The following is a 56636-nucleotide window of genomic DNA, read 5'->3' as shown; positions in this document are numbered from 1 at the left end:
ACTGGCCGGCCTGGTAGTTCGAGAAGGTCGCGATGCGGTTCGCGGCCCAGTCGAGGTCGGCCTCCGAGGACCAGTCCTCCAGGACCACGGCCGCGGCGTTGCCGCCGAGCTCCAGGGTGCAGTGCTTGTGGGGCACGGCCTGCTGGATGGCGTAGCCGACCTTGTCCGAACCGGTGAAGGAGATGACGGGCAGGCGCTCGTCCTTGACCAGCTCCGGCATCTTGTCGTTGGCGACGGGCAGCACGGACCAGGAACCGGCCGGCAGGTCGGTCTCGGCGAGCAGCTCGCCGAGGATCAGACCGGAGAGCGGGGTGGCCGGGGCCGGCTTCAGGATGATCGGCGCGCCGACGGCGATGGCGGGGGCCACCTTGTGGGCACACAGGTTCAGCGGGAAGTTGAAGGGCGCGATGCCCAGGACCGGACCCTTGACGAAGCGGCGGGTCAGGGCCAGGCGGCCGACACCGCCGGCGTCGGTGTCCAGGCGCTGGGCCTCTCCACCGTTGAAGCGGCGGGCCTCTTCGGCGGCGAAGCGGAACACGGACACCGCACGGCCGACCTCACCGCGGGCCCACTTGATCGGCTTGCCGTTCTCGGCGGAGATCAGCAGCGCGATCTCCTCCGTGCGCTCGGCGAGGCGGCGGGCCACGTGGGCCAGGGCCTCGGCGCGTACGTGGGCCGGGGTCGCGGAGAACTCCGCCGTCACGGCGTACGCGGCAGCCACGGCCTCTTCGACCTGGGCGTCGGTCGGGACGCTCACGGTACCGACCAGGCGGCCGTCCCACGGGGAGTGGACGTCGAAGCTGTCGTCGCCCGTGGCCTGGCGGCCGGCGAGCCAGAAGGCGTGGGTGGAAGTCATGCTGATCCCGGCCCTTCGGAGTGTGTGCGGTGGGTCCTTGTCCCCTCCACCGTAGGACTCCGGCGGGGTTTCGGCGTTTGTCCGGGGTGGAGTACGTGCGGGGCGCGGCGCGCCGCTTTGTCAGTGTCGGGGCGGCAGCCGCCCGTGCGGGGCCCTGCCGGGGGCTTCTACGGGGCTCCGACCGGCCCGGCCGTACGGGGCTCCGGGCGGCCCGGCCGTACGAGGCTCCGGGCGGCCCGGCTGCGCCAGCGGCGGGCTCGGCTGCACCGGGGGCGGCCGCTGCGCGGGGCGGAGTTCCCCTACCCGCCCTTCGCCCGTTCCCCGGGCTGCGCCCGGACCCCTTCTGGGGCTCCGCCCCAGACCCCGCGCCTCAAACGCCGGCGGGGCTGGATTGTGCCGCTCCGCGGCAAACCAGCCCGCCCCGCGCACATCCAGCCGAACGCCGGCCACAATCAGCCCCTCCGGCGTTTGAGGAGCGGGGGCCCGGGGGCTGGCCCCCGGCAACGGCGCCGCACCCGGCAACGGGTCCGGGCAAAGCCCGGGGAACGGGCGAAGGGCGGGTAGGGGACCTTGCCCCGCAGGGCCCACCCAGCCGCACCCGCCCACCGGACCCCCGCCAGGACGGCCATGGCGACAGCCCCGACCGGCCACCGCCGGACGGAGTCCGGCGCAGCGACGCGAAGCCCGCGCAGCGGTGCGAGCGGCGCGTCGAAAAGGGGCCCGCGCAGCGGTGCGAGCGGCGCGTCGAAAAGGGGCGGCGCGTTAAGAAGGCGCGGTGGCCTTCAGGGCTAGCCACAGTTCCATGCGGACGTCCGGGTCGTCGAGGGAGCGGCCGAGGATCTCCTCCACGCGGCGCATGCGGTAGCGCAGGGTGTGGCGGTGGACGCCCAGGTCGGCGGCGGCCGCGTCCCACTGCCCGTGGCGGGAGAGCCAGGCCTGGAGGGAGGCCACCAGGTCGCCCCGCCCCTTCTCGTCGTGCTCGCGCAGCGCCCGCAGCGTGCCGTCCGCGAAGGCCCGTACCGCGTCGTCGGCGAGGAGGGGGAGGACCGAGCCCGCGGCCAGGTCCTCGTGTTCGACGAGCGGGCGGCCGCGCCGCCGGGCCACGGCCAGGGCCTGGTCGGCCTGTTTGAAGGCCGCCGCCACGCCGGAGGCTCCCGCGGGTGCGGACAGGCCGAGGACCAGCTCGTCCGGCTCCGGTTCGGCCGCCTCCCGGCCGCGGCGCGATTCCAGTGCCTCCGCGTGGGTCACGCAGGCCTGCACCGCCGAGCCCCCGTCGGCCGCCAGGACCACGAGCCGGCCGGGCTCCGGCACCACGAGCAGGGTCTCCCCCGTGCGCGCCGCCGCCGATTCCACGGCGTCGGCCAGCAGCGCCAGCCCTTCCGGCTGGGCCGTGCCGGCCAGGGCCGGTTCCGCCACGAGGATCCGGAACGGTGCGTCGAGCAGGGCTCCGTACAGGTCTCCGGCGACGGCCTGGGCGTGCTCCGCCTGACCGGCGAGCAGCATGCGCAGCACGGCGGCGCCGAGCCGGGACTCCGCGTCGTGCAGGGAGCGGGAGCGTTCGGTGGTGAGGGTGAGCAGGGCCACCGCGGAGTGGACGGCGTACCGTTCCGCCGTGCCGAGCGGGGCCCCGGTGCCGACCGCGAGGGCTCCGCGCGCCCGCCGCCCGGTGCCCAGCGACTGGAGTTCCACCCGGTCCTCGGAGCCGCCGACCACGGCGCTGGCCGGGGCGGGCCGCTCCCGCAGCCGTTCCACGTCGGGGGTGAGCCGGGCGGCCCGGCGTGCGGCCCAGTCGGGGGCGGCCGCGACGACGGCGCCCGAGGTGTCGTAGAGGGCGGCCCAGCCGTGCACGTGCGCCGCCAGCTTCGTGAGGAGTTCGGCGGGCCCGTCGGCGGACAGCGCGGCCCGGGTGAGCTCGCGCTGTGCTTCGAAGCCGGCGGTCACGGCCCGGTACTGGTCGGCGGCGAGGGCGGCGGAGACGGCCTTGCTGATGGCGAGGAACGGGGTGCGCCGGGGCACCTCGAGCAGCGGCAGGTCCTCGGCGGTGGCGGCGTCGACGAGCGCCTCGGGGACGGCGTCGTAGTTCACGCCGATGGCGAAGCCGATGCCGACGACCCCGGCCGCGGCGAGCCTGCGCACGTAGCGCCGCATCTCCTCGGGGTCCTCCGCGTCCAGCTTCATCGCGGTGATGAGGAGGAGCTCCCCGCCCTCCATGTAGGGCACGGGGTCGGCGAGCTCACTGACGTGGGCCCAGCGCACGGGGGTGTCGAGGCGGCCCTCCCCGGCCCGGACGCTGAGTTTGAGCGCCGAGTGCTGGACGAGCGAGGCGAGGGTGAGCGGCATGGGTACCGGGGCGCCTTAGGGAGAGGAGGGGTGCGGCGGCGAGGTGCCGACGGAGGATTCTCGCCGTGGACCACCACCGCGGTTTTCGCCGTGTCGTACGAACGGCACCCCTTGATTCTGCCACCCCGTACGGGTTCGCTCCCTCCGGCGGCCGTCCTCCCTCTGCTCCGCCCCCGTCAGCCCCGCCCCCCTCAGCCCTGCCCCCCGAGCCGCACCAGCAGCGGGGCGGCCCGCTCGCCGCGGACGGAGGTCAGCGAGAGCACGGCGTGGCCGGGGGGCACGGTGTTGGCGAGGGCGGAGGCCGACCAGCGCTCCCGCTCCACCTTGCGCACGGTGACCGCGTCGGTGGTGACCGCCTTGCCGGTGATCACCTTGCGGACGGCGTGCACGGCCCGGGTGAAGGGCTGGTCGGCATAGACCGTGCGGCTCGTGACGTCCCGCGTCTCGACCAGCTCGGTTCCCCAGGCGTCGGCGAACCACTTGCCGTCCCAGGTGGTGACCCCGGAGAAGGCCATCCGGCAGCCCACCGATCCGAGGAGCGGGGTGCGCAGCCCTTCGGGTACGTCGTCCAGGGTGCGCAGGGCCAGCAGGACGCCCGCGTTGGCCGACCGGAGCCCCTGCATGCTGCGCACGGCCTCGGCGGTGACGGTGTGCGAGGCGTCGTCGAGGACCAGGAAGGCGAAGAGGGACCGGTCGGGACGGGCCGCGGCCGCCGCGTTGAACTGGGCGAGGAGCAGCCGGGCCAGCAGCCGGGAGGCGTCGGGGTGGCCGCGCTCGGGGAGGTCCACCCGCACCCGGACGGGGTGTCCCAGCGCACGGAGGGAGAAGGGCCGCCCGCCGCCGGTGGTGTCGAAGAACCCGTGGAAGGCCGGCCGGTCGAGCAGGGCCGCCCGGTCGGCGAGCGCCGGTCCGGGGTCGCCGGGCGTGGCGTGCTGCCGTGCCCGGGCATCGAGCTCGCGCAGCATGCCGTGCCGGCCGGAACCCTCCAGCTCCTGGCGCAGCGCCCCGAGCGCGGCGGGCAGCTGTTCGAGCAGGGCGCGCAGCTCGGGGACGGTCGGGAAGCGGCCGTACGCGGCGTGGAACGGGCCGAGGATCTGGGCGAGCGCCGTTGCCGCCCGGCGTACGTCGACGCCCGGCAGGTCGCCGACGAAGGCCTCGGCGAGAAAGGAGGCCGCTTCGTCGGAGTCGGCGGTCCCGCCGTAGAGGTCGAGGTCGTGGACGGATGCCGGATCGCCCGGGCGCACCACGATGTCGTAGGCCTCGTCGGGTCCGAGCCGGGTGCCGGCGGCGCCGACGGCGATCACGGCCGCCTGTCCGGCGAGTGCCTGGAGGGCAAGGGACTCCACGACGGGCCTGACCAGCCCGTGGGTCTTGCCCGAGCCCGAGGGGCCGACGGCGAGGACCGAGGTGCCCAGCACGCCGGGGTCGAGGGCCAGACCGGTTCCGCGGCGTTCCTGGGGGTTCGGCTCGGCGCCGGTGACCTTGCCGAGCCAGACCTGCCCGACGGTCAGGTCGTGGGAGGCGGTGCGGGCCGGCAGGTCGCGGGCGCCCGAAGGGTGTCCGCAGGCGGCCGCGCCCTTGTCCCGTACGGCGTCCACGAAGGCGGGGAGCCGCGAGGGGTCGGCCCGCACGGTCTCCCAGGCCCGCCGGATCCGGGTGTGGTCGACATCGTTCATCCGGCCCCCCGCGGCCTCCGCGGCCAGCCGGTCCGCGGACTCCGCCAGCCCGGCGGCGCGCAGCTGGGGCCAGCCGGCCGGGGAGTCCGGGCCGCCCGGGGTCGCGGCCTGCGGGGCGTCGGCGGGACGGGCGGAGGAGCGCGGGCCGGTCAGCAGGGTGACCCAGCCGCCGAGGCGGGCGAAGACGACGCAGACGGGGGCGTAGATCACCACGTAGAGGGCGTTGGTGACGAACGAGCCCCCTGTTTCGCCGAGCTCCGCGTACGGCAGGTGCCCGAAGGCCAGGGGATAGACCACCAGGGTCTGGCTCTGGATCAGCAGGACGACGACGAGGGCTCCCGCCGCGGCGCCCAGCGCGCGGTACCAGGGCCCGCGGGCCGCGATCAGCTGGTCGAAGGCGGTCCGCCAGCCGCCCATCTTGGCGAAGGCGAGGAACAGCCCGACGGTGACCAGCAGCACGTAGACCTCGAGGGCCGCCTGGCCCCGGTGGTCGACCGGGCCGTTGATCAGGCCGCCCTCCCACCAGCTGTCGGGGGTGAAGTAGTAGAGCGGGGCTCCGATGAAGGGGAGGTTCCCGTCGAGGAAGGCTCGCCAGCACACGAAGAAGACGAGGAAGGAGAGCACGACCCGGGTGATCAGCGACCGGGCGCTGATGTCGGGCTTCGGCGCGGCCGGGGTGTAGGCGTAGCGCCAGATGCCGGGCTTGGCCTCCGGCCGCGGGGCGCTCAGCCAGGCCGTGAAGGGGGTCGCCGCGGGAGCCGGGGCGGGGCCTGCGGCCGGGCCGCCCGGTGCGTACGCGGGCGGCGGCGGGGCCGTGAGCGGCCTCGGCGGTGCGGGCGGCGGGCCGGCCGGCCGGGGGATGTGGGGACCGCCGGCCCCCACGCCGGGCGAGCCGCCGTAACCGCTGCGGTCCCCGCCGTGCGTGCCGTCGGTGTTCATGAAACCCCTGCCCCCTGCCCGTTACCGCGCCGCCCTGCCCTGTGCTGCACTGCACTGCACTGCGCGCTCAATCTAGTGGCCGTCGCCGCCCCGCGGCCCGTACCCGGTCATGATCCACAAGACAGGCGCGGAAACCTTCCTATGGCCGTCGCGGACAAGGACACGCGGGCACCACTCCCGAACGGAGCATGCAGGACCCCGCCTCCCGGGCCTAGCCTGCGGACAAAGACACAAGTGCGTCCGAAAACACCCCCCAGGAGCCCCCTATGACCGCTGTTCCGCAGGAGCGCCGCATCGTCACCGCGATCCCCGGCCCCAAGTCGCAGGAGCTGCAGGCCCGCCGTCTGTCGACGGTGGCCGGCGGCGTGGGCTCCGTGCTTCCCGTCTTCACGGCCCGCGCGGGCGGCGGCATCATCGAGGACGTCGACGGCAACCGCATGATCGACTTCGGTTCCGGCATCGCCGTGACCTCGGTCGGCGCCTCCGCCGAGGCCGTCGTGCGGCGCGCCGCCGCGCAGCTCGCCGACTTCACCCACACCTGTTTCATGGTCACCCCCTACGAGGGCTACGTGGAGGTCTGCGAGGCCCTCGCCGAGCTCACCCCGGGTGACCACGCGAAGAAGTCGGCGCTGTTCAACTCCGGCGCCGAGGCCGTCGAGAACGCCGTCAAGATCGCCCGTTCGTACACCAAGCGCCAGGCCGTCGTCGTCTTCGACCACGGCTACCACGGCCGTACGAACCTCACGATGGCCCTGACCTCGAAGAACATGCCGTACAAGCAGGGCTTCGGCCCGTTCGCCCCCGAGGTCTACCGCGTCCCGGTCGCCTACGGCTACCGCTGGCCGACCGGCGCCGAGAACTGCGGCCCCGAGGCCGCCGCCCAGGCGATCGACAACATCGTGAAGCAGATCGGCGCCGAGAACGTCGCCGCGATCATCATCGAGCCGGTCCTCGGCGAGGGCGGCTTCATCGAGCCGGCCAAGGGCTTCCTCCCGGCGATCGTGAAGTTCGCCAACGACAACGGCATCGTCTTCGTCGCCGACGAGATCCAGTCCGGCTTCTGCCGCACCGGCCAGTGGTTCGCGTGCGAGGACGAGGGCATCGTCCCCGACCTCATCACGACCGCCAAGGGCATCGCGGGCGGTCTGCCGCTCGCCGCCGTGACGGGCCGCGCCGAGATGATGGACTCCGTGCACGGCGGCGGCCTGGGCGGCACCTACGGCGGCAACCCGGTGGCCTGCGCCGGTGCGCTCGGCTCCATCGAGACCATGAAGGAGCTCGACCTCAACGCCGCGGCGAAGAAGATCGAGTCCATCATGAAGACCCGTCTGACGGCCATCCAGGAGAAGCACGACATCGTCGGCGACATCCGCGGCCGCGGCGCCATGATCGCGATCGAGCTCGTCAAGACGGACACTCCTGAGAACGTCGCGTCCAAGACCCCGAACCCGGAGGCGGCCGCCGCGCTCGCCAAGGCCTGCCACGCCGAGGGCGTCCTCGTCCTCACCTGCGGCACCTACGGCAACGTGCTCCGCTTCCTCCCGCCGCTGGTCATCGGCGAGGACCTGCTGAACGAGGGCCTGGACGTCATCGAGGCCGCGTTCGCCACCCTCTGATCGAACGTCTGACACGGGTGCTAGAACGCGGGGACCCGATCCTCGATCACCACGCGGCCACTACCGCGGGTAACGGTCGGGCACTGTGAAGAAGCTGTGGGGGGCCGATGGCGGGAGCGTTTTCCTGCTGTCGGTCCCCCTTCGGCTGCCGTACGGTTTCTGCAGATGAGTGAGACACACCGCTACCGGGAAACCGGAAGCGACACCAGTACCGGGCTTCCCCAGCGCCGCACTGGGCATGCGTTCGCGCACACTCCTCACCGATCGGACGGCCGCACGCCCCAAACCCCCCGGGGCGCCCGGCAACCCGATCCGGGCGGCCGCCCCGGAACCACCCCCCCTGTTCCGGGGCGGCCGGCCACTCTCCTCACGGCGGGTTCCGCCGTCTGCGCGCTCTGCGCCGTGCTCTTCGCCCTGACCACCTGGCAGGTGCTCGTGTCCGGGCCGCTGCTGGTCCCGGACGCCGCCCTCAGCCGGGCGCTCGTGCGCACCGTCCCCGACGCGGTCACCCAGCGCCTCTCCGACTTCGGCAACGTCCCGGTCGCGGTCCCCGTCCTGCTCCTCACGGTCCTCTACGCCGCCCGGCGCGGCAACCGGTGGGGCGCGGCGGCCGCGGCCCTGGCCATGGCCCTGGTGCCGGCCCTGATCGTGCCGCTGAAGGAATGGACCGGCCGCCCGGGCCCCCTGGAGCCCTGGGCCTCCGGCTACTACCCCTCGGGCCACACGGCCACCTCGTACGTGGCGTACACCGGCGCCGCCCTGCTCGTGCGCCCGTACGTCCGGGGCCGCTGGCCCCTCCCCCTCGCCGCCGCCCTCACCGCCCTGACGGCGACGGGCCTGATCCTGCGCGGCTACCACTGGCCCCTGGACGTCCTGGCCAGCCTCCTGATGTGCACGCCGCTGCTGCTCGGGGTGCGGTGGGCCGCGGGGCGAGGCGCCCCGGCTAAGGTCGCGTCATGGCGCAGGAACGGCTGAAGCATTCCGTCACGTACGGCGGGCGGGCTCACGAACTGACCCCGTCGGGGGGCGAGGTGGTCCTCCCGCGCAGCGGCGTCAAGATCCACCACAGCGGGTCCTGTCGGCACCTCACCGATTCCGGTGACCTCCCGAGACATCCCGACCCCGCCGGGGTCCTGTGGCGCCAACTCCTCGACGCCTCCGATCCCGCCGCGTTCTCCGCCTCCCGCGGGCTGGTCAACGGTGTGGGCAAGCCCCTCACCGGTGTCTGCTCCTGCGCCGTGCGGGCGGTCACCGACGACCACGCCGACAGCCTCCCCTACTGGCCCCTCGAGGCCGCGTTCGCGGCCTTCGACCCGGACGCCCACCGTGCCGCGGTGGAAGCCGCCGACCGGGAGGCCGCGCTGTTCCGCGAGCGGTTCCCGTGGAAGGAGTGGCCGGAGCTGTCCCTGGACCGGTACGCGCTGGGGCAGCAGCCCGGGCTCCCGGGGCCCTTCTACAGCCGGGACCTGGAGTACGGCAGCAAGCCGCTCGGCAGCATCACCGGCGGGTCGGCGTACAAGCACTTCGTCTTCCGCCGCAGGGACGGCAGCTGGTGGCACGATCCCAAGTACCCCGATGCCGCCACGGCGTGGAAGGCCGTACGGGCGGGCATCGTCGAGGCGGTCGGGGCGGCGCGGGCGGGCCGGGTCGCGGGCATCGACGACATCCCGGCGGTCGCCTCCGGCGTCACGGTCGTCGCCAAGACGCTGCGGGATCTACGCACCGGACGCCATCCTGCCGGTGTACGCCGACCACCTCACGCGGCACTACCTGTCGCTCGCGGGCGGCGACGCGTACGCCGGGCTCAGGCCGTTCGCCCGCAAGCAGGCCCTGCGCCGGCTGTTCCAGGACCGGGAGGGGTCCAAGGACTGGCCGCCGCAGCTGGTGCTGCGGTTCCTGTCCTGGTGGGCGCCCCCGCGGGTGGCCCCCCGCATCGTCCGCATCGGGATCGAGGACGGCGCCCGGACATGGCCGCAGTGCCTGGCGGGCGGCTACCTGGCCGTCGGCCCCGACGCGCTCGGCGATCTGCACGGCTTCGCCGGCTCGGAGGAGTTCACCGGGGCCCCCGGCTCCGACGGCTCCCCCGACGACCCCGGACCGTGGGACCTGGTCGGGCTGCGCGCGGGGGACCGGGTCGTGGCGATGGCCGGCCGCGACACCGTGCTCGGGGTCGGCCAGGTCACCGGCGAGGGATACCGCTGGCGCGCCGACCTCGCCGGCCACCGGCACACCGTCTCCGTGGACTGGGCCGGCTCCTACGCCGGAGTGCTCGACCCCTCGGCCGGCGACTGGGGTCCGCGGCTCGTCACCGACGTACGGCCCAAGCTCTGGTCGCGGATCCAGGCCCTGCGCACCGGCAGCGCCCCGGAGGCCGTGGAGGCGGAAGCCGGCCTGCTCCCGCCCCTCGATGCCGGGCTCCAACGGATCTCCGACGCCCTGGACCGGCGCGGCCAGGCCGTCCTCTACGGTCCGCCCGGAACGGGCAAGACCCGGCAGGCCCTGCGCTTCGCGGTCCGCCGGCTCGGCGAGCTGTCCGACGACCTGCCCGGCCTGTACCCGGCCGCCGAACCGGGCGACGAGCACTTCGACCACACCGTGCGGGCCCTCACCGCCGCCGGCCGGCTGACCCTGGTCACCTTCCACCCCGGCTACGGCTACGAGGACTTCATCGAAGGCCTGCGTCCGCGGCCGGGCAGCGCCGGTCTCTCGCTCGAAACGACCGCTGGCGTGTTCAAGGAGGTGTGTGCCAGGGCCGCCGCCGACCCCGGGCACCCGTACCTGGTCGTCGTCGACGAACTCAACCGGGCCGACCTCCCCAAGGTCCTCGGGGAGCTGATCACGGTGATCGAGAAGGACAAGCGGGGCATGGCCGTCACCCTCCCCCTGTCCAGGGAGGCGTTCTGCGTCCCGCGCAACGTCCAGCTGCTCGGCACCATGAACACCGCCGACCGCTCGATCCGGCAGCTCGACTCGGCCGTCCGGCGCCGCTTCGCCTTCCTGGAACTGCTCCCCGACACGGGACCGCTGCGCGGTTCCCCGGTGGACGAACTCGACCTCGGGGTGTTCCTGGACGCGCTCAACCACCGGATCCGGCGGGAGCTGGACCGGGAGAAGCAGATAGGCCAGGCCTTCTTCCTGCCCGCCGGCAAGCCCCTCGCGACCGCCGCGGAACTGGCCTCCGTGATCCGGGACGAGATCTGGCCGCTGCTCCAGGAGTACGCCTACGACGACTACGGGCTGCTCACGGGCTTCCTCGGGGAAGCCCTCGTCGACTCCGTGTCGCACACGCTGCGGGCGCTGCCCGACGAGGAGCTGGTGGCCGCTCTGTACGTGGAGTTCCAGGACCGCGCCGATGCTCAGCCTGCGTGAGTACGACAGGGCGGTCCTGCCCGGCATCCGGCTGACCGGCGCCGACCGCCGGCTGCTCGCGGACGGCGTGCTCGACCCGGTGCTGCGGATCCGGGAGCTGGCCGGCGACTGCCTTGAGGTCGAGGCGAGGGCGTACGTGGGGGTCGTGCGGCTGGACGCGTGCGAGATCCGGGTCCTGCCGAAACACCTCGGCGACGGCCTGGACGTGCTGCGGATGCTGGAGTACGCCGCGGACGGCCGGATACGGACGCCGGAGGCCGGCCGGCGGCTCGAGGCGGGCGACGCGGACCTGCGCGACCTCGTCGCGCTGATGGTCACCGAGCACTGCGAGCGGCTGCTGCGGCACGGGGTCCGGAAGGACTACGTCACTCGCCAGGAGGACCTGCCGGTCGTCCGGGGCCGGCTGCTGGCCGACCGGCAGGTGCTGCGCCACCACGGGCGCCTGGACCGGCTCGCGTGCCGCTTCGACGAGCACGACACGGACGTCGTCGACAACCGGCTGTGCGCCGCCGCCGTGGAACGGGCCGCGCGCACGGCCGGTTCTCCCCGGGTGCGGGCCCGGGCGCGGCGGGCCGCCGCACAGTTCGGACCGCTGGCGCCCACCCCGCTCGGGGATCTGCGCCAGGCCGTTTCCACGCTGTCCTACCACCGGCACAACGAGCACTACCGGCCCGCTCACCGGTGGGCCCGGCTGCTGTTGTCGGGCGGCGGGATCGACGGGCTGTTCGCCACCGGTCCGTTGGCCTCCCGGGCGTTCTTCCTCGACATGAACCGGCTGTTCGAGGATTTCGTGACGCGGCTGCTCGGGGAGGGCTCGGCGGGCAGCGGGCTGACGGTGACCGGCCAGTCGGCGCAGCGGCGGGTGCTCGTCGACGAAGCCACGCAGAAGCACTACAGCGAGGTGCGGCCCGACGTCCTGGTCCGCGGGGTGCGGGGCGGGGTGCCGTCCGGCTGCCGGTCGACGCGAAGTACAAGCTGTACGAGAGGAAGAAGCTCTCGACGCAGGACATCTACCAGGCGTTCCTCTACGCCCACGCGCTGGGCAGTCCGGCCGAGTGCGTGCTGGTCCATCCCGCCGGGCCGGACGCCTCGGGGGCGCGCGTCGCCGTACGGGACCACGCGGGCGCCACCTCGGCGCGCGTCCGGTCCGTTCCGCTGGACCTGCGGTCGGTCCTGGCCGGGCTGGCCGGGCCGCAGCCCCTGGAGGCTGCGGCCCGGGTGTGGCGCGAGGTCGTCGGTCAGCCGCCGAAGTAGGCGTCGAAGTTCTTCGAGAACTCCCAGCTGCCGAAGCGGTCCCAGTTGATCGACCAGGTCATCAGGCCGCGCAGGGCGGGCCAGGTGCCGTGGGTCTGGTACGACCCGCAGCTGACCTTCTTCGTCAGGCAGTCCAAGGCCTTGTTCACCTCCGCCGGGGAGGTGTGGCCGTTGCCCGCGTTGGTCGTGGCGGGGAGGCCGATGGCGACCTGGTCGGCGCGCAGCGGCGGGAAGACGCGGGCGGTGTTGCCGGCCACGGGGAAGCCCGTGAGCAGCATGTCCGTCATGGCGATGTGGAAGTCGGCCCCGCCCATGGAGTGGTACTGGTTGTCGAGGCCCATGATCGAGCCCGAGTTGTAGTCCTGGACGTGGAGCAGGGTGAGGTCGTCGCGCAGGGCGTGGATGACCGGGAGGTAGGCGCCGGCGCGCGGGTCCTGGCCGCCCCAGGGGCCGGATCCGTAGTACTGGTAGCCGAGCTGGACGAAGAAGGTCTCGGGGGCCATCGTCAGGATGAAGTCCGGGCCGTACTTGGCCTTCAGGGTCTTCACGGCCGAGATGAGGTTGACGATCACCGGGGTGGTGGGGGCGCGGAAGTCGGTGTCGCCGGTGGCCAGGGAGAGGGAGTGGCCCTCGAAGTCGATGTCGAGGCCGTTGAGCCCGTACTCGTCGATGATCTTGCTGACGGAGGAGACGAAGGTGTCGCGGGCCGCCGTGGTGCCCAGCTGGACCTGGCCGTTCTGGCCGCCGATCGAGATCAGGACCTTCTTGCCCGCGGCCTGCTTGGCCTTGATGGCCGCCTTGAACTCGGCGGCCGATTCGACGGTCGGGCACTCGCTGACCGGGCAGAGCTGGAAGCGGATGTCGCCCGAGGTCACCGAGGTGGGCTCGCCGAAGGCCAGGTTGATGACGTCCCACGAGGCGGGTACGTCGGCCATCCGGACGTAGCCGGAGCCGTTGGCGAAGCTGGCGTGCAGGTAGCCGACCAGGGCGTGGGCGGGCAGCCCGGGGTTGCCCGGGTTGCCCGGGCCGCTCGGCGTGGTCACCGGGACGGCGGCGCTCTTCGGGGATTCCCCGGCCGCGTTCACGGCGCTGACCTGGAAGGAGTAGGTGGTGGAGGCGTTGAGGCCGGTGACCGTCGCCGAAGTGCCGCTGACGGTGGTCGGGTTCGCGCCGTCCCGGTAGACCTTGTACGAGGTGGCGCCGGTGGCGGCGGCCCAGGAGAGGCCGACGGTGGTGGCGGAGGAGGTGGAGGCGGTGAGCCCGGTGGGGGCCGCCGGGGCCTGGGGCTGGCCGGGTCCGGAGCCGCCCGGGTCGGGGCCGACGAGGGTCACGTCGTCGGTGAACTGCGCGGGCTGGCCGTACCAGCCCTGCGTGTACACGGTCACCGAGGTGGTGCTCGGGCCGGTGCGGAAGCTCGTGCTCAGCTGCTTCCAGGCGCCCGGGGACTGGGTCCAGGTCTGCGGGTCCGTGGTCCCCGTGCCGGTCGCGCCGAGGTAGACGTACGCGCCCTGCACCCAGGCGCTCAGCGTGTACGCGGAGTCGGGCTTGACGGTGACGGTCTGGGAGCAGCGGGCGTTGTCCTGCCCGGCCGGGGTGCCCTTGAGGGCGGAAGTGCCGCCGTGCGCGGGGGTGCTGACGACGGCTCCGCTGCCGGCCGAGCAGCTCCAGCCGTCGAGGCCGGCCTCGAAGCCGCCGTTGCGGACGAGGTCGGCGTCGGCCGCGGTGGCCGGGCCGCCGGTGGCGAGGAGGCCGGCCGCCGCGAGGGCGGCGGCGGTAAGGAGGGACAGCGCGGAGCGCATGACGGTGGGTCTGGCGGGGAGGGTGGGGCCAGCAGGACGGGTGGGGCGCACAACTGCCTCCGGTACATGGGGGAATGGATCCGGGCCGCGCGTCGGGAAGCGGTGGGGGAAGGCGCAGCGGCGCCCAAGATGGTCCAGACCAATGTTCTTGTCAAGACTTCCCGCCTCCCCGTCCCACGGCGCGCGCCGCGGCCTCGTGCATCGCGAGCTCCAGTACCGCCGGATCGGTGAGCGTGCCCCGCCCGTCCGGGACCACGAGCCAGCGGACCCCGCCCGTGGCCCGGCCGGGGTAGGGGACCACGATCCAGGTCCCGTGACCGGCTCCCCGTACCCCCGTCCCGATCCAGCGCGACGCCGTGCCCGGGGGCACGAAGAAGCCCAGCCTGGCACCGCCGAAATCGGCGAGCACCGGGCCGGGCCGGTCGAGCAGCGCGTTCAGTACGTCGAGGGTGGCGCGTCCCAGCTCCCCCGGCAGGATCAGCACGTCCCACCGGTGGCCGGCGGGCAGCAGGGCGACCCCGAGGGGGTTGCGCTCCCATTCCCGCCGGCAGGCGTCCGGATCGGGCGCCACCGAAACCAGCCAGTCCACCGCCGTCTTGTCACCCGGGATCGTCATCGCCCGGCCTCCGCTCTCTGTGGGTGAGGTGATGCGTTCTCACAGGAGAGAGCGGGGCCGGGCGCAGGTATGACGCGGGTTTCATTACTCCGTGGTAGTGAAGCAGGTCACACGGTCGGGGGCGTTGTGCGCCCGGGGCGTGCGGAGGTCGTTTACCCGATCAGCTGTCGAAGCCGAGACCGAAGCGGTCCAGCGTCTTCAGCCACAGGTTGCGGCGCCCGCCCATCCGGTCCGCCCGGGCCAGCGACCACTTGGTCATCGTGATGCCGGTCCACGCGAAGGGCTCCGGCGGGAAGGGCATCGGCTTGGAGCGGACCATCTCCAGCTCGGTGCGCTCGGTCTTCTCCCCCGCCAGGAGGTCCAGCATCACGTCGGCTCCGAAGCGGGTGGCCCCGACGCCCAGTCCCGTGTAGCCGGCGGCGTAGGCCACCTTGCCCGCGTGCGCGGTGCCGAAGAAGGCGGAGAAGCGCGAGCAGGTGTCGATCGCACCGCCCCAGGCGTGGCTGAATTTCACCCCTTCCAGCTGCGGGAAGCAGGTGAAGAAGTGCTCGGCGAGTTTGAGGTACGTCTCGGGCCGGTGGTCGTGCTCGGCGTCGAGCTTGCCCCCGTAGGGGTAGATCGCGTCGTAGCCGCCCCACAGGATCCGCCGGTCCGGGGTGATCCGGAAGTAGTGGAACTGGTTGGCGCTGTCGCCCAGTCCCTGGCGGTTCTTCCAGCCGATCGAGGCGAGCTGCTCCTCGGTGAGCCGCTCGGTCATCAGCGCGTAGTCGTAGACCGGGACGGTCAGCGGGCGCACCCGCTTGACCAGCGACGGGAAGATGTTGGTGCCCAGCGCCACCCGGCGGGCGAAGACCCGCCCGTACGGGGTCCGCACGGCCATGCCGGCTCCCGAGCCGGCCAGGTCCAGCCCGCGGGTGTTCTCGTAGATCCGTACGCCCAGCTCCAGGCAGGCCCGCTTCAGGCCCCAGGCGAGCTTCGCCGGGTTGAGCATGGCGACGCCGTCGCGGTCCCAGATCCCGCCGAGGAAGGTCGGGGAGTCGACCTCGGCCCGCAGGGCGTCGGCATCCAGCCAGGTGGAGCGGCCTGCGAGGCCGAGCCGCTCGGCCTCGGCGTGGAACTCGCGGAGCTCGGCGACCTGGTGCGGTTCGGTGGCCACGTCGATCTCGCCGCTGCGCTCGAAGTCGCAGTCGATGCCGTAGCGGGCGACCGCCTCCTCGATGGCGTCGAGGTTGCGGGCGCCGAGGTCCTCCAGCTTGGCGAGTTCGTCGGGCCAGCGGGCCATGCCGTTCGCCAGGCCGTGGGTGAGGGAGGCGGCGCAGAAGCCGCCGTTGCGGCCCGAGGCGGCCCAGCCCGCCTCGTGGCCCTCGATGAGGACGACGTCCCGGGCGGGGTCGCGCTCCTTGGCGAGCAGCGCGGTCCACAGGCCGCTGTAGCCGCCGCCGATGACGAGCAGGTCGCAGTGCTCGTCCCCGGTGAGGGCGGGCTCGGCGGCCGGCTTGCCGGGGTCGTCCAGCCAGTACGAGACCGGCTTCGCTTCGGAAAGGGATCGTGCAGCGGTGCGCATGGCGTCTGGGGCCATGTCTTCCAACTCCCTACAGGTGTTACTTGGGCTGTGCTTTCTTGCGGCGGTTGGCGACCATCTGGCCGCCCAGCACCACCAGGACGGCGATGACGAACATCGCGGTGCCGATGACGTTGATCTGTACAGGCGTACCGCGCTGGGCCGATCCCCACACGAACATGGGGAAGGTGACGGTGTTGCCCGAGTTGAAGTTGGTGATGATGAAGTCGTCGAAGGAGAGCGCGAAGGAGAGCAGTGCGCCCGCCGCGATACCGGGGGCCGCGATCGGCAGGGTGACGCGCAGGAAGGTCTGCACGGGTCCGGCGTAGAGATCGCGGGCCGCTTCCTCCAGGCGGGGGTCCATGGAGAGCACCCGGGCCTTGACGGCGGCGACGACGAAGCTGAGGCAGAACATGACGTGGGCGATCAGGATCGTCCAGAAGCCGAGCTGGATGCCCATGTTGAGGAAGAGGGCGAGCAGCGAGGCCGCCATCACGATCTCGGGCATGGCCATCGGCAGGAAGATCAGCGAGTTGACCGCGCCGCGCCCCCGGAAGCGGTAGCGGACCATCGCGAAGGCGATGGCGGTGCCCAGCACGGTCGCCCCGATGGTGGCCCACAGGGCGATCTGGAGGGAGAGGGACAGGGACTGGCACATGTCGGCGACCCCGCAGGGGTCCTTCCACGCGTCCAGGGAGAACTCCTGCCAGGCGTAGTTGAACCGTCCGGTGGGGTTGTTGAAGGAGAAGACCGTGACGACGACGTTCGGCAGGATCAGGTACGCGAGCGTGCCGAGCCCCGCGATCACGACGAGATTGCGGCGCAGCCAGGTGGTGGCGCTCTTCATCAGACCAGGTCCTCCGTCCCCGCTCGGCGGATGTAGATGGTGACCATGACGAGCACGATGGCCATGAGGATGAAGGACAGCGCGGCCGCCGTCGGGTAGTCGAGGATGCGCAGGTACTGCGACTGGATGACGTTGCCGATCATGCGGGTGTCCGTGGAGCCGAGCAGTTCGGCGTTGACGTAGTCGCCGCTCGCCGGGATGAAGGTGAGCAGGGTCCCGGAGACCACGCCCGGCATGGACAGCGGGAAGGTCACCTTGCGGAACACCGTGGCGGGACGGGCGTACAGGTCCCCGGCCGCCTCGTGGAGGCGGGTGTCGATGCGCTCCAGCGAGGTGTAGAGCGGAAGGATCATGAAGGGGAGGAAGTTGTACGTCAGACCGCAGACGACCGCGAGGGGCGTGGCGAGGACGCGGTCGCCCTCGGTCATGCCGAGCCAGCTGGTGACGTCCAGGAAGCCGACCGCGTTGAGGACGCCGACCACCGGGCCGCCGTCGGCCAGGATGGTCTTCCAGGCGAGGGTGCGGATCAGGAAACTGGTGAAGAACGGCGCGATGACCAGGATCAGGAGCACGTTGCGCCAGCGGCCGGCCTTGAAGGCGATCAGGTAGGCCAGCGGGTAGCCCAGCAGCAGGCACAGCGCGGTGGCGGTGCCTGCGTAGAGCAGGGAGCGCAGGAACTGCGGGTAGTACTCGGTGAAGGCGTCCCAGTAGGTCTGGAAGTGCCAGGTGACCTTGAAGCCCTCTTCGAGGGAGCCGGTCTGCACCGAGGTGGAGGCCTGGTAGATCATCGGCAGCACGAAGAAGACGAGCAGCCACAGGATGCCCGGGAGCAGCAGCCAGTACGGGACCAGGCGCTTCTTCAGGGACGGCTTGTGCACCGGCGGCTCGGCGGAAACGGCGACCTCGGGCAGGGTCGCGGGGGCAGTCACGCGGACTCCTCGACCGTCTCGATGCCCGCGTCGATGTCCTGGGCGGCGTCCAACCCGAAGGTGTGGTCCGGGTTCCAGTGCAGTATCACGTCGGCGCCGGGGACGAGGCGGGCGTCGCGCTCGATGTTCTGCACGTACACCTCCAGCTCCGGGCAGACCGGGCTGTCGATGACGAACTGGGTGGAGACCCCGATGAAGGAGGAGGCCGCGATCTTGCCGGCGACCTTGTTGCGGCCGGCCTCGACGGTGTCCTCGGCGTCCGCGTGGACCAGGGAGATCTTCTCCGGGCGCACCCCGACCAGCAGCTTGCCGCCGGCGCGGGGTGTGGTCGAACATCGCGTCGCCGGGACGCGCAGCTTCGTACCGGCCGAGGAGACGACGACGTCGGACGCGCCGGCCTCCAGGACCTCGGCCTCGATGAGGTTGGAGGTGCCGAGGAAGTTCGCCACGAAGGTGGTCTTCGGGTTCTCGTAGAGCTCGGCGGGGGCGCCGAGCTGCTCGACGCGGCCGCCGTTCATCACGGCGACGGTGTCGGCCATGGTCATGGCCTCTTCCTGGTCGTGCGTGACGTGCACGAAGGTGATGCCGACCTCGGTCTGGATGCGCTTGAGCTCCAGCTGCATCTGACGGCGCAGCTTGAGGTCGAGGGCGCCGAGCGGCTCGTCGAGGAGCAGCACCTGCGGGTGGTTGATGAGTGCGCGGGCCACGGCGACGCGCTGCTGCTGGCCGCCGGAGAGCTGGTGCGGCTTGCGCTGGGCGAACTGGCCGAGCTGGACCAGCTCCAGCATGTCGTCGACCTGCTTCTTGACCGACTTGATGCCGCGGCGGCGCAGCCCGAAGGCGATGTTCTCCGAGACGTCGAGGTGCGGGAAGAGGGCGTAGCTCTGGAAGACGGTGTTGACCGGGCGCTTGTACGGCGGCAGGTGCGTGACCTCGCGGTCGCCGAGGCTGACGGTGCCGGTGGAGGGCTCCTCCAGACCGGCGATCATGCGCAGGGTGGTGGTCTTCCCGCAGCCCGAGGCGCCGAGCAGGGCGAAGAAGGAACCCTGGGGAATGGTGAGGTCCAGCGGATGCACGGCGGTGAAGGATCCGTAGTGCTTGCTGATCCCGGCGAGGCGGACGTCGCCGCCTTCGGTCTTGTCAGTCATGGGCCTGGGCCTTCGGTGGTGTGTCGTGGAAGGGGCAGGTGCCGGTACGGGGGTCGGTTCCGGCGCAGTCGGTGGGGGCGCGGCGGGACCCGTCAGGCTCCGATGAGCTTGGCGAACTTCTCCTCGTACGCCGTCTCTTCCTCGCTGGTGAGGGAGCGGAAAGCGTGCGACTTGGCGGCCATCGCCTTGTCGGGGACGATCAGGACGTTGTCCGCGAGCTCCGGGTCGATCTTGGCCAGCTCGTCCTTGACGCCCTCGACGGGGCAGACGTAGCTGATGTAGGCGGCCAGCTGGGCGGCCACCGCGGGCTCGTAGTAGTAGTCGATGAGCCGCTCCGCGTTGGCCTTGTGCCGGGCCTTGACGGGGACGAGCAGGTTGTCGCTGGAGGTGATGTAGCCGGGTGCCGGGATCGCGTACTGGATGTCCGGGTTGCCGGCCTGGAGCTGGATGACGTCGCCGGCCCAGGCCAGGCAGGCTGCGAGGTCGCCCTTGTCGAGGTCCGCGGTGTAGTCGTTGCCCGTGAAGCGGCGGATCTGCTTCTTGTCCACGCCCTTCTGGAGCCGGCCGATCGCCTCGTCGTAGTCGGCGTCGGTGAACTTCGCCGGGTCCTTGCCCTGGTCGAGCAGGGTCATGCCGACGGTGTCGCGCATCTCGGTGAGGAAGCCGACGCGGCCCTTGAGGGAGGGGTCGTCGAGCAGCTGCGTGACGGAGTCGACCTTCTTCCCGCCCGTGGCCTTGGTGTTGTAGGCGATCACGGTGTCGATGCCGGTCCACGGGTAGCTGTACGCGCGGCCCGGGTCCCAGTCGGGGCTGCGGAACTGCGGGATCAGGTTGGCGTAGGCGTGCGGGAGGTGCGCGGGGTCGAGCCTCTGGGCCCAGCCGAGCCGGATGATGCGCGAGGCGAGCCAGTCGGTGACGACGATCAGGTCGCGGCCGGTGTCCTGGCCGGCCGCGAGCTGGGGCTTGATCTTGCCGAAGAACTCGACGTTGTCGTTGATGTCCTCGGTGTACTTGACCTTGATACCGGTCCGCTTGGTGAACTCCTCCAGCGTGGGACGGGACTTCTCGTCCTCGCTGGTGTCCATGTACTCGGTCCAGTTGGAGAAGTTGAGCTCCTTCTCCTGCTCCGAGTGGTCGTCGGAGGCCGCGGCGGTGCCCTCCGCGCGCTTGGCCGGCGGGATGCCGCAGCCGGCCAGCGCGGACAGGCCGCCGAGGGTGAGCGCTCCGACTCCGGAGGCGCGCAGCACGGAGCGGCGGGTGAGGGCGCCGCGCCCGGTGGTGAGGCTGCGCCGCATCGCGGCGCGTTGCGCCGCCGAGAGGCGGTCGGGCTCGAACTGCTCCATGGGAGGTGCCCTTTCGGGATGGGTGCGGGCCGCTGGTCGGGCGGCAGCTGGTTATCGGTCCCCGAAAATCGTGCGGTGCCAGTCCTTCGCGGCCACCGCGGTGTTGTCGTACATCACGTGCTTGACCTGCGTGTACTCCTCGAAGGAGTAGCTGCTCATGTCCTTTCCGAAGCCGCTGGCCTTGTAGCCGCCGTGGGGCATCTCGCTGATGATCGGGATGTGGTCGTTGACCCAGACGCAGCCCGCCTGGATCTCCCGGGTGGCGCGGTTCGCCCGGTACACGTCACGGCTCCAGGCGGAGGCGGCGAGACCGTACGGGGTGTCGTTGGCCAGCGCGATGCCCTCGTCGTCGGTGTCGAAGGGCAGGACCACGAGGACCGGCCCGAAGATCTCGGACTGGACCACCTCGCTGTCCTGGGCGGCGCCGGAGATCAGGGTGGGCCGGTAGTACGCGCCGTCCGCGAGGTCTCCGCCGGGGATTTCGCCCCCGGTGACCACGGTGGCGTAGGCGCGGGCGCGCTCGACGAAGCCGGCGACCCGGTCGCGGTGCACGTGCGAGACCAGCGGGCCGAGGTCGGTCGACGGATCGAAGGGGTCGCCGACGCGGACGGTCTCCATCAGCTCGGCGACCCGGTCGACGAAGGCGTCGTGGAGGGGGCGCTGGACGTAGGCACGGGTGGCGGCCGTGCAGTCCTGGCCGGTGTTGATCAGGGAGGCGGCGACGGCTCCGTTGGCGGCGGCCTCCAGGTCGGCGTCGTCGAAGACGAGGAAGGGTGCCTTGCCGCCGAGTTCCAGGTGGAGCCGCTTGACGGTGGCGGTGGCGATCTCGGCGACCCGCTTGCCGATGGCGGTGGACCCGGTGAAGGAGGTCATGACCACGTCCGGGTGGCCGACCAGGTGCTCGCCCGCGTCCCGGCCGGCGCCCGTGATGATGTTGACCACGCCGTCGGGCAGGCCCGCCTCCTTGGCCGCCTCGGCGAACATCAGGGAGGTCAGCGGGGTGAGCTCGGCGGGCTTGAGGACGATGGTGTTGCCCGCGGCGATCGCCGGAAGGATCTTCCAGGCGGCCATCTGCAGCGGATAGTTCCACGGCGCGATGGAGCCGACGACCCCGATCGCCTCGCGGCGCACGTACGAGGTGTGGTCCCCGGAGTACTCCCCGGCGGCCTGTCCCTGGAGGTGGCGCGCGGCGCCCGCGAAGAAGGCGGTGTTGTCGATGGTCCCCGGCACGTCGAACTCCGTCGACAGCTTGACCGGCTTGCCGCACTGCAGGGACTCGGCGTGCGCGAACTCCTCGGCCCGCTCGGCCAGCACGCCGGCCAGCCGGTGCAGCGCGTCGGAGCGCTCCCCGGGGGTGGCCCCGGACCAGCCGGGGAAGGCACGCTTGGCGGCGGCGACGGCGGCGTCCACGTCGGCGGTGGAGGCCAGCTCGTAGGTGAGCACCTCCTCACCGGTGGCGGGGTCGACCACGGTGTGTGACCGGCCCGAGGTGCCGGGCCGCAGCTGCCCGTCGATGTACTGCGCGCCTGCGGCGAATCGGTCCTTGACCTGGACCTTGACCTGGAAGCGGTTGCCCATCACGCTCTCACGCTCTCCGTAGCTACAGTTCGAGCTACAGCTCGAATTGAGTGCCGATCCTGGCAGAGGTACACCCCTCGGCCAAGTGATTCCGTTGTTGCCTTTTGATTACGCGACGGAATCGGTCGACCATGTGTCGAGGCGCGCCCGAAATCCCGTACGAAGTGTCCGTGGCTCCTGCGAGACTCGCGTGCATGGAGAAGATCGAGGAACTGATCGGGCAGGTCAGCCGGGGTGAGCGGCTGAAGTTCCTGCCGTTCTGGGGACACCGCCCGCGGCCCGACGGGACGCTCGGACCGAGCTGCCTCAGCCAGTGGTGGCCGTCCGAGTTCACCGTGGGTGACGTGCGGTACGCCACCGCGGAACACTGGATGATGGCCGGAAAGGCGCGCCTGTTCGAGGATGCCGAGGCGGAGCGCGCGGCCCTGGAGGCCACGAGCCCGGCAGCCGCGAAGAAGGCCGGACGGCTCGTGCGCGGCTTCGACGACGCGGTGTGGAAGCGGGAGCGGTTCGCGCTGGTCGTGGAGGGCAGCGTGCACAAGTTCGGCTCCGATCCGGCCCTGGCCTCCTACCTGCTGTCGACCGGGAACCGGGTCCTGGTGGAGGCCAGCCCGATGGACCGGATCTGGGGCATAGGCCTGGCCGCCGACGACGAGCGCGCGCTGGACCCGGCGCGCTGGCGCGGCCTGAACCTGCTGGGCTTCGCGCTCATGGAGGCGCGGGAGCGGTTGCGGGCGGGGCTTTAATCGCTCGCTGCCGGTGAGGGCGGGCGTCTAGCGTGTGACTCGTCCAGGTGCGAAGGCGGGACCTGCTTCGACTGGACACCTCTTCGTACGCACCTCCCGGTGCGCGGGCAGCGGATCCTTCTTTTGCAAAGAAACCCAGGCCGCAGCCAATTCGATCTCGGGAGGCGCACGTGCGGAGTGCCCGGTGCGCAGGCAGCGGCTACTTCCGGATCGACGGGTCGCGGGTTCGAGTCCCGCCCGGCTCCGGCCGGTAGCTCAGATGGTGAGAGCAGTCGACACAGTCCGTCGCCGACTTCGATCTCGGGCGCTCCGCACGTCACGCCTCCCCCGGTTTCCACTGAATTCGGGGGGATTCACATGGCTCGTTTCAACCTGCTCCGCTCCAAAGCCGCGCCTGCGGCGCCCACCGCACCCGCCTCACCGGTGCGTTCGACCGGCCGCCGCGCCGCCAATGCGCACGGCAGCGCCGGCTTCGTCCGTGATCCGCGCTCCGAGCTGTTCCTGCTCGCCGTCGCCAACTTCGTGACGCAGCAGACCTCGTACGAGTCCGGCGAGGCCCGCGACGGCCGGTTCGCCGCACTCGTGCGCACCCTCGCCGTGGAGGATCCCGCGTGGACGGCCGGCCTGCTCGGCTGGCTGCGGCGTGACGGCAACATGCGGACGGCCTCGCTCGTCGGAGCCGCCGAGTACGTCAAGGCGCGGCTCGACGCCGGAGCCACCGGGGGGCCCTCGAACCGGCAGGTCGTGGACTCCGTGCTGCTGCGCGCGGACGAGCCCGGCGAACTGCTGGCCTACTGGACGGCCACCCACGGGCGGAACGTGCCCAAACCCGTCAAGCGGGGAATCGCCGACGCCGTGCGCCGCCTCTACTCCGGCAGCTCGCTGCTGAAGTACGACACCGCCTCCCGGGAATACCGCTTCGGCGACGTCCTCAACCTGGTGCACGCCTCCCCCGACCCCGCCAAGCCCTGGCAGGGCGAGCTGTTCCGGCACGCCCTCGACCGCCGGCACAACCCCGAGACCGCCGAGGTCCCGGCGGGCAACCGCACCCTGCTCGCGCACCGGGCCCTGATGGAGCTGCCCGTGGCGGAGCGCCGGGCCGTGGTCACCGCGGCGGACGGCGCCGAGCGGCTCGCCGCGGCGGGCATGACCTGGGAGGCGCTGGCCGGCTGGTTGCAGGGGCCGATGGACGCGGCCGCCTGGGAGGCGGTCATCCCGTCCATGGGGGCGATGGCGCTGCTGCGCAACCTGCGCAACTTCGACCAGGCCGGAGTCTCGGACGAGGTCGCGGCGCGGGTCGCGGCGAAGATCTCCGACCCGGAGACCGTCGCCCGGGCCCGGCAGTTCCCCTTCCGCTACCTGGCCGCCTACCAGCACGCGCCCTCGCTGCGCTGGGCGTACCCGCTGGAGCGGGCGCTGGGCCACTCCCTGGCCCACGTACCCGCGCTGCCCGGGCGGACGCTGATCCTGGTGGACCGCTCGGGGTCGATGTGGTCGCCGCTGTCGGACCGCTCGCAGCTCAACAGGGCCGATGCCGCCGCCGTCTTCGGCACGGCGCTGGCGCTGCGCGCGGAGGACGCCGACCTGGTGCAGTTCGGCTCCACCAGCAAGGCGGTCGGCTACCGGCGCGGGGAGTCGGTGCTGAAGGTCCTGGAGCGGTTCGAGGACCTCGGCGGCACGTACACGGCGGAGGCCGTGCGCGCGCACTACGCGGGGCACGACCGGGTCCTGATCGTCACCGACGAGCAGGCCACGTACGCGTACGGCGGCGATCCCACGGCCCTGGTGCCGGAGACGGTGCCGGTCTACACGTGGAACCTCGCGGGACACCGGGTGGGCCACGCGCCCTCCGGGTCCGCGCACCGGCACACCTTCGGCGGGCTCACCGACGCGGCCTTCCGCATGGTGTCCCTGATCGAGGACGGCCGGGACGCCGGCTGGCCGTGGGAGGACGGGCCGGGACGGTGAACGTCCCCGCCCTGCCATTCCGCCCCGCCGTCCCGCCGGGCGCTGCGTTCCCGCCGGGCGCAGCGCCCGGCGGGACGGGTCAGCCCTGGTACAGGACCTGCGTGTTCTCGTACGGGGACGAGAACTCCGAGTCGTAGTCGGAGTCACCGTTCTCGGACATGCCGATGAATATGAACAGCGCGATGAACACGCAGCTGATCACGATGCCGACCGCGCCCGTGATGATGCCGGCCAGCGCCATGCCCCCGTTGTCGGCCTCGCCGCGCTTGGCCTTGCCGCGGGCCAGCACGCCGAAGATGACGGCCGGGACGCCGAACAGGAGGCCGAAGTAGCAGCTGACCACGGCGATGATCCCGAGGACGAGCGCGGTGATGCCGAAACCGTTGCTCTTGGGCGCGTACCCCGGGTATCCGGGGTACCCCGGATACCCGCCGTAGGCCGGCTGTCCGCCGTACGGCGGCTGCGGGACGCCCTGAGCGGCGGGATAACCGCCGTACGGGGCCTGCGGCGCGCCCGGCTGGGTCGGGTAGCCGTAACCGGCCGGATCCGGCTGCGCCGGGTAGCCGTAGGCGGGCGCGGCCCCGGGCGCCTGCCCGGGCTGGGGTGCGGGCGCACCCGGAGGCACGCCTCCGGCGCCGGGCATCCCCGCGACGGTCTGCTGGTCGTGCACCCCGGGCGCCCCCGGCGCCCCCGTCCCGCCCTGCTGCTTGCCCAGATCGACCGCGGGCTGCTCCGGCGGCGCCCAGGGGTCTCGCGACTCGGGGCTGTGATCGGTCATACGGCGCCCCCCTCTCGTACGGCCATGCTAAGCGCTGCCTCCGACAGGCCCCTTCGCCGGTGCGGATCCTGCCTACGATGAACCCCGATCCATCCGCACGCGCCCTCCGGAGGCACCCTCATGCCCGACCTGCACCCCTTCATCGCGGGGCTGCCCAAGGCCGAACTGCACGTCCACCACGTCGGTTCGGCCTCCCCCCGCATCGTCGCCGAACTCGCCTCCCGGCACCCCGACTCCAAGGTCCCCACGGACCCCGAGGCCATCGCCGACTACTTCACCTTCACCGACTTCGCGCACTTCATCGAGGTCTACCTGTCCGTCGTCGACCTGGTCCGCACCCCCGACGACGTGCGCACCCTCACCTTCGAGATCGCCCGCGACATGGCCCGGCAGAACATCCGGTACGCCGAGCTCACGATCACCCCGTACTCCTCCACCCGCCGCGGCATCGACGAGAAGGCCTTCATGGAGGCCATCGAGGACGCCCGCAAGGCCGCCGAGGCCGAGCTCGGCGTCATCCTGCGCTGGTGCTTCGACATCCCCGGCGAGGCCGGTCAGGAGGCCGCCGCCGAGACGCTGCGCCTCGCCGTCGACCTGCGCCCCGAGGGCCTGGTCTCCTTCGGCCTCGGCGGCCCCGAGATCGGCGTCCCGCGCCCGCAGTTCAAGCCGTACTTCGACGCGGCCCGCGCCGCCGGGCTGCACAGCGTGCCGCACTCCGGCGAGACCACCGGCCCGGAGAGCATCTGGGACGCCATCCGCGAGCTGGGCGCCGAGCGCATCGGCCACGGCACCAGCGCCACCCGCGACCCCGAGCTGCTCGCCTACCTCGCGGAGCACCGCATCGCGCTGGAGGTCTGCCCCACCTCCAACATCGCCACCCGCGCCGTCGCCACCCTCGACGAGCACCCCGTCAAGGAGATGGTGGCGGCCGGCGTGCTCGTCACCATCAACAGCGACGACCCGCCGATGTTCGGCTCCGACCTCAACAACGAGTACGCGGTGGCCGCCCGGCTGCTGGACCTCGACGAGCAGGGCCTCGCCCGGCTCGCGAAGAACGCCGTCGAGGCCTCCTTCCTCGACCCGGCCGGCAAGGCGAAGCTCAGCGCGGAGATCGACACGTACACCGCCGCCTGGCTGGCTTCCTGACGGCCCAGCAGAATGGGTGCATGCGCACCCTGACTGCCGTAGGCCACCGCGGGGATCCCTACCGCGTCCGCGAGAACACCCTGCCCTCGATCCGGTCGGCCTTCGAGCGGGGTGCGGACGCGGTGGAGATCGACGTGCGGATGACCCGCGACGGGGTCCCCGTACTGCTCCACGACGAGGACCTCCGGCGGCTGTGGGGCCACGACGTACGGCTCGAAGACGTCACGGCCCCACAGCTGAAGGAGCTGACGGACGGCGGGATCCCGACCCTGCGCCAGGCCCTGGCCGCCGCCGGTGCGGGCCGGGTCATGGTCGACCTGCCGGGTGCGACGGCCGAGAGCGTACGGACCGTCGTCGGCCAGGTCCGCGAATGCGGGGCCCGCGACCGCACCTACTACTGCGCGGGCCCGGCCACCATGCTGGCCGTGCGCGCCGCCGATCCGGGCGCCGAGATCGCGCTGACGTGGACCACGCTGGCTCCCCCGCGCCGGCTGCTGATCGACGCGGTGGCCCCGGCCTGGCTCAACTACCGCTTCGGGCTGGTCGGCCCGGAGCTGGTGGACGCCCTGCACAGGGACGGCCTGCTGGTGTCGGCCTGGACCCCGGACACCAGACGCTCGATGCGCGCACTGGTCCGTGCCGGGGTGGACTCCATCACGACGAACCGGCTGGACGCACTGGGAGCCGTACGGGCCGAGCTCGGCCGGTGATAAGGGCCTGGGGGGAGATCGGGGAGCGGATCCGGCGGGCCGGGCCGCGCCGGCAGGACCTGGGGCTGACGCTGCTGGTGCAACTGGCCGTCACCATGCCCTTCGTGGTGCCGCGTCCGGCCGACGCGCCGCCCGCGGACTGGCCCTCGTACGCGATGACCACGCTCGGCGTGCTCCCGCTGGTGTGGCGGCGGCGGGCTCCGGTGGCGGTGCTGGTCGCGATCCTGGCGGCCGGCGGCGCGTACAACCTGGCGGGCGACGGCCCCGGGCAGCCGCTTCCGTACGCGGGGCTGATCGCCTTCTACACGGTCGCCCTGCGGTGCACGGCCCGGGTGCGGCTGACGGTGGGCGGACTCACGGTCCTGACCGTCGCCGTGTCGGTGTACTGGAACACCGGGACCGCGCGCGAGCTCCTCTTCACCCTCTTCGTCTCCGCGGCCGCGTACGCGCTGGGGCGGCTGCAGCACACCCGGCAGGCGTACACCGCGGCCCTGCTGGACCGGGCGGCCCAGCTGGAGCGGGCCAACCGGATCGAGGCCGAGCAGGCCGCGGCCCGCGAACGGGCCCGGATCGCGCGGGAGATGCACGACGTCCTCTCGCACGCGGTCAGCATCATGATCGTGCAGGCGGAGGCGGGTCCGGTGGCCGTGCGCAAGGCTCCCGAGCGGGCCGAGGCCGCCTTCGAGGCCATCGCGGAGACGGGCCGGGACGCCATGGCCCAACTGCGCACGATGCTGGGGGTGCTGCGCACGGACGAGGCAGCGCCGCGCTCCCCGCAGCCCGGTATCGGGGAGCTGGCGGGGCTGCTGGAGCGGGTCCGGGGCAGCGGGCCGCAGGTGCGCCTGGAGCGCACGGGTGCGGTGCGCGCCCTGCCGGCGGCGCTGGAGGCGACGGTGTACCGCGTGGTGCAGGAGGCCCTGACCAATGTGGTCAGGCACGCCGGAGCTTCGGCGGTGGCGGTGGGCCTGGAGTACGGGGAGCGGGAACTCACGGTGACGGTGACGGACGACGGGGGCGGTCCGGGCGCGGGTTCCGTGCCGCGGGCGCGGCCGGGCGGGCACGGCCTGATCGGGATCCGGGAGCGGGCCGCCGCCCACGGGGGCACGGCCCGGACGGGCCCGGGCCCGGACGGCACCGGCTTCGAGCTGCGGGTCGTGCTTGTAACGTCGGGCGCGGAGGTGGGGAAGTGACGATCCGTGTGGTGGTGGCCGACGACCAGGAACTGGTGCGCAGCGGCTTCGCGATGATCCTGGACGCCCAGGACGACATCGAGGTGGTGGCGGAGGCCGGCGACGGGGCGGCGGCGGTCGCTGCGGTGCGGTCCCTCGCGCCCGACGTGGCGCTGCTCGACATCCGGATGCCGGTGCTGGACGGGATCGAGGCGTGCCGGGAGATCTCCGGGACGAGTTCCTGCCGGACGGTGATGCTGACGACCTTCGACTCGGACGAGTACGTGTACGAGGCCCTGCACGCGGGGGCCAGCGGGTTCCTGCTCAAGGACGTGCGGCGGGACGATCTGGTGCACGCCGTACGGGTGGTGGCGGCGGGCGAGTCCCTGCTGGCGCCTTCGGTGGCCCGGCGGCTGATCGCCGAGTACACGGCGGCGACGGCCCGTCCGGCCGCCGGGGAGGCCCTGTCAGCGCGGCGGCTGGAGGTGCTGACGGCCCGCGAGCGGGAGACGCTGCTGCACCTGGGGCGGGGTCTGTCGAACGCGGAGCTCGCGGCGGAGCTGAGGGTGAGCGAGCACACCGTCAAGTCGCATGTGGGCAACGTGCTGTCGAAGCTGGGGCTGCGGGACCGGATCCAGGCGGTGATCTGCGCGTACGAGACGGGTCTGGTCGCGGCCGGCGGCGCGGTGGCCGGCTCTGGGGTGTCCGGCGCCGGGGCGTCTGGCTCTGGGGTATCTCCCTCCGGGGAGTGAGACGGGGACCGTCCCCTCCCTCCCGGTGGTGAGTTGTCGTACCGGCAAAGACCACTCTTGATGGTGATCCGCAACTACCCCTGTGACCTGCAGCATTGAGGTCATCGGGGCGGAAGTCGCCCGGAGAGCCGACAGGGGGATCCCACCATGAACGCCATGACCCGCACACTGATCGCCACCGCCCTGGTCCTGGGCGTCGCGGCCGGCCCGGCCGTCGCCCAGGCCGCCCCGGCGGCGGTCGCGGCCGTCGGGCAGCGGCCCGCGCCGCTGGTATCGACCCCGCCGAACGCAGCGGCGCTTCAGGCGGCGATCGCGGGGCTCGGCGCGGACCACGAGGATGCGACGGCCGCCCTGGTGCGCTTGGGCGGCACGAGCGGGAACTGGCGGGGCGCCTCCGGTGTCTCGGACATCCGCACCGGACGCGGGCCGATCGAGGTGGGGCGCTTCCGGGCCGGTTCGGTGACCAAGGTCTTCACCGCGGCGGTGGTGCTCCAGCTCGCCGCCGAGGGCAGGCTGGATCTCGACCGGCCGGCGCGCCAGTACCTGCCCCGGAGCATCTCCGAGGCGTACCGGACGGTCACCGTACGGCAGTTGCTCAACCACACCAGCGGGATTCCCGCGGCCGACGGTCCGGGCGACCCCTTCGAGGCACAGTGGGCGCATCGCTTCGACGTGACCGACCCGCACGACCAGATCGCCAACGCGATGGGCAAGGAGCACGAGTTCGTCCCGGGCACGGCCCAGCACTACCTGAACATCAACTACACGGTGCTGGGCGTCCTGATCGAGGAGGTCACGGGCACGACGTACGAGAAGGCGGTCGAGGCCCGGGTGCTGAAACCGCTGGCGCTGCGGGGCACCTCCTTCCCGGGTCGTTTCCAGACCCGCATACCGGGTCCGCACCACCACGGATACCAGGCGGTGGCCCGCGAGGACGGTTCGACCGAACTGCGGGACGTGACCGAGTGGAACTCCTCGGACCGGTGGGCGGCGGGCGACATCATCTCCACCACGGCCGATCTCGAACGGTTCACCGTGGCCCTGTTCAGCGGCCGCGTCGTACCACGGGCGCAGTTGGAGGAGATGTTCACCGTTCCGGCGGCGACGAAGGACTTCGTCTCGGGCGCCGCCGCGACCCTGACGGCCGGGATGCAGCGGATCGACCTTCCCGGTGGCACGGTCGCCTGGGGCAAGACGGGCGGCCGGTACGGCTACACCACGGGGATGGGAGCGACCCGCGACCTGTCCCGCACCCTGGTCTACTCGGTGAACTCGACCGACGCCAAGGCTCAGGGAATGAACCCGGTGGCCCTCGGCATCGTGATGGCGGCCTTCGCGAAGTAGCGCGTGCTCAAGCCACGGCCCCGACCGGCTCCGGGGTCCGGCCGGGTTCCGCCTGCAGGGCCTCCAGGCGCTTGATCATGCGCCGCAGGACCAGCAGCGGGATCACCCCGAAGACGCCGAACGACATGTCGATCAGCGACCAGGAGAAGGGGATCCCCCGGACGGGCCCGCAGATCAGGGCCAGCGGGATGATGCCGGCGCAGGCGATCATGCCGGCCTCGACGATCCAGATGTTGCGCACCGGGTCCCGGTGGACCCCGTAGAAGAAGACGGCGATCACCAGGTGGGCGAAGGCGGCGAAGGCCAGCCAGTCCGTTCCGTAGAGGAGGAAGGGGTACTCGGAGTCCGCCCGCTCCAGCCCGTCGCCGACCCGGCGGAGCCACTCGTTGTCCACCAGGGCGTTGGCCCAGTGGAGCTCGCTCACCAGGGGGAAGGCGGTGAGTCCGCTCAGCACCAGGCAGACGAGGAACAGGGCAAGCCAGGCACGGATCCGCCGCAGAAGGGCGCTTCTCTCGCTCATGGAGGGAAGCCTACGCAGTTTTCTGAACATGTTCAGCAGAATTGCTGAACATGTTCAGTTCCACCGCGGGGCGGTGATCGGCCCGCCCCTCACAGACCGACGATGCCGTTCCAGCGCTTGGCGAAGGAGGAGCGTTCGGCGGAGGAGATGTCGCGGGCCACCACGAGCCGCTTGCGCATGTCCTCGTCGGGGAAGATCAGCGGGTTCTCGGCGAGCGCGGCGGTCTCCTCGTCCTCGGAGGCGGCCAGCACCTCGCGGGCGGCGGGGACCGGGCAGACATAGTTGACGGAGGCGGCGAGCAGCGCGGCGATCTCCGGGTCGTAGTAGAAGTCGATCAGCGCCTCGGCGTTGGCCTTGCGCGGGGCCAGGTTGGGGATGAGCAGGCTCTCCGCCCAGAGCTCGGCCCCTTCCTCGGGGACCACGAACTCGATGTCGGGGTTGTCGGCCTGGAGCTGGATCGCGTCCCCCGAGTAGGCCTGGCAGGCCAGCACGTCGCCCTTGCTCAGGTCGGAGGTGTAGTCGTTGCCGGTGAAGCGGCGGATGTGCTTCTTCTTCACCATGCTCTCCACCTGGTCGCACATGCGGTGGAAGTCGGTCTCGGTCCACTTGGTCACGTCGGCCCCGTTGCCCTGCATCAGCAGGGAGAAGGACTCGTCGAGGCCGGAGAAGAGCGTGACCTTGCCCGCCAGGTCCGGCTGCCACAGGTCCTTGACAGACTTGATCTCCCGGCCGAGCGCCTTGCGGTTGTAGGCGATGCCGGTGATCCCCGACTGCCAGGGCACGGTGTGCAGGCGGCCCTCGTCGAAGGCGGGCGAGCGCAGCTGCGGGTCCAGGTACTTCGCCACGTTGGCCTGCGCCGAGCGGTCCATCTTCTGGGCCCAGCCCAGGTGTACGAAGCGGGCCGCCATCCAGTCGCTGACCACGACCACGTCGTGGCCGGTCTGCTGGTGGTTCATCAGCGCCGGGCTGATCTTGCCGAAGAACTCGTCGTTGTCGTTGATCTCTTCGGTGTACCGGACCTCGATGCCGGTCTTCTCCGTGAAGGCGTCCAGCGTCGGACGCCTGCTCTCGTCCTCTTCGTCGGTATCGATGTAGAGGGGCCAGTTGGAGAAGGAGACGCTCCGGTCGCCGGCGGAGCGGTCCCGCCCCTCCCGCTGGTTCTCAGGGACGTACGCGGCCGGGACACCACAGCCGGTGAGGCCGGCCAGCAGGCCCGCGGCACCGAGGCCGCGCAGCGCCGCGCGGCGGGAAAAGGCGAGTTGAGGCATGGGAGGAGCCTGGTGGAACGCCAAAGGGCGGGCAATAGACATGTTGTCTACTACCCGCCCCTTCAAGGCTGTGCCCTGGTCGATGCGGCGGCCGTCGGACCGCCCGCCCGGTTTCCGGTCAGCCGTCGAGCGAGGTCATGACGTGCTTGATGCGCGTGTAGTCCTCGAAGCCGTAGGCGGAGAGGTCCTTGCCGTAGCCGGACTTCTTGTATCCGCCGTGGGGCATCTCGGCGACGAGCGGGATGTGGGTGTTGATCCACACGCAGCCGAAGTCGAGGTTCTTGGACATCCGCATCGCGCGGCCGTGGTCCTTGGTCCACACGGACGAGGCGAGGGCGAACTCGACGTCGTTCGCGTACGCCAGCGCCTGGTCCTCGTCCGTGAAGGACTGGACCGTGATGACGGGGCCGAAGACCTCGTTCTGGATGATCTCGTCGTCCTGCTTGAGGCCGGAGACCACGGTCGGGGCGTAGAAGTAGCCCTTCTCGCCGACCTGGTGGCCGCCCGCCTCGACCTTGGCGTGGGCGGGGAGCCGCTCGATGAAGCCCGCGACCTGCTTCAGCTGGTTCGGGTTGTTCAGCGGGCCGTAGAGCACGTCCTCGTCGTCCGGCTGCCCGGTCTTGGTGTCGGCCGCGTTCTTGGCGAGCGCCGCGACGAACTCGTCGTGGATCGACTCGTGGACCAGTACGCGACAGGCCGCGGTGCAGTCCTGGCCGGCGTTGAAGAAGCCCGCGACCGCGATGTCCTCGGCGGCCTTGGCGATGTCGGCGTCCTCGAAGACCACGACGGGGGCCTTGCCGCCGAGCTCCAGGTGGACGCGCTTGACGTCCTTGGAGGCGCTCTCGGCGACCTGCATGCCCGCGCGGACCGAGCCGGTGATGGAGGCCATCGCCGGGGTGCGGTGCTCGACCATGGCCCGGCCGGTGTCGCGGTCGCCGCAGACGACGTTGAAGACGCCCTTGGGCAGGATCGACCCGATGATCTCCGCCATCAGGATGGTGGAGGCCGGGGTGGTGTCCGAGGGCTTGAGGACCACGGTGTTGCCCGCGGCCAGGGCCGGGGCGAACTTCCAGACGGCCATCATCATCGGGTAGTTCCACGGCGCGACCTGCGCGCAGACGCCGACCGGCTCACGGCGGACGATCGAGGTCATCCCCTCCATGTACTCGCCGGCCGAGCGGCCCTCCAGCAGGCGCGCGGCGCCGGCGAAGAAGCGGATCTGGTCCACCATCGGCGGCAGCTCCTCGCTGGCCGTGAGGCCGAGCGGCTTGCCGGTGTTCTCCGATTCGGTGGCGACCAGCTCGTCCGCGCGGGCCTCGAAGGCGTCCGCGATCTTCAGCAGGGCCTTCTGGCGCTCCGAGGGGGTCGCGTCGCGCCACGCCGGGAAGGCGGCCGCGGCGGCGGCCATGGCGGCGTCGACGTCCGCCTGGCCGGAGAGGGGGGCGGTCGCGTACGCCTCGCCCGTGACGGGGTTGACCACCTCGGTGGTCCGCCCGTCGGCGGCGTCCTTGAACTCCCCGCCGATGTAGTTGCGCAGACGACGCAGTTCGGTGGTCACTACAGCCACACTCCTGTGATCACATGTCCAATGGTTGAGACAGCTACTCAGCCTAGCCTCTCGGACACCGTTTTCGACAGGCCCACACAGCACGAACTACGGAATCGGTGAGATCTAGCTCCCGAAACAACGAATTACATCGTTCTCGCCTTGCGGAACAGACGACTCCTCGTGCACAGTGAGGTCGTGGTCAGTCGAAGCGCAGATTCCAGGACAAGACAACCGTCCCCTTCGGTCGATGCTGTGTCCCTGGCGATCATCGAGCAACTGCAAGAGGACGGTCGTCGTCCTTACGCGGCGATCGGCAAGGCCGTCGGCCTGTCCGAAGCAGCGGTGCGCCAGCGGGTTCAGAAGCTGCTCGACCAGGGCGTCATGCAGATCGTCGCCGTCACCGACCCGCTCACCGTGGGGCTCCGGCGCCAGGCGATGGTCGGCATCAACGTCGAGGGAGACCTCGACCCGGTGGCCGACGCGCTGACCGCGATGGCCGAGTGCGAGTACGTGGTGATGACCGCGGGCTCGTTCGACCTGATGGTGGAAATCGTCTGCGAGGACGACGACCACCTGCTGGAAACGATCAACAAGAAGATCCGCGCGCTCCCCGGCGTGCGATCAACCGAAAGCTTCGTTTACCTGAAGCTGAAGAAGCAGACCTACATGTGGGGAACGCGATAGCCGTGAGCCAGGACCTCTCCAAGACCGCCTACGACCACCTGTGGATGCACTTCACCCGCATGTCGTCGTACGAGAACTCGCCCGTACCCACCATCGTGCGGGGCGAGGGCACCTACATCTTCGACGACAAGGGCAAGCGCTACCTCGACGGGCTCGCCGGCCTGTTCGTGGTCAACGCCGGTCACGGCCGCAAGGAACTGGCCGAGGTCGCCTACAAGCAGGCGCAGGAACTCGCGTTCTTCCCCATCTGGTCGTACGCGCACCCCAAGGCCGTCGAGCTCGCCGAGCGCCTCGCGCACTACGCCCCGGGCGACCTGAACAAGGTCTTCTTCACCACCGGTGGCGGCGAGGCCGTCGAGACCGCCTGGAAGCTCGCCAAGCAGTACTTCAAGCTGCAGGGCAAGCACACCAAGTACAAGGTCATCTCCCGCGCGGTCGCCTACCACGGCACCCCGCAGGGCGCCCTGTCCATCACCGGTCTCCCGGCCCTCAAGGCCCCCTTCGAGCCGCTGGTCCCCGGCGCGCACAAGGTGGTCAACACCAACATCTACCGCGCCCCGATCTACGGCGACGACCCCGAGGCCTACGGCCGCTGGTGCGCCGACCAGATCGAGCAGGAGATCCTGTTCGAGGGTGCCGACACCGTCGCCGCCGTCTTCCTGGAGCCGGTGCAGAACGCCGGTGGCTGCTTCCCGCCGCCGCCCGGCTACTTCCAGCGGGTCCGCGAGATCTGCGACGAGTACGACGTGCTGCTCGTCTCCGACGAGACGATCTGCGCCTTCGGCCGCCTCGGCACGATGTTCGCCTGTGACAAGTTCGACTACGTCCCGGACATGATCACCTGCGCGAAGGGCATGACCTCGGGCTACTCCCCGATCGGTGCCTGCATCATCTCGGACCGCCTCGCCGAGCCGTTCTACAAGGGTGACAACACCTTCCTGCACGGCTACACCTTCGGCGGACACCCCGTGTCCTCCGCGGTGGCGCTCGCCAACCTCGACATCTTCGACAAGGAAGGCCTCAACCAGCACGTGCTGGACAACGAGGACGCCTTCCGCGCGACGCTGGAGAAGCTGCACGACCTGCCGATCGTCGGCGACGTCCGCGGCAACGGCTACTTCTACGGCATCGAGCTCGTCAAGGACAAGGTCACCAAGGAGTCCTTCACGGACGAGGAGACCGAGCGCGTGCTCTACGGCTTCCTCTCCAAGGCGCTCTTCGAGAACGGCCTGTACTGCCGCGCCGACGACCGTGGCGACCCGGTCATCCAGCTGGCCCCGCCGCTGACCGCCGACCAGGGCACCTTCGACGAGATCGAGGGCATCCTGCGCCGCGTGCTCACCGAGGCCTGGACCAAGCTCTAACCAGCCCGCGTCCTTCCACCGTCCCGCAGGCGGCAAACTGCCGGACCACACGGCCCGGATCCTCCGTTCGAGTGAGAACGCGGGGGTCCGGGCCGTGTGCTGTCACCATTCAAGACGTTCATCTCTTTACATCTCATTGCGGCGCCAGTGACCAAGCGGGCTCCGCTTCGTTCCCCGGACGGAGGTGTACGCCATGGTGGCTCCACGGGACAACGCTCCGCCGGACCTCGCTCCGCCGGACAAAGCCCTGCCCCAGGACGATCTGCTCTGGGCACGGTCCCTTCACTACTCCCACAGCGGTTCGCCGGGCCTCATCGGGGTCTCGGTCGGCCTGCGTGCCGGAGAGATCCTCGCCGTGACCGGCCCCCGCGGCAGCGGCAAGACCACGCTGCTGCGCTGCCTGTCGGGACAGCTGCTGCCCGAACAGGGCGAGGTCTGGTTCAACAGCGTCCCCGTGCACACGCTGGGGACCCCCGCCCGCGAGCGGCTGCGCCTCGACCGCTTCGGCTGGATCGGCCCCGAGCCGGGGCTGCTGCCCGAGCTGCGGGTCTGGGAGAACGCGGCCCTGCCGCTGCTGATGGCCGGCGTCGGCCACCGCACCGCCAAACAGGCCGCCTGCGAATGGCTCGACCGCCTCGACATCGGGGCCTTCGCCCGCAAGCGCCCCGGCTCCCTCAACCGGGCCGAGTCCCAGCGCGTCGCCCTCGCCCGCGCCCTCGCCCACCTGCCCGCCGTGGTCTTCGCCGACGAGCCCACCGCCCCGCTGCACCGCGCCGAGCGCGCCCTGCTGCTGCGCACGCTCACCACGGCCGCCCGCTCCCACGGCATCACCGTGCTGCTCGCCACCCACGACGAGGAGACCGCGGCCGTCGCCGACCGGCGGTTCCCCCTGCTCGACGGCCGCCCGGCCGCCGCGGCGGTCCCGGCCGGGCTCTCCCCGGCCTCCATCCCCCAGCCCCCGGAGGACCAGGCCGCGTGCTCGCTCTCCGCCTAGCCCGCGGCTCCCGGCCGCTGGTACAACTCCGCCGGCTGCTCGTCGCCGCCGCCTCGGCCGGCAGCGGCTTCCTGCTGCTGTACGTGCTCGCGCAGGCCACGGCCCGGCCCGCCGGATCGTTCCCCCAGCTGCTGTGGGCCCTGGTCCCCCTCGCCGTCACCGTCCAGTTCGCCGTGGCCGTGGCCCGTACCGACCCCGCGACCCGGCCCCTCGAAGGGCTGGACGCCGCCGGGCTGGGCCCCGTACGGCTCACCCTGATCGCGACGATCTCCACCGCCGTGGCCTGCACCCTCGGCAGCGCCGTGGCCCTGGCCGTCTTCCTCCACCTGCGCGGGGAGGTGACCGGGCTGCCCTTCGACGGCGCCGGGGCCCGGCTGCTCCACGCCGACGACCCCCTGCCCGTGGCGGGCGCCCTCACCCTGCTGGCCCTGCTCCCGGTGGCCGCCTCGGCCGCCACCGCCCTCGCCCTGCGGCCGCACCCCCGGCCCGCTCCGCAGACCGCCCTGCCCTGGGGCATCGCCCTCACCGCCTGCGGACTCGCCGTACTGGCCTACGCCCGCCCCGGTGGAACCGGCATGCCCGCGGGCTGGGCGCTGACCGCCCTCGGACTCGCCCTCGCCGGGCCGGGCCTGGCCTACGCCTGCGGGGCGCTGGTCCAGTCCGTCCGCCCGGGCGCGCTCCGGCTGCTGGCCGGACGGGCCCTCCAGGAGGAGGCCCCTCGGGTGGGCGCACCCCTCGGTGTCCTGTGCGCCGTCGCGGCGGGCGCCCTCAGCGCCGTGGCCCTGCGCGATCACGGCGGGCTCCAGGTCCCGCTCGGCCCGCTGACCGTGCCCGCCGCCGCCCTGGTGGTCCTGTGCGCGGCGGCCACCCTGCTCGTCTCGGCGGTCGAGGTCCACCAGGCCCGGGCCACGGCCCACGAGACCCTGAGCGGGCTCGGCGCCCCGGGCAAAGTCCTGCGTACGGCCGCGACCGTACGGGCAACCGCGCTGGTTGCGGTGTGCCTGCCGCTCAGCTGGGGTGTGTCACAGCTGACGTCGCTGGCATTGACCCGCTGAGGCGGGCAGCCCTTAGGGTGGGCCGAATGGTCAACCCACACATCGAGACCGATACCGAGATCGAGACCCTCGCCGAGTTCGACCGGGTCGTGGCCCGCGGCTCGCTCAGCGGGTACCGGATCCAGTCGGTCAACCTGCTGGAGCGGACCTTCGCACTGCTGTCCGCCGACACCTCCTCGGCCGTGTTCCTGGGCTGCGCGATGGAACCGGACGCCTCGGTCAAGGTGCGCGCGGACGGCGCCCTGGTCTTCCCGCCCGTCCCCGACCTGCCGTTCAACCCGTACCGGGGACTGCTCTACACGCCCGAGGAGCTCTTCACCGGGCTCGCCGCCGGCTACGAGTCCACCCCGGACGCCGAGGCGTACGCCTGGTTCCAGGAGACCAAGGCGGACGGCGACATCTACTCCTCGATGCTGCGCTCCATCCACGACGACGCCATCTCCGACGCCCTCGACGAGCACCTCGCCGGCGCCCGGGTCGTCGGTGTGATGGGCGGCCACGCCATGACCCGCGGCGGCGACGCCTACCGGGGCGCGGCCGAACTCGGCCGGACGCTGACCCGCTCCGGGCTGACCGTGGCCACCGGCGGCGGCCCCGGCGCCATGGAGGCGGCCAACCTCGGCGCGTACCTCGCCCCGGCCCCCGACGAGGCCCTGCCCGAGGCCCTGCGGATGCTGGCCAAGGCCCCGTCCTTTACCCCGTCCGTCTCCGACTGGGCCCGCGCGGCCTTCGCCGTACGGGAACGCTGGCCGGCGGTCACGGGCGGCGACTCGGTGGGCATCCCGACCTGGTTCTACGGACACGAGCCGCCGAACCCCTTCGCCGGGCACATCGCGAAGTACTTCGCGAACGCCACCCGCGAGGACGGGCTGCTCGCCCGGTCCAACGCGGGCGTGGTCTTCCTTCCCGGCGCCGCGGGCACCGTCCAGGAGATATTCGACAACGCGACGCCCAACCATTACGAGTCCCGGGGCGAGCCCACCCCGATGATCCTCGTCGACCGCACCCACTGGACCGAACGGCTGCCCGCCTGGCCGCTGCTCCAGGCTCTGGCCCGCGGCCGGGCGATGGAGTCCCGGATCGCCCTGGTCGACTCGGTGTCCGAGGTCCCCGCGGCCCTCGCCGCGATGGGCTGAACCGAACTGCCTGACCCGGGCAGGCAACTTCTCCCGCCTTTTCCACGTCTGGAAGAGGTACGCACTACGTAAAACCTGCCAGACGTGAACGGAGCCCCCGGGTGCTCATAGGCCTGCTCACCGCCATCGCGGCGTCCATCTGCTACGGCACGGGATCCGTCCTGCAAGCCGTGGGCTCACGGCGCGCGGCCCGGATGTCGCCCGCCGCCGCAGGGGTCACCCAGCACGGCGGACCCAACCTCAGCTCCACGGCGAAGGCCGCGATGACCTGGGAGTTCATCGTCGGCACCATCCTGGACTTCGTGGGCTTCGGCCTGGGCGCCCTGGCCGCCCGCCTCCTGCCGCTCTTCCTGTCCCAGACGGTCATCAGCGCCAACCTGGTGATCACCGCCGTGCTCAGCGTGAAGATGCTCGGCATCCGGCTGACCCGGAAGGAATGGACCTCCATCGGGGTCGTCTGCGCGGCCCTGGTCCTCCTGGCGACGGCGGCGGGCCACGAGGGCGGCCACTATGCCCCGGCCGCCACGCACTGGTGGCTCCTGGCGGTGACCGTACTGATCATCGTGGGCGGCACGGTGGCCGTACGCTTCCTCGGCGCCCGGGCCGCGATCCTGGCGGGCCTGCTGTCGGGCCTGGCATTCGGCGCGCTCGGCGTCGGGGTCCGCATCCTCAACGGCATCGAGCCGTTCTCGTTCTCCTCCCTGCTCACCGACCCGGCCCTGTACGCCATCGTCCTGGCGGGCGTCGGCGGCATGTACCTGCACACCGTCGCGCTCCAGATCGGCTCGGTGAACGGCGCCACCGCCGCCCTGGTGGTCGGCGAAACCGTGCTCCCCGGAGCCATCGGCGTCCTCTGGCTCGGCGACGCCTCCCGCCCCGGCATGGCCTGGCTGGCCGTCCTCGGCTTCGTCCTGGCGGTGACCGGCGCGGTGGCGGTCGCCTGGTACGGCAACCACGAGGGCGCGGACGGAGAGATCCCCGTCCCGGCACCGGCTCCGGTCGGCTGATGTCTGTTCAGCCGACCGGCGTTTGAGGACCGGGGTCCGGGGCGGCGCCCCGGAACGGGTCCGGGCAGCGCCCGGGGAACGGTGGAAGGGCGGGCAGGGGACTGCGCCCCGCAGGGCCCACCCGCGCCCGCCCACCCGCGCCCGCCCACCGGGCCCCGCGCAGCGGCCTACTCCCCCGGCAGCACGACCACCTCGCCCGGGGTGAAGGTCACCGCGACCCGGTCCCCCACCCCCGGCGCCCCGGCCAGATCGCACTCCGCCTCCAGCACCGGCCCCACCTCGGGCCGGAGCAGCAGCGCGACATGCGTCCCCCGGAAGGTCCGCGACACCACCTCGCACCCCAGCCCCGCAGCCGACAGCACCACACCGGCCGGCCGGATCAGCACCCGGCGGTCCCCCTCCGCGGCCCCCGCCGCAACGGCGACCTTCCCCCACGGAGTGGCGGCGACCCCACCGGACACCACCGCCGGGACGACGTTGTCGAAGCCCAGGAACCGTGCCACGAACTCCGACGCCGGCCGCTCCCACACCTCCAGCGGGGTCCCCGCCTGCGCGATCCGCCCGTCCCGCATGACGACCACCCGGTCGGCCAGCGCGAACGCCTCGCCCTGGTCGTGCGTGACGGCCAGCACGGTCGTGCCCAGCCGCGAGAACAGCCCCTGCAACTCCACCACCAGCCGCTCCCGCAGCCCGCGGTCCAGCTGCCCGAGCGGCTCGTCCAGCATCAGCAGCCGCGGCGAAGGCGCCAGCGCCCGGGCCAGGGCGACCCGCTGCTGCTCGCCACCGGACAGCGAGGCCACCGCCCGGCCCTGCGCCCCGGGGAGCCCGACCAGTTCCAGGAGCTCGGTGACCCGGGCCTCGGAGGCCTGCTTCGGGGCACCCCGCATCCGCAGCCCGAACGCGACGTTCCCGCCCACGTCCCGGTGCGGGAACAGCTGGTGGTCCTGGAACATCAGGCCCACTCCCCGCCGGTGTACGGGCACTGCGGCCTGGTCGGCGCCGCCCAGCAGCACCCTCCCGGCGTCGACGGGCTGGAGCCCGGCCACCACCCGGAGCAGCGTGGACTTGCCGCTCCCGCTGGGCCCGAGCACGCACACGATCTCGTGCTCGGCGACCGCCAGGTCCACACCGTCCAGGGCGGCCGCGCCCGCACGCTCACCGAAGCGGACCGACACCCCTTCCAGCTGAAGCAGGGTCATCAGAACTCTCCGGAGGTCTTGTCGGGTCGCAGCCGCTCCAGCAGGAGCAGGGACACCGCGCACGTCAGCATCAGGATCGTGCTCAGGGCCATCGCCTGGCCGTAGTTCATCTCCCCGGCCCGCCCCAGCAGCCGCGCCACGGCGACGGGCAGCGTCGGATGGTCGGGCCGCGCGATGAAGACGGTGGCCCCGAACTCGCCGAGGGACACGGCGAAGGCGAAGCCCGCCGCGATCAGCAGGGCGCGGCGCACCATCGGCAGGTCCACCTCCCGCCAGGCCCGCAGCGGGGAGGCGCCGAGCACGGCGGCGGCCTCGCGGAGCCGTCCGTCCACCGCGCGCAGGACCGGCAGCATGGTCCGTACGACGAAGGGCACGCCCACCAGCGCCTGCGCCAGCGGCACCAGGATCCACGAGGTCCGCAGGTCCAGCGGCGGCTCGTCCAGGGTGATGAGGAAACCAAAGCCGACGGTGACGGCCGACACCCCCAGCGGGAGCATCAGCAGCGCGTCGAAGCCCCGTACGAAACGGCCGGCGCGCCGGGTCAGGGCGGCCGCCGCGAGCCCGCCGACGAGCAGCGCGATGGCGGTGGCGGCGAGCGCGTACTGCAGGGAGTTCCAGATCGCCTCCAGCGGCGGCACGAGGAAGGTTCCGCCGCCCGCGCCCACCTCCTGGAGCGCCCGGTAGAAGCCGAAGCCGTACCCGCCGGGGGCGTCGAGCGACCGCTCGACCAGCACCGCGAGCGGCGCCACGATCAGCAGGGCCACCGTCAGCAGCACCCCGCCGAGCAGGGTGCGCTGCGCCCGGCCGCGCGGCCGGTGCGTGGTCCGCCCCGGGTCCACGAGCCGCAGCGCGGTCTCCCGTTTGCGCACGGTCCAGGCGTGCACCCCGAGGATCGCGGCGATGGCCGCGAACTGCACCATCGTCAGCACGGCGGCCGTCGGCAGGTCCAGGAGCTGCGCGGTCTGCCGGTAGACCTCCACCTCCAGGGTGGAGTACGCGGGCCCGCCCAGGATCTGCACGACGCCGAAGGAGGAGAACGTGAAGAGGAACACCATGAGCGAGGCGGCCGCGACGGCCGGGACCAGCGCGGGCAGCGTCACCCGGCGCCAGGCGGCGAACCGCCCGGCGCCCAGCACCCGGGCGGCCTCCTCCTGGCGCGGGTCCAGCTGCGCCCACAGCCCGCCGACCGTGCGGATGACCACGGCGTAGTTGAAGAAGACGTGCGCGAGCAGGATCGCCCACACGGTCGTGTCGAGGCGGATCCCCCACACCTCGTCCAGCAGACCGTTCCGCCCCACGAGCGCCAGGAACGCGGTGCCGACCACGACGGTCGGCAGGACGAACGGCACCGTGACGAGTGCCCGCAGCAGCTGTTTGCCGGGGAACTCGAAGCGCGCGAAGACGTACGCGCCGGGGAGTGCGATCAGGAGCGTGAGCGCCGTGGACGCGAGCGCCTGCCAGGTGGTGAACCAGAGCACGTCGACGATGTCGGGCCGGGCCAGCACCTCGCCGATCCGGCCGAACTGCCAGCCGGCGTCCGTCTTGAGCCCGCGTCCGACGATCGCGGCGACGGGGTACGCGAAGAACAGCCCGAAGAAGACGAGCGGCACGGCCATCAGACCGAGCCTGACGGCCGTGGCCCGCCCGCTCTCCTTCGGAACGCCGCTCACCCGTCCTACTTCACGACGAGGGCGGACCAAGCCTTGACCCACTGGTCGCGGTTCTTGGCGATGGCCTCCGGGGCGACCGTCTCGGGCTTCTCGATGACCACGCCGTGCTTGGTGAACAGCTCCGGGAGGACCGCGTCCTTGGTCACCGGGTTCACGAACATCTGGAGCGGCATGTCCTCCTGGAACTTCTTGGAGATCAGGAAGTCCAGGAGCGCCTTGCCGCCCTCCTCGTTCTTCGCGCCCTTGAGCAGACCGGCGAACTCGGTCTGGCGGAAGCAGGTGCCCGTCGAGACGCCCGTGGGGGCCTCGGCCGGCTGCGGCTCGCCGTACAGGACCTCGACCGGCGGGCTGGAGGCGTAGGAGACGACCAGCGGGCGGTCGCCCTTGGCCTTCTTGCCGCCCGCGGAGCCGGAGAAGCGCTCGTTGTAGGCCTGCTCCCAGCCGTCGACGACCTCGACGCCGTTGGCCTTGAGCTTGCTCCAGTAGTCCTTCCAGCCCGCGTCCCCGTACTTGCCGACGGAGGCGAGGAGGAAGCCCAGGCCGGGCGAGGAGGTCGCGGCGTTCTCGGTGACCAGGAGGTTCTTGTACTCCGGCTTGATCAGGTCGTCCAGCGTCTGCGGCGGGGCGAGCTTCTTGTCGGCGAAGTAGGCCTTGTCGTAGTTCACGCAGATGTCGCCGGAGTCCACGGGGGTGACCCGGTGCTCCTTGTCGAGCACGAACTCGGGCTTCACGTCGGCGAGCCCCTTGGCCTCGTACGGCGTGAAGATGCCGTTGTCGAGGGCACGGGAGAGGAGCGTGTTGTCCACGCCGAAGAAGACGTCGCCGCGCGGCGAGCCCTTGGTGAGGATCTCCTGGTTCAGGGCCGCGCCGGCGTCGCCCGACTTCAGGACCTTGACGGTGTAGCCGCTCTGCTGCTCGAACTCCTTGAGGACCGTGTCGGTCACGTTGAAGGAGTCGTGCGAGACGAGGGTGATCGTCTTGCCGGTACCGGACTTGGACGCCGGGGCGTCGCTCGCCCCGGCGGACTTGTCCTTGGCGTCGCCGCCGCCGCAGGCGCTGAGCGTGGTGACGCCGAGCGCGGCCGCGAGCGCGATGCCCGCCAGCTTCTTGGTGGTGCTCATTGGTGCATTCCTCCTGGGATGTCCAGGAGAAGACGCGGCCCTGCCCGGCGCTCTGTGGAGCGGTCGCCGGGCAGGGCGCAACAGCTTGAGTGGTGACCGAACTTCCTACCCCGAATGACCGGGGCGAGGTTCAGAGGGTCTGCGGTGACGGATACCGCACTCTCAGCGCTGTGGCGCTCCCCTGTCGGAATATGAAATTGGTTGTTCGGCCACAGAGTACCCCGCGGCCGAAAGCAAACCTCAACTGGCGAAAATCATCGCTCCGAGGCGGCGAGCTGGCCGCACGCGCCGTCGATCTCCTGCCCGCGGGTGTCGCGGACGGTCACCGGCACGCCGTGGCGGGCGATGGCGTCCACGAACGCCTTCTCGTCCTCGGGCCGCGAGGCGGTCCACTTCGAGCCGGGCGTCGGGTTCAGCGGGATCAGATTGACGTGCACGCGCTTGCCCTTGAGCAGCTTGCCGAGCAGGTCACCGCGCCAGGCCTGGTCGTTGATGTCGCGGATCAGGGCGTACTCGATGGAGATCCGGCGGCCGGACTTCTCCGCGTACTCCCACGCCGCACCGAGCACCTCGCGGACGTTCCAGCGGGTGTTCACCGGGACCAGGGTGTCGCGGAGCTCGTCGTCCGGGGCGTGCAGGGAGACGGCGAGGCGGCACTTGAAGCCCTCGTCGGCGAAGCGGAGCATCGCCGGGACCAGGCCCACGGTGGAGACGGTGATCCCGCGCTGGGACAGGCCCAGGCCGTCGGGCTCCGGGTCGGTGAGGCGGCGGATGGCGCCGACGACGCGGTTGTAGTTCGCGAGCGGCTCGCCCATGCCCATGAAGACGATGTTCGACAGCCGGGCGGGCCCGCCGGGGACCTCGCCGTCGCGCAGGGCGCGCATGCCGTCGACGATCTGGTGGACGATCTCCGCCGTCGACAGGTTGCGGTCGAGGCCGGCCTGGCCGGTGGCGCAGAACGGGCAGTTCATGCCGCAGCCGGCCTGCGAGGAGATGCACATGGTGACCCGGTCCGGGTAGCGCATCAGCACGGACTCGACGAGCGTGCCGTCGTGCAGCTTCCACAGGGTCTTGCGGGTGGTGTCGTCATCGCACGAGATGTGCCGCAGGACGTTCATCAGGTCCGGCAGCAGCTCCTGCTGGAGCTTCTCGCGCGAGGCGGCGGGGATGTCGGTCCACTCGGCCGGGTCGTGCGCGTACCGGGCGAAGTAGTGCTGGGAGAGCTGCTTGGCCCGGAAGGGCTTCTCGCCGATCGCGGCGACCGCCTCCCGGCGCTCCTCGGGGGTGAGGTCGGCGAGGTGCCGGGGCGGCTTCTTCGCTCCGCGAGGGGCGACGAAAGTGAGCTCTCCCGGGACAGGGCGGGCCATGGCAGGTACTCCTTGTAAGACGAAAGGCGCGCCGCAGAAGCAGCGCGCCTTCCAAGAGTAACCGCCCCGCCTGTACGGGCGCCTTTTCGCAGGTCAGCCGGTGCCGACGAACAGGGCCAGCAGCAGCCACACCACCGGGGCCGTCGGAAGCAGGGAGTCCAGCCGGTCCATGATGCCGCCGTGGCCCGGCAGCAGGGTGCCCATGTCCTTGATCCCGAGATCCCGCTTGATCATGGATTCCCCGAGGTCGCCGAGCGTGGCGCTGACGGCGACGGCGAGGCCGAGCACCAGGCCCTGCCACCAGACGCCCCCGTCGATCAGGAACTCCATGCACAGCGCGCCGGCCCCCATCGCGAAGGCCACCGCTCCGAAGAGCCCCTCGCGGGTCTTTCCGGGGCTGATGCGCGGCGCGAGCTTGGTCTTGCCGAAGCGCCAGCCCACCGCGTAGGCCCCGGTGTCGCTGACCACGGTCAGGACCAGGAAGGTGACGACCCGCTGGGGCCCGTCGTCGGCGGTGAGCAGCATCGCGACGAACGTGGCCAGGAAGGGCACGTAGAACGCCGCGAAGACACCGGCGGTGACGTCCTTGAGGTAGTCCTCGGGCGGTTCGGTCATCCGCCAGACCAGGACCGCGAGGGCGGTGAGCGCCATCGCCACCCAGGCGCCCTCGGCCCCGCGGACGTACCCGGCGATGACCATCGCCGCCCCGCCGATCGCGAGCGGGACCAGCGGGGCCTTGATGCCCTTCTTCTCCTGGAGCCGGGAGGTGAGCTCCCAGAGGCCGACGACGACCGCCACGACGACGACGCCGACGAATACCGCCTTGACGATGAACAGCGAGGCGAAGATCACCGCGCCGAGGCCCACTCCGACCCCTATGGCGGCACGCAGGTCCCGCCCGGCCCGCTTCTTCTGAGGCGGCGGGGAGGCGTCCTGCGGTGCCGGCGAAGGCGGGGTCGGCGGCGGGGGGCTGGGCATGGGCTCCTGCGGCGGCGTATCGGCGCGGAAGAGGGGGCCGCCGTCAGCGGCGGCCCCCCGATCGCGTGCTTCCCGGTCGTCGAAGTCACGGCCGGCGGCATCGGGCACGATGGGCATGGGCCGAGTGTGCGGGCCCACCAGCGCATCGTAGGCGGGACCCGCCGGAACCGGCTCCGGCTGCCAGGAAGTGTCGTTCATCAGACTTCGAGGAGCTCGGCTTCCTTGTGCTTGAGCAGCTCGTCCACCTGCGCGACGTACTTCGCGGTGGTGTCGTCGAGCTCCTTCTCGGCGCGGCGCACCTCGTCCTCGCCGGCTTCCTTGTCCTTGACGAGCTTGTCGAGGGCGTCCTTCGCCTTGCGGCGGATGGCGCGGATCGAGACCTTGGAGTCCTCGGCCTTGGTGCGCGCGACCTTGATGTACTCCTTGCGGCGGTCCTGCGTCAGCTCGGGGAAGGTCACCCGGATGATGCTGCCGTCGTTGCTGGGGTTGACGCCCAGGTCGGAGTCGCGGATGGCCGTCTCGATGTTGCGCAGGGCGCTCTTGTCGAACGGGGTCACGATCGCCATGCGCGGCTCGGGGACCGAGAAGGAGGCGAGCTGGTTGATGGGCGTGATGGCGCCGTAGTACTCCGCCACGATCTTGTTGAACATCGCCGGGTGCGCACGACCGGTGCGAATCGCGGCGAAGTCTTCCTTGGCGACGACGACGGCCTTTTCCATCTTCTCCTCGGCCTCGAGGAGGATCTCTTCGGTCACCACGTGCTCCTGCATGTCAGAAATGGATGGTTCAGGCGGACGGGGGCCTGCTCAGGCCCGGGTGCCCTGGTCGCTCACGAGCGTGCCGATCTTCTCACCCTTGACGGCTCGCGCGATATTGCCCTCGGCGAGCAGCTCGAAGACCAGGATCGGCAGCTTGTTGTCGCGGCACAGCGTGATGGCGGTGGCATCGGCGACCTTCAGGTCGCGCGACAGCACCTCGCTGTACTCCAGCGCGTCGAACTTCACCGCGTCCGGGTTCTTCTTCGGGTCGGAGTCGTAGACCCCGTCGACGCCGTTCTTGCCCATGAGCAGGGCTTCCGCGTCGATCTCCAGGGCGCGCTGGGCGGCCGTGGTGTCGGTGGAGAAGTAGGGCATGCCCATGCCGGCGCCGAAGATGACGACGCGGCCCTTCTCCAGGTGGCGGACCGCGCGGAGCGGGATGTAGGGCTCGGCGACCTGGCCCATGGTGATGGCGGTCTGGACGCGGGAGTCGATGCCTTCCTTCTCCAGGAAGTCCTGGAGGGCGAGGCAGTTCATGACGGTGCCGAGCATGCCCATGTAGTCGGACCGGGCCCGGTCCATGCCGCGCTGCTGGAGTTCGGCGCCGCGGAAGAAGTTGCCACCGCCGATCACGATCGCGATCTCCGCGCCGTCGCGGACCACCGCGGCGACCTCGCGGGCGATGGCGTGGACCACGTCGGGGTCGACGCCCAGTCCTCCGCCACCGGAGAAGGCCTCGCCCGACAGCTTCAGCATGAAGCGGCGGCCCTTCTTGTCCTGGTCGCTCTTGTTGTCGGAAGCGGTGTGGGTGTCCACGCCCTGATTCATGGAGATCTCCTCGTGCACATACGAAGAAGGCCATTGCCGGTGGGTCCTCGCGGTTCCCTCTACGGCAATGGCCTCCTCGTCAGATCTGCGGTCGCCCTGCGCGAACGCGGGCGACTGCTTCAGACCCTACCGGGGTCCGGTGTCCGTCGCGTACGGACGGACTCAGATGCCGACCTTGATGCGCGAGAAGCGCACCAGGGTGACACCGGCCTCGTCCAGAACCTTCTGGACGGACTTCTTGGCGTCCAGGGCGTAGGCCTGGCCGAGCAGCGTGTTGTCGCGGAAGAAGCCGTTGACACGACCCTCGACGATCTTCGGCAGCGCGGCTTCGGGCTTGCCCTCTTCGCGGGTGGTCTCTTCGGCCACGCGGCGCTCGGACTCGACGACCTCGGCCGGCACGTCCTCCTTGGAGAGCCACTTCGGCGCGAAGGCGGCGATGTGCTGCGCGACGCCGCGGGCGACCTCGGCGTTCTCCTTGTCGAGCTCGACCAGGACACCGATCTGGAACGGCAGGTCGGGCATCGTGCGGTGCATGTACGCCGAGACGTAACCGCCGGTGAACTGCACGAAGCGGTCCAGGACGATCTTCTCGCCGAGGTTGGCGTTGGCCTCGTCGACGAACGCCTGCACGGTCTTGCCGGGGGCGATCTCGGACGCGAGCAGCGCCTCGATGTCGGCCGGGGAGGTCGCGGCGATGTGGTTCGCCAGCTCGTTCGTGACGGCCAGGAACTTGTCACCCTTGGCGACGAAGTCCGTCTCGCACTTCAGCTCGACCAGAACACCGGTGGTGTTGTCGTCGGAGATGACCGAGACGACGGCACCGTTCTCGGCAGAACGGCCTTCGCGCTTGGCGACGCCCTTCTGACCCTTGATACGGAGCGCCTCGACGGCCTTGTCGACGTCGCCGTCGGCCTCGACCAGAGCGTTCTTGCAGTCAAGCATGCCGACGCCGGTGAGCTCGCGGAGCTTCTTGACGTCAGCGGCGGTGTAGTTCGCCATGAGTCTGGGATTCTCTCTCGAAGTCGTAGATCTACGGGTGAACGGCGGAGGAGGCGCGCTCGTGGCGCGGCTCCCCCGCCGTCATCGTCCGTGCTGCGAGTGCCCGGCGCATGAACGCCGGGCGCTCTCAGTGGGTCAGGCCTGCTCGGCGTCGGCGGCCGGGGCCTCGACGGCGGGCTCGGCGACGACCTCGGCCTCGGCGGCCGGAGCAGCCTCGGCCTCGGCGGCGGGGGCGTCGACGACAGCCTCGGCGGCCGGAGCGGCCTCGGCGTCATCGGCCTTCTTCTCGCCCTCGAGGAGGTCGCGCTCCCACTCGGCGAGCGGCTCGGCAGCGGCCTTCTCGCCCGGCTTCGAGTCGCCAGTGGCGGCACCGGAACGGGCGATGAGGCCCTCGGCGACGGCGTCGGCGATCACGCGGGTGAGCAGGGTGACGGAGCGGATCGCGTCGTCGTTGCCCGGGATCTTGTAGTCGACCTCGTCGGGGTCGCAGTTGGTGTCGAGGATCGCGACGACCGGGATGTGGAGCTTGCGCGCCTCACCGACGGCGATGTGCTCCTTCTTGGTGTCGACGATCCAGACCGCGCTGGGGACCTTCGACATCTCGCGGATACCACCGAGGGTCTTCTCCAGCTTGATCTTCTCGCGAGAGAGGACCAGGAGCTCCTTCTTGGTGAGACCCGAGGCGGCGACGTCCTCGAAGTCGATCGCCTCAAGCTCCTTCAGACGCTGAAGGCGCTTGTAGACGGTGGAGAAGTTGGTGAGCATGCCACCCAGCCACCGCTGGTTGACGTAGGGCATACCAACGCGCGTCGCCTGCTCGGCGATGGCCTCCTGGGCCTGCTTCTTGGTACCGACGAACATGATGGAACCGCCGTGGGCGACGGTCTCCTTCACGAACTCGTAGGCGCGGTCGATGTACGACAGCGACTGCAGCAGGTCGATGATGTAGATGCCGTTGCGCTCCGTGAAGATGAAGCGCTTCATCTTCGGGTTCCAGCGGCGGGTCTGGTGACCGAAGTGGACGCCGCTTTCCAGCAGCTCCCGCATCGTTACGACGGCCATGGCCATCTCCTTGTTTTCTCGGTTTGGTTCCTGACGCCCCTGTCGCGCCCTGCCCCCGTAGAGGGGACCGAGAGACGCTGTCACCTGGCCCTGAGGGGCCGGTGCTGGGGCGTGCGAAGTCGACCCGGTGACCCGGATCGCCACAAGAAGTGTACGGGACCCGGTGGTATGCCGGATGACGCGGTTGTCCACAGCTCCCCGCCCGTCCACAGGCCCGGGCGGGACGGGCCCCGGAGCGGAAACCTGCTCCCATGACGAAACTGACGAAGCCGGCGAAGCCGAAAAGGCTGATGAAGCCGGCGAAGCTGCTGCTCACCCTGCTCCTGGCCCTAAGCCTCACCCTGGGCGCCGCTCGCGCCGCCTCCGGGCCACCGCACGCTCCGGCGGCAGCGGGCGGCCGCCCGCTGCCGTCCCCGCTGACCGTGGTCCGCTGGTGGGACCCGCCCCCGACCCCGTACGCGGCGGGGCACCGCGGGGTGGACCTGGCTGCCCCGCCGGGCGCCGAGGTCCGCGCGGTCGGTCCGGGCCGCGTCCACTTCGCCGGCCCGGTCGCCGGCCGCGGGGTCCTCTCGCTGACCCTCCCGAACGGACTGCGCACGACCTACGAACCGGTCCGCCCCCTGGTGGCGGAGGGGGCCGAGGTCACGACGGGGCAGGTGGTGGCCCTCCTCGCGGACGGCCCGCACTGCCCCCGCTCCTGCCTCCACTGGGGCCTCCTCCACGGGGAGGCCTACCTCAACCCGCTGGCCCTGCTCCCCCGCCCGACCCCGCGCCTGCTGCCGTCCGGCAGTCCGGCGCCCGGGGGCGGGGTCAGCCTCCGACGCCTCGCAGGGCCATGGCCACCGCCGCGTCCGTGACGATGACGGGGTCCTCCCCCGCGCCGGCCTCGATCCGCCGGACGGCGGCGTCCACCACACCCTGGAGCAGCATCGCGGAGAGCCTCGGCTCCGCCTGCCCCAGCGCGGCCAGCGCCTCCACGATCATCGCGATGAGGCTCCCGTGCGCCGCGCGGATCTTCTCCCGCGCCCCGGCGTCCAGCTCGCTCGCCGAGATCGCCACGACCGCCCGGTGCCGCTTGTCCCCCACCAGCCCCAGCTGGCTGCGCACGTAGGCCTCGATCTTCGCCTCCGGCTCCTGCGCCTCGGACATCGCCGCCTCGATCTCGGCAGCCCACACGGGGAAGTCCACCGCGCACAGCTCTTCGACGACGGCCGCGCGGGACCGGAAGTACTCGTACACGGAGGACCGGGCGAGGCCCGTCCTCTCGGCGAGGGCGGGGAAGGTCAGCGCTTCCGTCCCCCCTTCGGACAGCAGGGAACGCGCGGCATCCAACAGGGCGCCGCGCTGCATCGACCGGTGCTCGGCCACGGAGGCCGCTCGAATCCTGGGCACGCATCCACTCTACGGACGTCCCGCAAGGCCGTCGCACGCTCTCGGCCCCCGCCCGCGGGCCCCGGCGCCCCGCTTCAGCGGCCGACGTCCGCCAGTTTGGCCCGGAGCTGCAGGACCGACTTGGTGTGGATCTGGCTGACGCGGCTCTCGGTGACCCCGAGGACATTGCCGATCTCGGCGAGCGTGAGGCCCTCGTAGTAGTAGAGCGTCACCACCGTCTTCTCCCGATCCGGCAGCGTGTTGATGGCCCGCGCCAGCAGCCGGCGCAACTCCCGGTCCTCCGCGACCTCCACCGGGTTGTCCGCGGCGGTGTCCTCCAGGGTGTCCATCAGGGAGAGGCGGTCGCCCTCCCCTCCCACGTGCAGCAGCTCTTCCAGGGCGACCACGTTCGCCAGCGACAACTGGCTGAAAACGGCGTGGAGATCCTCGAGGCCGATGCCCATCTCGCCGGCGACCTCGTGTTCGGTCGGGGTGCGCCGCAGCTGGGCCTCCAGCGTGGCGTAGGCCCGTTCCACGGCGCGCGCCTTCTGCCGCACCGAGCGGGGGATCCAGTCCAGCGCCCGCAGCTCGTCGATCATCGCGCCGCGGATGCGGGTGATCGCGTACGTCTCGAACTTGATGGACCGTTCGATGTCGAACTTCTCGATGGCGTCGATCAGTCCGAAGACTCCGGAGGAGACGAAATCGGCCTGTTCCACATTGGGCGGCAGCCCGACGCTGACCCGGCCCGCCACGTACTTCACGAGGGGCGAGTAGTGCAGGATCAGCTGCTCCCGCAGCCGCTCGTCACCCGAGTCCTTGTACGAGCGCCACAGCACCTCCAGGGACGAGGGCGCGGTGGACCGCTCGCTGCCGCGCGCGGCGGCGGGCACCGCAGCGCGGTCGGACCCTGAGGTGTGCTGGGGCATGCTTCGCCTTTGCCGGAGCCGGATTCCTTGGGAGCGTAGCGTGACGGAAGTGTCGCGGTGCGCGAAGAGTACGGGATCGCGCAGACCCCCAAGGGCGCCCCGACTCGCGCGGGCGACCCGGGACCGGCGCCTGGCGCACGGTCCCGGCGGGTGCCACCGGGAAGACCGCGTCTCTCATCGGCTTCACTCTTTCACCGGAACGCCCCAGGTCAACGACCGCCTCGCCGGGCGACCGCGCTTTATGCGCCTCCTCCCGGCCGCTTCGGGGTCAACTGCCAGCCGTCGCCCTGCCGTTCGACGAACCCCAGAGAGTGAAGTTCGTACAGTCTGCCGATGACTTCATCAGTGCCGGTGCCCGCCGCGAGGGCCAGCTCCCCCAGGTCGGCGGGGCGCCCTGCCGGGAGGGCTTCCAGCACCCGGACCGCATCGGGGCCCAGCAGGTCGCGGGCGATGACGGGGCCCCGCCGCTCGGGTGCCAGCTCACCCATCCCGCCGACCAGCTCGATGACCTCCGCCGCGTCCGTGACCAGCGCGGCCTCACCGCGCAGCAGTTCGTGCACGCCGGCCGAGAGTCCGCTGGTGGCCGGCCCCGGGATGCCCATGGTGATCCTCCCCAGCCCCTGGGCCCGCCGGGCGGTCACGAGGGATCCGCTGCGGTGGGCGGCTTCCACGACGACCGTGCCCCGGGTCAGGGCCGCGATGACGCGGTTGCGCAGGACGAATCGGCTCGGCGTGGGGTGGCTGCCGGGCGGCAGCTCTCCGATGAGGAGCCCCTGGGCGGCGATCCGGCCGAGCAGTCCGGCGTGCCCGCGCGGGTACGCCACGTCCACCCCGCAGGCCAGCACGGCGACCGTGGCCCCGCCGGCCGCGAGGGCGCCGCGGTGGGCGGCCCCGTCGATTCCGTAGGCGGCGCCCGAGACCACCACCCAGCCGCGCTCGGCGAGTTCACCGGCCAGGCTCTGGGCCATGTGCGCCCCGTACGGGGTGCACGCGCGGGCCCCGACCACCGCCACGGAGCGCAGGGCCCAGGTCCGCAGGTCCGGTCGGCCCCGTACCCACAGCCCGACGGGCCGGGCATCGCCGAGGTCGTCCAGCTGACTCGGCCACTCCGCCGACCCGGGGCAGAGGAACCGGCCCCCGGTCTCCGCCGCGGCCGCCAGGTCCCGCCGGGGATCGGCCGCCGCGGCCCGGCGGCGGTATCCGGCGAGCCGCTCGCCACCGACCCCGCTGAGCACCCCTGGCTCCGGCTCCGGCCCGGTCAGCAGCCGTATCAGCCCGACGGCCCCGTACGCCCGCAGCCAGCGCCCGCCGTGCTCCTCCCCGGGCTCCAGGACCCGGGTGAGCGCGGCCCGCGCGAGCACCTCGCCGCCGGGCTCCGCCTGCGGCTCCGGGCCGGCTGCCGGGGGTGCCTGGGCGGGTCCCGGCCCGGGTGCCCCGCCCGGCTCCGGGGCCGGGGCCATGGCGGTCATGAGGCCGCGCCCAGGTGCGCCGAGGCTCCGCGGGCGATTCCGGTGCGCAGTTCGAGGGCGACCGCCACGTCCAGGGCGTCGGGGCGGTCCCGGCTCCTCAGGTCGGCCACCGTCCAGGCGACCCGGAGCACCCGGTCGAGCCCCCGCGCGGTCAGCAGGCCGCGCTCCAGGTCCCGTTCGGCCTGGGCCAGGGCTCCCGGGGCGGCGGGCCAGCGGGTCCGCAGCTCGTGGCCCGGGACCTCGGCGTTGAGCCGCCAGGGGGTGCCGTCGAGGCGGGCCGCCGCCCGGTCGCGGGCCTCCCGGACCCGGCCGGCGACCACCGCCGTGGCTTCGCCGCGGCCACCGCGTCCCAGCAGATCGGTGCGGGTGACCGGCTCCACCTCGACGCGCAGGTCGACCCGGTCCAGCAGTGGCCCCGACAGCCGGGCCTGATAGCGGCGGACCACCGAGGCCGGGCAGTCGCATCCGGTCCCGTGCAGGGTGTGCCGCCCGCAGGGACAGGGGTTGGCGGCCAGCACCATCAGGAACCGGGCCGGCAGCCGTACCACCCCGGCGGCGCGGGCGATGACCACGTGTCCCGCTTCGAGGGGCTGCCTCAGGGCGTCCAGCGCCTTGGTGCTGAACTCCGCGGCTTCGTCGAGGAACAGCACCCCCCGGTGGGCCAGCGACACCGCTCCGGGCCTGGCCACACCGGCTCCGCCCCCGACGAGGGACTGCATGGTCGCCGAGTGGTGCGGGGCGCAGTACGGGGGCCGGGCGACGAGCGGTTCGCCCGGGGGCAGGATTCCCGCGACCGAGTGGACGGCCGTGACCTCCAGGGAGTCCTGCCGGGTGAGCGGGGGCAGGATCCAGGGGATCCGCTCGGCCAGCATCGTCTTGCCCGCGCCCGGCGGTCCGCTCAGGAACAGGTGATGTCCCCCGGCGGCGGCCACCTCCAGGGCCCGGCGCGCCGCGTGCTGTCCGGCGACGTCGGCGAGATCGGGGAAGTCCCGCCCGTCGCCGTCGCGGGAGACCCCCGTGCCGAGTCCGGCGCCCGGGACGACCAGTCCGGCGAGCATCGGGTCCGGGCGCCCGGACGGATCCGGCGGATCCTCCTCCGGGACCTCCCCCTCGGTGAGCACCGCGATCAGCTGCCGCAGGCTGCGCACCCCGAGCACGGAGACGTCCGGAACGAGCATGGCCTCGGCGGCGCACTGCTGCGGGACCACGACCTGCCGGTACCCGGCCTCGGCGGCGGCGAGCACCGCCGGGAGGATCCCGCGGACGGGGCGCACCCGGCCGTCCAGCCCCAGCTCCCCGATGAGGACGAGATCGGCGATCACCTTCGGGTCGACCACCTCGGCGGCGCCCAGGACGGCGGCCGCGACGGCGAGGTCGAAACCCGCGCCCGACTTCGGGACCGACGCCGGGCTGAGGCCGACGGTGAGCTTCTTCTGCGGCCAGGCGGCGCCCGAGTTCACCACGGCCGCCCTGACCCGGTCCCGGCTCTCGACCAGGGTCTTGTCGGGCAGCCCCACCAGGGCGAAGGTGGCGACCCCGGGCTCCAGGTCGGCCTGGACCTCGACCACCACGCCGTCGACGCCCACGAGGGCGACCGAGCAGGCTCGTGCGAACCCCATCAGGCGGCCCCCCTGACGTGCTCCACCACGGGACCGCCGCGCCGCGGCAGCACGACGCCGACGAGGTCGATGCGCACCCCGCCCGGGGGTGGTCCCCCGTGGTCGGCCAGCCAGCGCCCGGCGAGCCTGCGCAGGCGCTCGGCCTTCGCGGGCCGCAGCGCGGCCATGGGATGTTCGAACTCCCCGGCCCGCCGGGTCTTGACCTCGCACACGACGAGGGCGTCCCCGTCCCGGGCGACGATGTCGATCTCCCCGCCGCGACAGCGCCAGTTCCGCGCGATCACCGTCATCCCGGCCTCGGTGAGCCGCCTCGTCGCGAGGTCCTCGCCGTACCGCCCCAATGCCTGCTGTGCCACGCCCTTCGCGTTCATCCGGCACCACCTCCGGCACCGACGGTCCCGCGTCCCGGCCCACCTAGTGGATCTTGGTGGACAACCGGGGGCATGTGGACAACCGCATCACCCCGGGGGGTGAACCGGGCCGGGGGACCGCGTCAGCTGCCCGGAAGTTCGAGATCGCTCTTGTTGAGCTCCTCGATGTTCACGTCCTTGAAGGTCAGCACCCGCACCTGCTTCACGAAGCGAGCCGGTCTGTACATGTCCCAGACCCACGCGTCGGCCATCGAGACCTCGAAGAAGACCTCCCCCTGTACCGAGTGCACCTGCATCTCGTAGTCGTTGGTGAGGTAGAAACGGCGTTCGGTCTCGATCACATACTTGAACAGCCCGACGACGTCGCGGTACTCGCGATAGAGCTTCAGCTCCATCTCGGTCTCGTACTTCTCGAGGTCCTCGGCACTCATGGCATGTTCCCCTTCAGCCGTGCGTCCCCCTATTGTGCGCCAGGCCCGTGCGCCCCTAAACGATTTCCGGGGCCAGGTTCACGGGCGCACCCGGGGGACCGTCGTCGAGCAGCCTGCGGAGCAGCTCTGCGAGTCTGGTCGGGTACACCGTCTCATGGGCCGCAAGCAGTTCCTCGGAGGTCCACCACCTGGTGCCCGAGACGCTGCGGCGCTCCAGCTCGGTGAGGCCTCCCAGCACCGTCGCCGTCTGGGTGGTGCGGGCCAGGAAGTACCACTCGTCCTGCTCCCAGCGGCGCCCGTCGAAGGGGAACGAGCAGTAGCGGTGCCACAGCACCGGCCCCAGTTCCACCTCGGTGATCCCGGTCTCCTCCGCGAGTTCGCGCAGGGCGGCCTGCTCCCGGGT

The 56636-nt window shown here is 71.8% G+C and carries 50 protein-coding genes and 1 riboswitch (2 of these 51 only partly in view); of the genes, 18 read left to right on the top strand and 32 right to left on the bottom strand.

Translation table 11 applies throughout. The annotated features are described in order from the left end of the window. The 3 genes from ACIA8F_RS18680 to ACIA8F_RS18670 form a co-directional block, all read right to left on the bottom strand. Positions 1-856 carry the 5' portion of an aldehyde dehydrogenase family protein gene (locus tag ACIA8F_RS18680; RefSeq protein ID WP_399379977.1) on the bottom strand. Its footprint begins 590 nt before the window's first position, so 856 of the gene's 1446 nt are visible here — the first part of the coding sequence; its start codon is at positions 854-856; the stop codon falls past the left edge of the window. 762 nt (positions 857-1618) lie between these two features. Next, positions 1619-3196, bottom strand: a complete 1578-nt coding sequence (locus ACIA8F_RS18675) for a PucR family transcriptional regulator (RefSeq protein ID WP_399379975.1) — start codon at positions 3194-3196, stop codon at positions 1619-1621. Positions 3197-3387: 191 nt separating this feature from the next. Beyond that, complete coding sequence (locus tag ACIA8F_RS18670) at positions 3388-5811, bottom strand: ATP/GTP-binding protein (protein ID WP_399379974.1); 2424 nt, start codon at positions 5809-5811, stop codon at positions 3388-3390. A 266-nt stretch (positions 5812-6077) separates the two neighbouring features. Here ACIA8F_RS18670 and gabT point away from each other — a divergent pair, with 266 nt between their 5' ends. Then, positions 6078-7427, top strand: coding sequence for a 4-aminobutyrate--2-oxoglutarate transaminase (gene gabT / locus ACIA8F_RS18665; protein ID WP_399379972.1), 1350 nt, complete (start codon positions 6078-6080; stop codon positions 7425-7427). Positions 7428-7829: 402 nt separating this feature from the next. Further along, positions 7830-8402 (top strand): phosphatase PAP2 family protein, encoded by a 573-nt coding sequence (locus tag ACIA8F_RS18660; protein WP_399379970.1) that lies wholly within the window; start codon positions 7830-7832, stop codon positions 8400-8402. 478 nt (positions 8403-8880) lie between these two features. Here ACIA8F_RS18660 and ACIA8F_RS18655 read toward each other — a convergent pair whose 3' ends face one another. Further along, positions 8881-9150, bottom strand: a complete 270-nt coding sequence (locus ACIA8F_RS18655) for a hypothetical protein (protein WP_399379968.1) — start codon at positions 9148-9150, stop codon at positions 8881-8883. 17 nt (positions 9151-9167) lie between these two features. Between ACIA8F_RS18655 and ACIA8F_RS18650 the strand changes: the two genes are divergently transcribed. Together ACIA8F_RS18650 and ACIA8F_RS18645 are read left to right on the top strand one after the other, a co-directional pair. After that, complete coding sequence (locus tag ACIA8F_RS18650; protein ID WP_399379966.1) at positions 9168-10796, top strand: McrB family protein; 1629 nt, start codon at positions 9168-9170, stop codon at positions 10794-10796. Further along, the gene (locus tag ACIA8F_RS18645) at positions 10780-12099 is read left to right on the top strand and encodes an McrC family protein (protein ID WP_399379965.1); all 1320 of its coding nucleotides are present in this window, start codon (positions 10780-10782) and stop codon (positions 12097-12099) included. The genes ACIA8F_RS18650 and ACIA8F_RS18645 overlap by 17 nt, the downstream gene beginning before the upstream one ends. Here the strand turns inward: ACIA8F_RS18645 and ACIA8F_RS18640 are convergent. From ACIA8F_RS18640 to ACIA8F_RS18605, 8 genes are all read right to left on the bottom strand, one after another. Next, positions 12035-13849 carry a chitinase gene (locus ACIA8F_RS18640; protein WP_399379964.1) on the bottom strand — a complete coding sequence of 605 codons (1815 nt, stop codon included), beginning with the start codon at positions 13847-13849 and terminating at the stop codon, positions 12035-12037. The genes ACIA8F_RS18645 and ACIA8F_RS18640 overlap by 65 nt on opposite strands. Positions 13850-14000: 151 nt before the next feature. Next, positions 14001-14465 (bottom strand): hypothetical protein, encoded by a 465-nt coding sequence (locus ACIA8F_RS18635; RefSeq protein WP_399379962.1) that lies wholly within the window; start codon positions 14463-14465, stop codon positions 14001-14003. Positions 14466-14625: 160 nt separating this feature from the next. After that, the gene (locus tag ACIA8F_RS18630; RefSeq protein WP_399379960.1) at positions 14626-16044 is read right to left on the bottom strand and encodes an NAD(P)/FAD-dependent oxidoreductase; all 1419 of its coding nucleotides are present in this window, start codon (positions 16042-16044) and stop codon (positions 14626-14628) included. A gap of 22 nt (positions 16045-16066) precedes the next feature. Continuing rightward, entirely contained in the window at positions 16067-16873 is an 807-nt protein-coding gene (locus ACIA8F_RS18625) for an ABC transporter permease (protein WP_383942788.1), read from the bottom strand. Beyond that, complete coding sequence (locus ACIA8F_RS18620) at positions 16873-17802, bottom strand: ABC transporter permease (RefSeq protein WP_399379958.1); 930 nt, start codon at positions 17800-17802, stop codon at positions 16873-16875. The genes ACIA8F_RS18625 and ACIA8F_RS18620 overlap by 1 nt, the downstream gene beginning before the upstream one ends. Then, complete coding sequence (locus tag ACIA8F_RS18615; RefSeq protein ID WP_399379956.1) at positions 17799-18950, bottom strand: ABC transporter ATP-binding protein; 1152 nt, start codon at positions 18948-18950, stop codon at positions 17799-17801. The genes ACIA8F_RS18620 and ACIA8F_RS18615 overlap by 4 nt, the downstream gene beginning before the upstream one ends. Positions 18951-19042: 92 nt before the next feature. Then, positions 19043-20293, bottom strand: a complete 1251-nt coding sequence (locus ACIA8F_RS18610; RefSeq protein ID WP_399379955.1) for a spermidine/putrescine ABC transporter substrate-binding protein — start codon at positions 20291-20293, stop codon at positions 19043-19045. 51 nt (positions 20294-20344) lie between these two features. Next, a complete protein-coding gene (locus ACIA8F_RS18605; protein WP_399380046.1) occupies positions 20345-21871 on the bottom strand; it encodes a gamma-aminobutyraldehyde dehydrogenase in 1527 nt (508 codons plus the stop codon). Positions 21872-22065: 194 nt separating this feature from the next. Between ACIA8F_RS18605 and ACIA8F_RS18600 the strand changes: the two genes are divergently transcribed. Together ACIA8F_RS18600 and ACIA8F_RS18595 are read left to right on the top strand one after the other, a co-directional pair. Then, complete coding sequence (locus tag ACIA8F_RS18600) at positions 22066-22617, top strand: NADAR family protein (protein WP_399379954.1); 552 nt, start codon at positions 22066-22068, stop codon at positions 22615-22617. 357 nt (positions 22618-22974) lie between these two features. After that, a complete protein-coding gene (locus ACIA8F_RS18595; protein WP_399379952.1) occupies positions 22975-24585 on the top strand; it encodes a TROVE domain-containing protein in 1611 nt (536 codons plus the stop codon). A gap of 79 nt (positions 24586-24664) precedes the next feature. Here the strand turns inward: ACIA8F_RS18595 and ACIA8F_RS18590 are convergent, their stop codons facing one another. After that, a complete protein-coding gene (locus ACIA8F_RS18590; RefSeq protein WP_399379950.1) occupies positions 24665-25363 on the bottom strand; it encodes a DUF4190 domain-containing protein in 699 nt (232 codons plus the stop codon). 120 nt (positions 25364-25483) lie between these two features. Here ACIA8F_RS18590 and ACIA8F_RS18585 point away from each other — a divergent pair, with 120 nt between their 5' ends. From ACIA8F_RS18585 to ACIA8F_RS18565, 5 genes are all read left to right on the top strand, one after another. Beyond that, complete coding sequence (locus ACIA8F_RS18585) at positions 25484-26509, top strand: adenosine deaminase (protein WP_399379949.1); 1026 nt, start codon at positions 25484-25486, stop codon at positions 26507-26509. A 20-nt stretch (positions 26510-26529) separates the two neighbouring features. Continuing rightward, the gene (locus ACIA8F_RS18580) at positions 26530-27219 is read left to right on the top strand and encodes a glycerophosphodiester phosphodiesterase (RefSeq protein WP_399379948.1); all 690 of its coding nucleotides are present in this window, start codon (positions 26530-26532) and stop codon (positions 27217-27219) included. A gap of 95 nt (positions 27220-27314) precedes the next feature. Then, on the top strand, positions 27315-28409 hold the full coding sequence (locus ACIA8F_RS18575) for a sensor histidine kinase (protein ID WP_399380044.1): 1095 nt from the start codon (positions 27315-27317) through the stop codon (positions 28407-28409). After that, complete coding sequence (locus tag ACIA8F_RS18570; RefSeq protein ID WP_399379946.1) at positions 28406-29140, top strand: response regulator; 735 nt, start codon at positions 28406-28408, stop codon at positions 29138-29140. Before ACIA8F_RS18575 ends, ACIA8F_RS18570 begins: the two co-directional genes overlap by 4 nt. A 156-nt stretch (positions 29141-29296) precedes the next feature. After that, the gene (locus ACIA8F_RS18565; RefSeq protein ID WP_399379944.1) at positions 29297-30484 is read left to right on the top strand and encodes a serine hydrolase domain-containing protein; all 1188 of its coding nucleotides are present in this window, start codon (positions 29297-29299) and stop codon (positions 30482-30484) included. 7 nt (positions 30485-30491) lie between these two features. On the opposite strand, the gene ACIA8F_RS18560 is transcribed toward ACIA8F_RS18565, so the two are convergent. From ACIA8F_RS18560 to ACIA8F_RS18550, 3 genes are all read right to left on the bottom strand, one after another. Then, positions 30492-31004: a hypothetical protein gene (locus ACIA8F_RS18560; protein WP_399379942.1), complete on the bottom strand. Its 513-nt coding sequence runs from the start codon at positions 31002-31004 to the stop codon at positions 30492-30494. A gap of 89 nt (positions 31005-31093) precedes the next feature. After that, a complete protein-coding gene (locus tag ACIA8F_RS18555; protein WP_399379940.1) occupies positions 31094-32272 on the bottom strand; it encodes a spermidine/putrescine ABC transporter substrate-binding protein in 1179 nt (392 codons plus the stop codon). A gap of 118 nt (positions 32273-32390) precedes the next feature. After that, a complete protein-coding gene (locus ACIA8F_RS18550; protein WP_399379939.1) occupies positions 32391-33830 on the bottom strand; it encodes a gamma-aminobutyraldehyde dehydrogenase in 1440 nt (479 codons plus the stop codon). A 171-nt stretch (positions 33831-34001) separates the two neighbouring features. On the opposite strand from ACIA8F_RS18550, the gene ACIA8F_RS18545 reads away from it, so the two are divergent. The 6 genes from ACIA8F_RS18545 (at position 34002) to ACIA8F_RS18520 (ending at position 40061) form a co-directional block, all read left to right on the top strand. Beyond that, complete coding sequence (locus ACIA8F_RS18545) at positions 34002-34505, top strand: Lrp/AsnC family transcriptional regulator (protein ID WP_383942829.1); 504 nt, start codon at positions 34002-34004, stop codon at positions 34503-34505. Continuing rightward, on the top strand, positions 34490-35869 hold the full coding sequence (locus tag ACIA8F_RS18540; RefSeq protein ID WP_399379937.1) for an aspartate aminotransferase family protein: 1380 nt from the start codon (positions 34490-34492) through the stop codon (positions 35867-35869). Before ACIA8F_RS18545 ends, ACIA8F_RS18540 begins: the two co-directional genes overlap by 16 nt. A 193-nt stretch (positions 35870-36062) precedes the next feature. Then, the gene (locus ACIA8F_RS18535; RefSeq protein ID WP_399379936.1) at positions 36063-36863 is read left to right on the top strand and encodes an ABC transporter ATP-binding protein; all 801 of its coding nucleotides are present in this window, start codon (positions 36063-36065) and stop codon (positions 36861-36863) included. Beyond that, a complete protein-coding gene (locus ACIA8F_RS18530; RefSeq protein ID WP_399379935.1) occupies positions 36845-37918 on the top strand; it encodes a hypothetical protein in 1074 nt (357 codons plus the stop codon). Before ACIA8F_RS18535 ends, ACIA8F_RS18530 begins: the two co-directional genes overlap by 19 nt. Positions 37919-37944: 26 nt before the next feature. After that, the gene (locus ACIA8F_RS18525) at positions 37945-39054 is read left to right on the top strand and encodes an LOG family protein (RefSeq protein WP_399379934.1); all 1110 of its coding nucleotides are present in this window, start codon (positions 37945-37947) and stop codon (positions 39052-39054) included. A gap of 101 nt (positions 39055-39155) precedes the next feature. Continuing rightward, positions 39156-40061, top strand: a complete 906-nt coding sequence (locus ACIA8F_RS18520; RefSeq protein ID WP_399379932.1) for a hypothetical protein — start codon at positions 39156-39158, stop codon at positions 40059-40061. A gap of 167 nt (positions 40062-40228) precedes the next feature. Here ACIA8F_RS18520 and ACIA8F_RS18515 read toward each other — a convergent pair whose 3' ends face one another. The 9 genes from ACIA8F_RS18515 to rpsB form a co-directional block, all read right to left on the bottom strand. Further along, positions 40229-41260 (bottom strand): ABC transporter ATP-binding protein, encoded by a 1032-nt coding sequence (locus tag ACIA8F_RS18515; protein ID WP_399379931.1) that lies wholly within the window; start codon positions 41258-41260, stop codon positions 40229-40231. Continuing rightward, positions 41260-42876, bottom strand: a complete 1617-nt coding sequence (locus ACIA8F_RS18510; protein WP_399380043.1) for an ABC transporter permease — start codon at positions 42874-42876, stop codon at positions 41260-41262. Before ACIA8F_RS18510 ends, ACIA8F_RS18515 begins: the two co-directional genes overlap by 1 nt. Before the next feature lie 59 nt (positions 42877-42935). Beyond that, positions 42936-44051: a thiamine ABC transporter substrate binding subunit gene (locus tag ACIA8F_RS18505; protein ID WP_399379929.1), complete on the bottom strand. Its 1116-nt coding sequence runs from the start codon at positions 44049-44051 to the stop codon at positions 42936-42938. Positions 44052-44135: 84 nt separating this feature from the next. Continuing rightward, positions 44136-44244: riboswitch (TPP riboswitch) on the bottom strand. A 61-nt stretch (positions 44245-44305) separates the two neighbouring features. Next, positions 44306-45418, bottom strand: coding sequence for a 23S rRNA (adenine(2503)-C(2))-methyltransferase RlmN (rlmN, locus tag ACIA8F_RS18500; protein WP_266904070.1), 1113 nt, complete (start codon positions 45416-45418; stop codon positions 44306-44308). Between the two features lie 93 nt (positions 45419-45511). Next, entirely contained in the window at positions 45512-46594 is a 1083-nt protein-coding gene (locus tag ACIA8F_RS18495) for a phosphatidate cytidylyltransferase (protein WP_383942852.1), read from the bottom strand. Further along, positions 46594-47151, bottom strand: a complete 558-nt coding sequence (frr, locus tag ACIA8F_RS18490; RefSeq protein WP_112453867.1) for a ribosome recycling factor — start codon at positions 47149-47151, stop codon at positions 46594-46596. The genes ACIA8F_RS18495 and frr overlap by 1 nt, the downstream gene beginning before the upstream one ends. A gap of 51 nt (positions 47152-47202) precedes the next feature. Further along, positions 47203-47982, bottom strand: coding sequence for a UMP kinase (gene pyrH, locus ACIA8F_RS18485; protein WP_399379927.1), 780 nt, complete (start codon positions 47980-47982; stop codon positions 47203-47205). 162 nt (positions 47983-48144) lie between these two features. Beyond that, entirely contained in the window at positions 48145-48981 is an 837-nt protein-coding gene (gene tsf / locus ACIA8F_RS18480) for a translation elongation factor Ts (RefSeq protein WP_399379925.1), read from the bottom strand. A 135-nt stretch (positions 48982-49116) separates the two neighbouring features. Next, positions 49117-50043: a 30S ribosomal protein S2 gene (gene rpsB / locus ACIA8F_RS18475; protein WP_399379923.1), complete on the bottom strand. Its 927-nt coding sequence runs from the start codon at positions 50041-50043 to the stop codon at positions 49117-49119. Positions 50044-50294: 251 nt separating this feature from the next. Here rpsB and ACIA8F_RS18470 point away from each other — a divergent pair, with 251 nt between their 5' ends. After that, complete coding sequence (locus ACIA8F_RS18470) at positions 50295-50900, top strand: murein hydrolase activator EnvC family protein (protein ID WP_399379922.1); 606 nt, start codon at positions 50295-50297, stop codon at positions 50898-50900. Here the strand turns inward: ACIA8F_RS18470 and ACIA8F_RS18465 are convergent. The 7 genes from ACIA8F_RS18465 to ACIA8F_RS18435 all read right to left on the bottom strand — a co-directional run. Then, positions 50854-51411, bottom strand: a complete 558-nt coding sequence (locus tag ACIA8F_RS18465) for a TetR/AcrR family transcriptional regulator (RefSeq protein WP_399380042.1) — start codon at positions 51409-51411, stop codon at positions 50854-50856. The genes ACIA8F_RS18470 and ACIA8F_RS18465 overlap by 47 nt on opposite strands. A 98-nt stretch (positions 51412-51509) precedes the next feature. Then, entirely contained in the window at positions 51510-52343 is an 834-nt protein-coding gene (whiG, locus tag ACIA8F_RS18460; RefSeq protein WP_399379921.1) for an RNA polymerase sigma factor WhiG, read from the bottom strand. 239 nt (positions 52344-52582) lie between these two features. Further along, positions 52583-53803 (bottom strand): DNA-processing protein DprA, encoded by a 1221-nt coding sequence (gene dprA, locus ACIA8F_RS18455; RefSeq protein ID WP_399380041.1) that lies wholly within the window; start codon positions 53801-53803, stop codon positions 52583-52585. Between the two features lie 5 nt (positions 53804-53808). Next, complete coding sequence (locus tag ACIA8F_RS18450) at positions 53809-55431, bottom strand: YifB family Mg chelatase-like AAA ATPase (RefSeq protein WP_399379919.1); 1623 nt, start codon at positions 55429-55431, stop codon at positions 53809-53811. Beyond that, the gene (locus ACIA8F_RS18445) at positions 55431-55802 is read right to left on the bottom strand and encodes a YraN family protein (RefSeq protein ID WP_399379918.1); all 372 of its coding nucleotides are present in this window, start codon (positions 55800-55802) and stop codon (positions 55431-55433) included. The genes ACIA8F_RS18450 and ACIA8F_RS18445 overlap by 1 nt, the downstream gene beginning before the upstream one ends. 122 nt (positions 55803-55924) lie before the next feature. After that, positions 55925-56233 carry a DUF2469 domain-containing protein gene (locus tag ACIA8F_RS18440; protein ID WP_005311352.1) on the bottom strand — a complete coding sequence of 103 codons (309 nt, stop codon included), beginning with the start codon at positions 56231-56233 and terminating at the stop codon, positions 55925-55927. A gap of 55 nt (positions 56234-56288) precedes the next feature. Continuing rightward, positions 56289-56636 carry the 3' portion of an NUDIX hydrolase gene (locus ACIA8F_RS18435; RefSeq protein ID WP_399379916.1) on the bottom strand. It continues 225 nt past the right edge of the window, so the window shows 348 of its 573 coding nt (coding positions 226-573); its start codon lies beyond the right edge, outside the window — the gene reads right to left on this strand; the stop codon is at positions 56289-56291.

It is taken from the genome of Streptomyces sp. NPDC051563 (assembly GCF_044454225.1).
In the GTDB taxonomy this organism is placed as follows: domain Bacteria; phylum Actinomycetota; class Actinomycetes; order Streptomycetales; family Streptomycetaceae; genus Streptomyces.
The sequence above is the reverse complement of the archived record's forward strand: the minus strand, read 5'-3'. Positions and strand labels throughout refer to the sequence as shown.

Bases quoted from the DNA above. Each gene is read 5' to 3' on its own strand.
- ACIA8F_RS18675 (WP_399379975.1), bottom strand. From the start codon at position 3,196: ATGCCGCTCACCCTCGCCTCGCTCGTCCAGCACTCGGCGCTCAAACTC.
- ACIA8F_RS18670 (WP_399379974.1), bottom strand. From the start codon at position 5,811: ATGAACACCGACGGCACGCACGGCGGGGACCGCAGCGGTTACGGCGGC.
- gabT (WP_399379972.1), top strand. From the start codon at position 6,078: ATGACCGCTGTTCCGCAGGAGCGCCGCATCGTCACCGCGATCCCCGGC.
- ACIA8F_RS18645 (WP_399379965.1), top strand. From the start codon at position 10,780: ATGCTCAGCCTGCGTGAGTACGACAGGGCGGTCCTGCCCGGCATCCGG.
- ACIA8F_RS18640 (WP_399379964.1), bottom strand. From the start codon at position 13,849: ATGCGCTCCGCGCTGTCCCTCCTTACCGCCGCCGCCCTCGCGGCGGCC.
- ACIA8F_RS18635 (WP_399379962.1), bottom strand. From the start codon at position 14,465: ATGACGATCCCGGGTGACAAGACGGCGGTGGACTGGCTGGTTTCGGTG.
- ACIA8F_RS18630 (WP_399379960.1), bottom strand. From the start codon at position 16,044: ATGGCCCCAGACGCCATGCGCACCGCTGCACGATCCCTTTCCGAAGCG.
- ACIA8F_RS18625 (WP_383942788.1), bottom strand. From the start codon at position 16,873: ATGAAGAGCGCCACCACCTGGCTGCGCCGCAATCTCGTCGTGATCGCG.
- ACIA8F_RS18615 (WP_399379956.1), bottom strand. From the start codon at position 18,950: ATGACTGACAAGACCGAAGGCGGCGACGTCCGCCTCGCCGGGATCAGC.
- ACIA8F_RS18610 (WP_399379955.1), bottom strand. From the start codon at position 20,293: ATGGAGCAGTTCGAGCCCGACCGCCTCTCGGCGGCGCAACGCGCCGCG.
- ACIA8F_RS18605 (WP_399380046.1), bottom strand. From the start codon at position 21,871: ATGGGCAACCGCTTCCAGGTCAAGGTCCAGGTCAAGGACCGATTCGCC.
- ACIA8F_RS18600 (WP_399379954.1), top strand. From the start codon at position 22,066: ATGGAGAAGATCGAGGAACTGATCGGGCAGGTCAGCCGGGGTGAGCGG.
- ACIA8F_RS18595 (WP_399379952.1), top strand. From the start codon at position 22,975: ATGGCTCGTTTCAACCTGCTCCGCTCCAAAGCCGCGCCTGCGGCGCCC.
- ACIA8F_RS18590 (WP_399379950.1), bottom strand. From the start codon at position 25,363: ATGACCGATCACAGCCCCGAGTCGCGAGACCCCTGGGCGCCGCCGGAG.
- ACIA8F_RS18585 (WP_399379949.1), top strand. From the start codon at position 25,484: ATGCCCGACCTGCACCCCTTCATCGCGGGGCTGCCCAAGGCCGAACTG.
- ACIA8F_RS18580 (WP_399379948.1), top strand. From the start codon at position 26,530: ATGCGCACCCTGACTGCCGTAGGCCACCGCGGGGATCCCTACCGCGTC.
- ACIA8F_RS18575 (WP_399380044.1), top strand. From the start codon at position 27,315: ATGCCCTTCGTGGTGCCGCGTCCGGCCGACGCGCCGCCCGCGGACTGG.
- ACIA8F_RS18565 (WP_399379944.1), top strand. From the start codon at position 29,297: ATGACCCGCACACTGATCGCCACCGCCCTGGTCCTGGGCGTCGCGGCC.
- ACIA8F_RS18560 (WP_399379942.1), bottom strand. From the start codon at position 31,004: ATGAGCGAGAGAAGCGCCCTTCTGCGGCGGATCCGTGCCTGGCTTGCC.
- ACIA8F_RS18555 (WP_399379940.1), bottom strand. From the start codon at position 32,272: ATGCCTCAACTCGCCTTTTCCCGCCGCGCGGCGCTGCGCGGCCTCGGT.
- ACIA8F_RS18535 (WP_399379936.1), top strand. From the start codon at position 36,063: ATGGTGGCTCCACGGGACAACGCTCCGCCGGACCTCGCTCCGCCGGAC.
- ACIA8F_RS18525 (WP_399379934.1), top strand. From the start codon at position 37,945: ATGGTCAACCCACACATCGAGACCGATACCGAGATCGAGACCCTCGCC.
- ACIA8F_RS18515 (WP_399379931.1), bottom strand. From the start codon at position 41,260: ATGACCCTGCTTCAGCTGGAAGGGGTGTCGGTCCGCTTCGGTGAGCGT.
- ACIA8F_RS18510 (WP_399380043.1), bottom strand. From the start codon at position 42,876: ATGGCCGTGCCGCTCGTCTTCTTCGGGCTGTTCTTCGCGTACCCCGTC.
- ACIA8F_RS18505 (WP_399379929.1), bottom strand. From the start codon at position 44,051: ATGAGCACCACCAAGAAGCTGGCGGGCATCGCGCTCGCGGCCGCGCTC.
- rlmN (WP_266904070.1), bottom strand. From the start codon at position 45,418: ATGGCCCGCCCTGTCCCGGGAGAGCTCACTTTCGTCGCCCCTCGCGGA.
- ACIA8F_RS18495 (WP_383942852.1), bottom strand. From the start codon at position 46,594: ATGAACGACACTTCCTGGCAGCCGGAGCCGGTTCCGGCGGGTCCCGCC.
- pyrH (WP_399379927.1), bottom strand. From the start codon at position 47,982: ATGAATCAGGGCGTGGACACCCACACCGCTTCCGACAACAAGAGCGAC.
- tsf (WP_399379925.1), bottom strand. From the start codon at position 48,981: ATGGCGAACTACACCGCCGCTGACGTCAAGAAGCTCCGCGAGCTCACC.
- rpsB (WP_399379923.1), bottom strand. From the start codon at position 50,043: ATGGCCGTCGTAACGATGCGGGAGCTGCTGGAAAGCGGCGTCCACTTC.
- ACIA8F_RS18470 (WP_399379922.1), top strand. From the start codon at position 50,295: ATGACGAAACTGACGAAGCCGGCGAAGCCGAAAAGGCTGATGAAGCCG.
- whiG (WP_399379921.1), bottom strand. From the start codon at position 52,343: ATGCCCCAGCACACCTCAGGGTCCGACCGCGCTGCGGTGCCCGCCGCC.
- dprA (WP_399380041.1), bottom strand. From the start codon at position 53,803: ATGGCCCCGGCCCCGGAGCCGGGCGGGGCACCCGGGCCGGGACCCGCC.
- ACIA8F_RS18450 (WP_399379919.1), bottom strand. From the start codon at position 55,431: ATGGGGTTCGCACGAGCCTGCTCGGTCGCCCTCGTGGGCGTCGACGGC.
- ACIA8F_RS18445 (WP_399379918.1), bottom strand. From the start codon at position 55,802: ATGAACGCGAAGGGCGTGGCACAGCAGGCATTGGGGCGGTACGGCGAG.
- ACIA8F_RS18440 (WP_005311352.1), bottom strand. From the start codon at position 56,233: ATGAGTGCCGAGGACCTCGAGAAGTACGAGACCGAGATGGAGCTGAAG.